General features: G+C 71.7%; 51 protein-coding genes (1 of these 51 running past the window's edge). 25 read left to right on the forward strand and 26 right to left on the reverse strand.

The features are described 5' to 3' along the window. The 3 genes from VFZ92_RS16890 to VFZ92_RS16900 form a co-directional block, all read left to right on the forward strand. A partial coding sequence (locus tag VFZ92_RS16890) for a vitamin B12-dependent ribonucleotide reductase (protein WP_330876894.1) occupies positions 1-2586 on the forward strand: 2586 nt, incomplete at its 5' end. A gap of 148 nt (positions 2587-2734) precedes the next feature. Continuing rightward, complete coding sequence (locus VFZ92_RS16895; RefSeq protein WP_330876895.1) at positions 2735-3475, forward strand: ferritin-like domain-containing protein; 741 nt, start codon at positions 2735-2737, stop codon at positions 3473-3475. 63 nt (positions 3476-3538) lie between these two features. After that, the gene (locus VFZ92_RS16900) at positions 3539-6190 is read left to right on the forward strand and encodes a PEP/pyruvate-binding domain-containing protein (RefSeq protein WP_330876896.1); all 2652 of its coding nucleotides are present in this window, start codon (positions 3539-3541) and stop codon (positions 6188-6190) included. Between the two features lie 10 nt (positions 6191-6200). On the opposite strand, the gene VFZ92_RS16905 is transcribed toward VFZ92_RS16900, so the two are convergent. Next, positions 6201-6764, reverse strand: a complete 564-nt coding sequence (locus VFZ92_RS16905; RefSeq protein WP_330876897.1) for a CGNR zinc finger domain-containing protein — start codon at positions 6762-6764, stop codon at positions 6201-6203. Positions 6765-6859: 95 nt separating this feature from the next. Between VFZ92_RS16905 and VFZ92_RS16910 the strand changes: the two genes are divergently transcribed. Continuing rightward, positions 6860-7534 carry a maleylpyruvate isomerase family mycothiol-dependent enzyme gene (locus VFZ92_RS16910; protein WP_330876898.1) on the forward strand — a complete coding sequence of 225 codons (675 nt, stop codon included), beginning with the start codon at positions 6860-6862 and terminating at the stop codon, positions 7532-7534. Between the two features lie 514 nt (positions 7535-8048). Here VFZ92_RS16910 and VFZ92_RS16915 read toward each other — a convergent pair. After that, positions 8049-9086, reverse strand: coding sequence for a DUF2293 domain-containing protein (locus VFZ92_RS16915; RefSeq protein WP_330876899.1), 1038 nt, complete (start codon positions 9084-9086; stop codon positions 8049-8051). 92 nt (positions 9087-9178) lie between these two features. On the opposite strand from VFZ92_RS16915, the gene VFZ92_RS16920 reads away from it, so the two are divergent. The 4 genes from VFZ92_RS16920 to VFZ92_RS16935 all read left to right on the forward strand — a co-directional run bounded on the left by VFZ92_RS16920 (position 9179) and on the right by VFZ92_RS16935 (position 11668). Beyond that, complete coding sequence (locus VFZ92_RS16920) at positions 9179-9394, forward strand: hypothetical protein (protein ID WP_330876900.1); 216 nt, start codon at positions 9179-9181, stop codon at positions 9392-9394. 138 nt (positions 9395-9532) lie between these two features. Further along, positions 9533-9961, forward strand: coding sequence for a CBS domain-containing protein (locus VFZ92_RS16925; protein ID WP_330876901.1), 429 nt, complete (start codon positions 9533-9535; stop codon positions 9959-9961). Positions 9962-10073: 112 nt separating this feature from the next. Then, positions 10074-11009 (forward strand): DUF3500 domain-containing protein, encoded by a 936-nt coding sequence (locus VFZ92_RS16930; protein WP_330876902.1) that lies wholly within the window; start codon positions 10074-10076, stop codon positions 11007-11009. Positions 11010-11014: 5 nt separating this feature from the next. Continuing rightward, entirely contained in the window at positions 11015-11668 is a 654-nt protein-coding gene (locus VFZ92_RS16935) for an endonuclease V (protein ID WP_330876903.1), read from the forward strand. Here VFZ92_RS16935 and VFZ92_RS16940 read toward each other — a convergent pair. Next, a complete protein-coding gene (locus VFZ92_RS16940) occupies positions 11656-12954 on the reverse strand; it encodes a 6-phospho-beta-glucosidase (protein ID WP_330876904.1) in 1299 nt (432 codons plus the stop codon). The genes VFZ92_RS16935 and VFZ92_RS16940 overlap by 13 nt on opposite strands. Before the next feature lie 286 nt (positions 12955-13240). Between VFZ92_RS16940 and VFZ92_RS16945 the strand changes: the two genes are divergently transcribed. Both VFZ92_RS16945 and VFZ92_RS16950 read left to right on the forward strand, forming a co-directional pair. After that, positions 13241-15100 carry a Xaa-Pro dipeptidyl-peptidase gene (locus VFZ92_RS16945; RefSeq protein WP_330876905.1) on the forward strand — a complete coding sequence of 620 codons (1860 nt, stop codon included), beginning with the start codon at positions 13241-13243 and terminating at the stop codon, positions 15098-15100. Positions 15101-15284: 184 nt separating this feature from the next. Then, positions 15285-16328, forward strand: coding sequence for a DUF4192 domain-containing protein (locus VFZ92_RS16950; RefSeq protein ID WP_330876906.1), 1044 nt, complete (start codon positions 15285-15287; stop codon positions 16326-16328). 425 nt (positions 16329-16753) lie between these two features. On the opposite strand, the gene VFZ92_RS16955 is transcribed toward VFZ92_RS16950, so the two are convergent. Genes VFZ92_RS16955 through VFZ92_RS16970 form a run of 4 tightly spaced genes read right to left on the reverse strand, consistent with a single transcriptional unit; the run spans position 16754 to position 21681 of the window. Beyond that, on the reverse strand, positions 16754-18802 hold the full coding sequence (locus tag VFZ92_RS16955; protein WP_330876907.1) for a S9 family peptidase: 2049 nt from the start codon (positions 18800-18802) through the stop codon (positions 16754-16756). Positions 18803-18808: 6 nt separating this feature from the next. Continuing rightward, entirely contained in the window at positions 18809-19771 is a 963-nt protein-coding gene (gene galE / locus VFZ92_RS16960; protein WP_330876908.1) for a UDP-glucose 4-epimerase GalE, read from the reverse strand. A 39-nt stretch (positions 19772-19810) separates the two neighbouring features. After that, the gene (gene galK / locus VFZ92_RS16965; protein ID WP_330876909.1) at positions 19811-20992 is read right to left on the reverse strand and encodes a galactokinase; all 1182 of its coding nucleotides are present in this window, start codon (positions 20990-20992) and stop codon (positions 19811-19813) included. Next, positions 20989-21681 (reverse strand): metal-dependent transcriptional regulator, encoded by a 693-nt coding sequence (locus VFZ92_RS16970; protein ID WP_330876910.1) that lies wholly within the window; start codon positions 21679-21681, stop codon positions 20989-20991. Before VFZ92_RS16970 ends, galK begins: the two co-directional genes overlap by 4 nt. A 102-nt stretch (positions 21682-21783) precedes the next feature. On the opposite strand from VFZ92_RS16970, the gene VFZ92_RS16975 reads away from it, so the two are divergent. After that, a complete protein-coding gene (locus VFZ92_RS16975; RefSeq protein WP_330876911.1) occupies positions 21784-22635 on the forward strand; it encodes a sulfurtransferase in 852 nt (283 codons plus the stop codon). Between the two features lie 844 nt (positions 22636-23479). Here VFZ92_RS16975 and VFZ92_RS16980 read toward each other — a convergent pair. Next, complete coding sequence (locus tag VFZ92_RS16980) at positions 23480-24076, reverse strand: DUF3558 family protein (RefSeq protein ID WP_330876912.1); 597 nt, start codon at positions 24074-24076, stop codon at positions 23480-23482. Positions 24077-24244: 168 nt separating this feature from the next. On the opposite strand from VFZ92_RS16980, the gene VFZ92_RS16985 reads away from it, so the two are divergent. Together VFZ92_RS16985 and VFZ92_RS16990 are read left to right on the forward strand one after the other, a co-directional pair. Next, positions 24245-25420: an acetoin utilization protein AcuC gene (locus VFZ92_RS16985; RefSeq protein ID WP_330876913.1), complete on the forward strand. Its 1176-nt coding sequence runs from the start codon at positions 24245-24247 to the stop codon at positions 25418-25420. 93 nt (positions 25421-25513) lie between these two features. Continuing rightward, positions 25514-28186 (forward strand): GNAT family N-acetyltransferase, encoded by a 2673-nt coding sequence (locus VFZ92_RS16990; RefSeq protein ID WP_330876967.1) that lies wholly within the window; start codon positions 25514-25516, stop codon positions 28184-28186. 80 nt (positions 28187-28266) lie between these two features. Here the strand turns inward: VFZ92_RS16990 and VFZ92_RS16995 are convergent, their stop codons facing one another. After that, the gene (locus VFZ92_RS16995) at positions 28267-28509 is read right to left on the reverse strand and encodes a hypothetical protein (RefSeq protein WP_330876971.1); all 243 of its coding nucleotides are present in this window, start codon (positions 28507-28509) and stop codon (positions 28267-28269) included. On the opposite strand from VFZ92_RS16995, the gene VFZ92_RS17000 reads away from it, so the two are divergent. The 3 genes from VFZ92_RS17000 (at position 28397) to VFZ92_RS17010 (ending at position 30541) form a co-directional block, all read left to right on the forward strand. Continuing rightward, the gene (locus VFZ92_RS17000) at positions 28397-29221 is read left to right on the forward strand and encodes a glutamate ABC transporter substrate-binding protein (RefSeq protein WP_414719915.1); all 825 of its coding nucleotides are present in this window, start codon (positions 28397-28399) and stop codon (positions 29219-29221) included. The genes VFZ92_RS16995 and VFZ92_RS17000 overlap by 113 nt on opposite strands. Positions 29222-29281: 60 nt before the next feature. Then, positions 29282-30058, forward strand: a complete 777-nt coding sequence (locus VFZ92_RS17005) for a GntR family transcriptional regulator (protein WP_330876914.1) — start codon at positions 29282-29284, stop codon at positions 30056-30058. A 156-nt stretch (positions 30059-30214) separates the two neighbouring features. Further along, positions 30215-30541: a hypothetical protein gene (locus VFZ92_RS17010; RefSeq protein WP_330876915.1), complete on the forward strand. Its 327-nt coding sequence runs from the start codon at positions 30215-30217 to the stop codon at positions 30539-30541. A gap of 72 nt (positions 30542-30613) precedes the next feature. Here VFZ92_RS17010 and VFZ92_RS17015 read toward each other — a convergent pair whose 3' ends face one another. The 7 genes from VFZ92_RS17015 to VFZ92_RS17045 all read right to left on the reverse strand — a co-directional run bounded on the left by VFZ92_RS17015 (position 30614) and on the right by VFZ92_RS17045 (position 36962). Then, the gene (locus tag VFZ92_RS17015; RefSeq protein ID WP_330876916.1) at positions 30614-31288 is read right to left on the reverse strand and encodes a hypothetical protein; all 675 of its coding nucleotides are present in this window, start codon (positions 31286-31288) and stop codon (positions 30614-30616) included. A 14-nt stretch (positions 31289-31302) separates the two neighbouring features. Then, positions 31303-31869, reverse strand: coding sequence for a hypothetical protein (locus tag VFZ92_RS17020; protein WP_330876917.1), 567 nt, complete (start codon positions 31867-31869; stop codon positions 31303-31305). Between the two features lie 151 nt (positions 31870-32020). Then, positions 32021-33199, reverse strand: a complete 1179-nt coding sequence (locus tag VFZ92_RS17025) for an RtcB family protein (protein WP_330876918.1) — start codon at positions 33197-33199, stop codon at positions 32021-32023. 51 nt (positions 33200-33250) lie between these two features. Further along, positions 33251-34054: an ABC transporter permease gene (locus VFZ92_RS17030; RefSeq protein WP_330876919.1), complete on the reverse strand. Its 804-nt coding sequence runs from the start codon at positions 34052-34054 to the stop codon at positions 33251-33253. Continuing rightward, complete coding sequence (locus VFZ92_RS17035; RefSeq protein WP_330876920.1) at positions 34051-35022, reverse strand: ATP-binding cassette domain-containing protein; 972 nt, start codon at positions 35020-35022, stop codon at positions 34051-34053. Before VFZ92_RS17035 ends, VFZ92_RS17030 begins: the two co-directional genes overlap by 4 nt. A gap of 138 nt (positions 35023-35160) precedes the next feature. Beyond that, positions 35161-36006 (reverse strand): ABC transporter permease, encoded by an 846-nt coding sequence (locus VFZ92_RS17040; RefSeq protein ID WP_330876921.1) that lies wholly within the window; start codon positions 36004-36006, stop codon positions 35161-35163. Then, on the reverse strand, positions 36003-36962 hold the full coding sequence (locus tag VFZ92_RS17045) for an ATP-binding cassette domain-containing protein (protein WP_330876922.1): 960 nt from the start codon (positions 36960-36962) through the stop codon (positions 36003-36005). Before VFZ92_RS17045 ends, VFZ92_RS17040 begins: the two co-directional genes overlap by 4 nt. Before the next feature lie 87 nt (positions 36963-37049). Here VFZ92_RS17045 and VFZ92_RS17050 point away from each other — a divergent pair, with 87 nt between their 5' ends. Beyond that, positions 37050-37928: a TetR/AcrR family transcriptional regulator gene (locus VFZ92_RS17050; RefSeq protein WP_330876923.1), complete on the forward strand. Its 879-nt coding sequence runs from the start codon at positions 37050-37052 to the stop codon at positions 37926-37928. On the opposite strand, the gene VFZ92_RS17055 is transcribed toward VFZ92_RS17050, so the two are convergent. The 5 genes from VFZ92_RS17055 to VFZ92_RS17075 form a co-directional block, all read right to left on the reverse strand. After that, positions 37917-38663 (reverse strand): HNH endonuclease, encoded by a 747-nt coding sequence (locus VFZ92_RS17055; protein ID WP_330876924.1) that lies wholly within the window; start codon positions 38661-38663, stop codon positions 37917-37919. The genes VFZ92_RS17050 and VFZ92_RS17055 overlap by 12 nt on opposite strands. Beyond that, the gene (locus tag VFZ92_RS17060) at positions 38660-39970 is read right to left on the reverse strand and encodes an AAA family ATPase (protein WP_330876925.1); all 1311 of its coding nucleotides are present in this window, start codon (positions 39968-39970) and stop codon (positions 38660-38662) included. The genes VFZ92_RS17055 and VFZ92_RS17060 overlap by 4 nt, the downstream gene beginning before the upstream one ends. 140 nt (positions 39971-40110) lie before the next feature. Beyond that, complete coding sequence (locus VFZ92_RS17065) at positions 40111-41616, reverse strand: aldehyde dehydrogenase (NADP(+)) (RefSeq protein WP_330876926.1); 1506 nt, start codon at positions 41614-41616, stop codon at positions 40111-40113. Beyond that, positions 41613-42425, reverse strand: a complete 813-nt coding sequence (locus VFZ92_RS17070) for an NAD(P)-dependent oxidoreductase (RefSeq protein WP_330876927.1) — start codon at positions 42423-42425, stop codon at positions 41613-41615. The genes VFZ92_RS17065 and VFZ92_RS17070 overlap by 4 nt, the downstream gene beginning before the upstream one ends. 34 nt (positions 42426-42459) lie before the next feature. After that, the gene (locus tag VFZ92_RS17075; RefSeq protein ID WP_330876928.1) at positions 42460-43242 is read right to left on the reverse strand and encodes an IclR family transcriptional regulator; all 783 of its coding nucleotides are present in this window, start codon (positions 43240-43242) and stop codon (positions 42460-42462) included. A gap of 125 nt (positions 43243-43367) precedes the next feature. Here VFZ92_RS17075 and VFZ92_RS17080 point away from each other — a divergent pair, with 125 nt between their 5' ends. From VFZ92_RS17080 to VFZ92_RS17115, 8 genes are all read left to right on the forward strand, one after another. Then, the gene (locus tag VFZ92_RS17080) at positions 43368-44708 is read left to right on the forward strand and encodes a sugar ABC transporter substrate-binding protein (protein ID WP_330876929.1); all 1341 of its coding nucleotides are present in this window, start codon (positions 43368-43370) and stop codon (positions 44706-44708) included. Between the two features lie 77 nt (positions 44709-44785). After that, complete coding sequence (locus tag VFZ92_RS17085; RefSeq protein WP_330876930.1) at positions 44786-45676, forward strand: sugar ABC transporter permease; 891 nt, start codon at positions 44786-44788, stop codon at positions 45674-45676. Continuing rightward, positions 45673-46548, forward strand: a complete 876-nt coding sequence (locus VFZ92_RS17090) for a carbohydrate ABC transporter permease (protein WP_330876931.1) — start codon at positions 45673-45675, stop codon at positions 46546-46548. Before VFZ92_RS17085 ends, VFZ92_RS17090 begins: the two co-directional genes overlap by 4 nt. 6 nt (positions 46549-46554) lie before the next feature. Further along, a complete protein-coding gene (locus VFZ92_RS17095) occupies positions 46555-47457 on the forward strand; it encodes a 5-dehydro-4-deoxyglucarate dehydratase (protein ID WP_330876932.1) in 903 nt (300 codons plus the stop codon). Continuing rightward, positions 47454-48713: a glucarate dehydratase family protein gene (locus tag VFZ92_RS17100; protein ID WP_330876933.1), complete on the forward strand. Its 1260-nt coding sequence runs from the start codon at positions 47454-47456 to the stop codon at positions 48711-48713. The genes VFZ92_RS17095 and VFZ92_RS17100 overlap by 4 nt, the downstream gene beginning before the upstream one ends. Continuing rightward, the gene (locus tag VFZ92_RS17105; protein ID WP_330876934.1) at positions 48707-49870 is read left to right on the forward strand and encodes a hypothetical protein; all 1164 of its coding nucleotides are present in this window, start codon (positions 48707-48709) and stop codon (positions 49868-49870) included. The genes VFZ92_RS17100 and VFZ92_RS17105 overlap by 7 nt, the downstream gene beginning before the upstream one ends. Positions 49871-49955: 85 nt before the next feature. Further along, positions 49956-50450 (forward strand): hypothetical protein, encoded by a 495-nt coding sequence (locus VFZ92_RS17110; protein ID WP_330876935.1) that lies wholly within the window; start codon positions 49956-49958, stop codon positions 50448-50450. 107 nt (positions 50451-50557) lie between these two features. Next, complete coding sequence (locus VFZ92_RS17115; protein WP_330876936.1) at positions 50558-51121, forward strand: hypothetical protein; 564 nt, start codon at positions 50558-50560, stop codon at positions 51119-51121. A gap of 51 nt (positions 51122-51172) precedes the next feature. Here the strand turns inward: VFZ92_RS17115 and VFZ92_RS17120 are convergent, their stop codons facing one another. The 5 genes from VFZ92_RS17120 to VFZ92_RS17140 form a co-directional block, all read right to left on the reverse strand. Beyond that, complete coding sequence (locus tag VFZ92_RS17120; protein WP_330876937.1) at positions 51173-52831, reverse strand: fumarate hydratase; 1659 nt, start codon at positions 52829-52831, stop codon at positions 51173-51175. A gap of 252 nt (positions 52832-53083) precedes the next feature. Next, positions 53084-54079, reverse strand: coding sequence for a sigma-70 family RNA polymerase sigma factor (locus VFZ92_RS17125; RefSeq protein WP_259622121.1), 996 nt, complete (start codon positions 54077-54079; stop codon positions 53084-53086). Between the two features lie 229 nt (positions 54080-54308). Continuing rightward, the gene (dtd, locus tag VFZ92_RS17130) at positions 54309-54734 is read right to left on the reverse strand and encodes a D-aminoacyl-tRNA deacylase (RefSeq protein ID WP_330876938.1); all 426 of its coding nucleotides are present in this window, start codon (positions 54732-54734) and stop codon (positions 54309-54311) included. After that, the gene (locus tag VFZ92_RS17135; protein ID WP_330876939.1) at positions 54731-56209 is read right to left on the reverse strand and encodes a class I SAM-dependent methyltransferase; all 1479 of its coding nucleotides are present in this window, start codon (positions 56207-56209) and stop codon (positions 54731-54733) included. Before VFZ92_RS17135 ends, dtd begins: the two co-directional genes overlap by 4 nt. Positions 56210-56235: 26 nt before the next feature. Continuing rightward, a protein-coding gene (locus VFZ92_RS17140; RefSeq protein WP_330876940.1) for a helix-turn-helix domain-containing protein crosses the window boundary here: on the reverse strand, positions 56236-57671 show its 3' portion. Its footprint extends 73 nt past the window's final position; 1436 of the gene's 1509 nt are visible here — the last part of the coding sequence; the start codon falls outside the window, past its right edge — the gene reads right to left on this strand; it ends in the stop codon at positions 56236-56238.

Consider the following 57671-nt stretch of genomic DNA (forward strand, 5'->3'; position numbering starts at 1 on the left):
GGCGCGGTCGGCACCGACGTCCGCGAGCAGAGCCTGCGCCAGCTCATCGACCGCGTCGTGCTGACCTACACGAAGGCTGGCAAGGAGCACGGCTACTTCGCGACGGACGCCGACGCCGAGGTGTTCGAGCACGAGCTCACCTGGATGCTGCTGCACCAGGTGTTCAGCTTCAACTCGCCGGTGTGGTTCAACGTCGGCACGAGTTCGCCGCAGCAGGTCAGCGCGTGCTTCATCCTGTCGGTCGACGACTCGATGGACTCGATCCTCAACTGGTACCGCGAGGAAGGCCTGATCTTCAAGGGCGGCTCCGGCGCAGGGCTCAACCTCTCCCGCATCCGCTCCAGCAAGGAGCTGCTGTCCTCCGGCGGCACCGCGTCCGGCCCGGTCTCCTTCATGCGCGGCGCCGACGCGTCCGCGGGCACCATCAAGTCCGGTGGCGCCACCCGCCGCGCGGCCAAGATGGTCGTCCTCGACGTGGACCACCCGGACGTCGAGGAGTTCATCGAGACGAAGGCGCGCGAGGAGGAGAAGATCCGCGTCCTCCGCGACGGCGGCTTCGACATGGACCTGGGCGGCAAGGACATCGTGTCCGTGCAGTACCAGAACGCCAACAACTCCATCCGCGTCTCGGACGAGTTCATGAACGCCGTCGAGTCCGGCGGCCAGTTCGGCCTGCGCGCCCGCCAGACCGGCGAGGTCATCGAGAAGGTCGACGCCAAGGACCTGTTCCGCAAGCTCGCCAAGGCCGCGTGGGAGTGCGCCGACCCCGGCATCCAGTACGACGGCACGATCAACGACTGGCACACCTGCCCCGAGTCGGGCCGGATCACCGCGTCCAACCCGTGCTCGGAGTACATGCACCTCGACAACTCGAGCTGCAACCTGGCGTCGCTGAACCTGATGAAGTTCCTGCGCGAGGACGGCACGTTCGACGCGGGCACGTTCGCCCAGGCCGTCGAGATCGTCATCACCGCGATGGACATCTCCATCTGCTTCGCGGACTTCCCGACCGAGCCCATCGGCGAGACCACCCGGAAGTTCCGCCAGCTCGGCATCGGCTACGCCAACCTCGGCGCGCTGCTGATGGCGACCGGCCACGCGTACGACTCCGAGGGCGGCCGTTCGCTCGCCGCCGCCATCACCTCGCTGATGAACGGCGTCGCCTACCGGCGGTCCGCCGAACTCGCGGGCATGGTCGGCCCGTACGAGGGCTACGCCCGCAACGCCGACGCCCACCAGCGCGTCATCCGCAAGCACGCCGCCGCCAACGACTCCATCCGCACGCTGGGCGGCAACGACGGCTCCGTGCACAAGGTCGCGACGCGGGCGTGGCAGGAGGCCATCGAGATCGGTGGCCGCAACGGCTGGCGCAACGCGCAGGCCAGCGTGCTCGCGCCCACCGGCACCATCGGCCTGATGATGGACTGCGACACCACCGGCATCGAGCCCGACCTCGCGCTGATCAAGTTCAAGAAGCTCGTCGGCGGCGGCTCCATGCAGATCGTCAACCAGACGGTGCCGCGCGCCCTGACCGCCCTGGGCTACCAGCAGGAGCAGGTCGAGGCGATCGTCGAGCACATCGCCGAGCACGGCAACGTCGTGGACGCGCCGAGCCTGCGCCCGGAGCACTACGAGGTCTTCGACTGCGCCATGGGCGAGCGCTCCATCGCGCCCATGGGCCACGTGCGGATGATGGCGGCCGTGCAGCCGTTCATCTCCGGCGCGATCTCCAAGACGGTGAACATGCCGGAGAACGCGACCGTCGAGGACGTCGAGGAGATCTACTTCCAGGGCTGGAAGATGGGCATCAAGGCCCTCGCGATCTACCGCGACAACTGCAAGGTCGGGCAGCCGCTGTCCGCGGGCAAGGGCGCCAACACCGGTGGCGAGGCCACCGCGTCGGCCACCGCCAAGCCCGAGACGATCATCGAGTACCGCCCGGTCCGCAAGCGCCTGCCGAAGAAGCGCCCCAGCCAGACGGTGTCGTTCACCGTCGGCGGTGCCGAGGGCTACCTGCACGCCGGTTCCTACCCCGACGACGGCCTCGGCGAGATCTTCGTCAAGCTCGGCAAGCAGGGCTCCACCCTCGCGGGCGTGATGGACGCGTTCTCCATGTCCATCTCCGTGGGCCTCCAGTACGGCATCCCGCTGGAGTTCTACATCTCGAAGTTCCAGAACCTCCGCTTCGAGCCCGCGGGCATGACGGACGACCCGGACGTCCGCATCGCGACCAGCGTCCTGGACTACCTGTTCCGCAGGCTCGCCCTGGACTACCTGCCCTACGAGAAGCGCTCGCAGCTCGGCATCTTCACCGCCGACGAGCGCACCGCCACCGTCGCGAGCGAGTACGGCGGCGGCAACGACGTGGACATCGTCGGCCTCCAGACCTCCGTGGACGCCAGCCCCGCGAAGGAGGCCAAGCCCACCAAGCAGGACGCGCGCGTCGGCAGCAGCACCGAGCTGCTCGAACTGCACCTCGGCACCACCGCCGACGCCCCGCTCTGCATGACCTGCGGCACCAAGATGCGCCCCGCGGGCTCGTGCTACCTGTGCGAGGGCTGCGGCAGCACCTCCGGCTGCAGCTAGTCGCCTGCAATCCGACGAGGGCGGTCCCGATCCGGGGCCGCCCTCGTCGGCGTTTCCACACTTCCTCCACGCAACCTCCACACGCCTGGGCACAACGCCCGTTTCCGCGCGCACGTCCAGTCAGTGCACGGGAACGAGGGAGGCGGACGTGGACGAGTTCAGCGGTTCGGTCGTCGAGTTCCGGGCCGAGGCCCGGCGGCGCGCGGAGATCGGTGATCCCGAGTGGACGGTGGGTGCGACGATCCCGCCCGCGGTGGTGGCGAGCGTGCAGCGGTTCCAGGTGGGGGAGGCGGGGGACGGGGCGAACCTGATCGCCAAGGCGTCGGGGAGGGGCGACTACTCGGTGGCGGTGCGGTTGTTCGTGGCGGAGGAGCAGAACCACGCGCGGATGTTGGCGTCGCTGCTGGAGGCGGCGGGCGCGCCGACGATCGCGAGCCACTGGAGCGACGCGGTGTTCGTGCGGCTGCGGCGGGCGCTGGGGCTGCGGGTGGAGTTGCTGGTGCTGGTGGTCGCCGAGGTGATCGCGCTGGGCTACTACCGGCTGCTGCGCGACGGCACGGGCGATCCGCTGGTCACCGAGGTGGCGGGCAGGATCCTGGCCGACGAGGAGCGCCACGTGCCGTTCCACTGCCGTCGACTGCGCGGGGAGTTCGCCGGGCTGCCCGCGCCCGCCCGGACCGTCGTGTTCGGGGTGTGGCGCGTGCTGCTGTTCGGCGCGTCCCTCGTCGTCGCGCACGACCACGGGCCCGCGCTGCGCGCCCTCGGCACGACCCGGCGGGGTTTCGTGGTCGAGGTGAACCGGCTGTTCGACGGCGTCCTGGCCGCCGAGTTCGCGTCGAGTCCCCTCACCGCCGGACGGGGGAGGACCGACCATCGTCCGGTCGGGTGACGGGCGTCGCGGATAATTCATCACGTGTTGAGTTCTTCATCGGGGGCTCGTAACCTCGGCGCCATGGACGCACGGCTGGACATCGACGACCGGCTCATTCGCGACTTCACGTCGATCGACGCGGGCATGCTGGCCGCGGTCGGCGGCAAGGCGGCGAACCTGGGCGAACTCACGACCGCGGGCCTGCCGGTGCCACCGGGGTTCTGCGTGACCACCGAGGCGTACCGCCAGGTCGCCGAGGACGCGGACCTGGCGGCGCTGCTGGAGGGCGACCACGGCGACCTGGCGGCCACGGCGCGCGACCTGCTGCTGGCGGCCCCGATGCCCGACGGGGTGCGGGACGCGCTGCTGGCCGGGTACGCCGGGCTCGGCCAGGACGTGCCGGTGGCGGTGCGGTCCTCGGCCACGGCGGAGGACCTGCCGTTCGCGAGCTTCGCGGGGCAGCAGGACACCTACCTGAACGTGGTGGGGCAGGACGCGGTGGTCGACGCGGTGCGCCGGTGCTGGGCGTCGCTGTGGACGGACCGGGCGGTCGCCTACCGGGAGAGCAACGGCATCGACCACCGCGCGGTGCGGCTCGCGGTCGTGGTGCAGGAGATGGTGCAGTCGGCCGTGGCGGGCGTGCTGTTCACGGCGAACCCCGTCACGGGCAGGCGCGGGGAAGCCGTGGTCGACGCCGGCCCCGGCCTCGGTGAGGCGGTCGTGTCGGGCGCGGTGAACCCCGACCACTTCGTCGTCGACACGCTGACCGGCGAGATCCTCGAACGCAGGCTGGGGGACAAGCGCCTGGTGGTCCGGTCGCTGCCCGGCGGCGGCACGGAGCAGGTGGAGCACGTGCAGGACGGCGCGTGCCTCACCGACGAGCAGGTCCGCGACCTGGCCCGCCTCGGCGCACGGGTGGAGGCGCACTACGGCTCGCCGCAGGACACGGAGTGGGCGCTGGACGCCGACGGCGTGCTGTGGCTGACCCAGGCGAGACCCATCACCACGCTGTTCCCGCTGCCCGCCGGGGCGACGGCCGGTGACCCGCGGGCGTTCTTCTGCTTCAGCGTCGCCCAGGGGCTGCAACGGCCGATCACGCCGTCCGGCAGCGCGGGGTTCCGGCTGCTGTCGGCGGGCATCTCGGAGCTGTTCGGCTTCCCCGTCGCCCACCGCGTCGACGGCGCGCGGGTGTACCGCGAGGCGGGGCAGCGGCTGTTCCTCGACGTGACCACGGTCCTGCGCAGCAAGCCGGGGCGGGTGATCGCGCCCCGTGTGCTCGACGTCATGGAGGCGCGCTCGGCGGTGGTGCTGCGCGGGCTGTTCGACGACCCGCGGTTCCCCCTGACCCGCACGTCGTGGCGGCCGTTCGTGCGGCGGTTCCTGACGATCGCGGCGCGCTACCGGCTGCCGGTGCACCTCGTGCGGTCCGTCGTCAACCCGGCGTCGGCCCACCGGCGGATGGACCGGATCGCCGCTGACCAGGCTGCCCTGCTGTCCATCCCGGACTCCGCGACCGCCGCCCAGCGGCTCGACCACTGCGAGGAACTGCTGGGCGAGCGCACGATCCGGGTGATGCCCTGGATCTTCCCGCTCGCGGTGGGCGGGTTCCTCCTGCTCGGGCTGGCGGGCAAGGTGCTCGGCCGCCGGTTGGAGCCGGGCGACCTCCAGGGCGTGCTGCGCGGGCTGCCGCACAACGTGACGACCGAGATGGACCTGGAGCTCTGGGACCTCGCCACCGTGATCCGCGCGGACGAGGAGTCGAGCAGGACCATCAGCACGACACCCGCGCGCGACCTCGCCGACCGGTTCCACGCGGGCTCGCTGCCCCCGGTCGCGCAGACCGGGCTCGCCGAGTTCCTGGCGAAGTGGGGGCACCGGGCGGTCGCCGAGATCGACCTCGGCCTGCCGCGCTGGTCGGACGACCCGGCGCACCTCCTCGGCGTCCTGGCGAACTACCTCCGCCTGGACGACCCGACGCTCGCGCCGGACGCCCAGTTCGCGCGCGGCGCGGCGGAGGCCGAGGCCACGATCGACCGGCTGGCGCGGCGAGCGGGTCCGGTGCGCGGTCGGTTCGTCCGGTTCGCGCTGGGACGGGCGAGGTCGCTGGCCGGGCTGCGCGAGATGCCGAAGTACCGCCTGATCGTCGCGCTCGGCCACGTCCGGGGGCAGATCGGCCTGGTCGGCGCGGAACTCGCGGCCGACGGCGTGCTCGACTCGGCCGACGACGTGTTCTTCCTCGACTTCACGGAGATGCGCGAGGCGTTGGCGGGCAAGGACTTCCGGGCGGTGGTGGCGGAGCGGCACGAGTCGTACGACCAGGAGGTGCGCCGCAGGCGGATCCCGCGCGTGCTGCTGTCGGACGGCACGGAACCGGAGGCCGTGGCGTCGGCCAACGCCCCCGCCGCTCCCGGCGCGCTGGTCGGCACCCCCGCGTCGGCGGGCACCGTCACGGGCGTCGCGCGGGTCGTGCTCGACCCGGTCGGCGCCCACCTGGAGCCCGGCGAGATCCTGGTCGCGCCGTCCACCGACCCCGGCTGGACGCCGCTGTTCCTCACGGCGGGCGCCCTGGTGATGGAGATGGGCGGCGCGAACTCGCACGGCGCGGTCGTGGCCCGCGAGTACGGCATCCCGGCCGTGGTCGGCGTTCCGGACGCGGTCACCCGGATCAGCACCGGTCAGCGGATCGTCGTCGACGGCGCTCTCGGCACCGTCACCCCGGTCGACCAGGACTGACGGACCGAGGTCACTCGTCCGAGTGGTGCCGGTGGTAGTAGCGGCTGGCGCGAGCCCGGTTGCCGCACGACGGCTTGCACCACGCCTGACGGGGGTGGTCGCGCACGAAGTACCTCACGCAGCGCGGCGCCGGGCAGGCCCGCAGGTGCTCCCGGTCCTCGCTCGCGAGGAACTCGATCGCCGACCACGCCAGGTCCGCGACCAGCCGGGTCGCCGCGTCGGCGTCGGTGCGCCGCTCCACCAACCGGGGCGATCCGGTCGTCGGCCACAGCAGGAGGTGCGTGCGGGGCACGGCGCTCGCGGCCTCGTTCACGTGCGCGAGCGCGACCGACGGGTCCAGCAGCCCGTCCGCGTCGGCCTTGCTCGGCGGCTCGGGCGCGACCGCGCGCGCGAACAGGCTCCGCACCGCCTTGCGCAACGCCACCACGCGGGCCCTGACCTCCTCGTCCGCCGCGAGCGCCGCGGGCGCGTCGGTGTGCAGACCGAGCCAGTCGGCGAACCCTGCGGACGACGAGAGGTCGTCCGCGTCGTAGCGGACCGTCCCGACGAAGTCGAGGGCTGGATGGGGAGCCACCGGCGGATTCTAACGGGACACGGGCTTGTTCCCATATGACTGCGGTGGATAGGCTCTCTAATGGCAAACCAGTAGAAGCCCGTTAGGAGCCCTCCGTGTCCGTGAACCCGGTCCCCGTGTGGGCCGCCAACACCCGCCTGCCAGGCCTGCTGCACGGACTGACCGACTCCTCCGTGGCCGCCGACTCGGTGCTGCCCGGCTGGAAGCGCGGCCACGTCCTCGCGCACATCGCCGGCGTCGGCAAGGCGCTGGCGCGCCAGGTCGAGTACGCGCTGGAGGACAGGAAGGTCGACGTCTACGACGGCGGCAGACCGGCCCGCGACGCCGCCATCGCCGCCAACGCCACCAACCCGGCCGAGGACCTGGTCGAGGCCGCGGTGGCCGCGTCCGCGGCGTTCGACCGCGCGCTCGCGAAGATCGGCCCCGACGACTGGGCGCGGTCGGTCGTGTACCGCGACGGAACGCTGGTCGAGGTCGTGCGGGCGTACTGGCGGGAGATCGAGATCCACAGCACCGACCTCAGGCTGGGGTACACGCCGGCGAGCTGGCTACCGGAGTTCTCCGACCACCTGCTGACGTTCACGGCGCCCCGCGCGCCTGAAGGGGTCCAGGTGGTGCTGCGCGCCGATGACGGCCAGACGTGGGTGTGGGGCAGCGGCGAACCGATCGAGGTACGAGGAGCCCGCAACGACCTGGCAGCCTGGGCCGCGGGCAGAACACCGGTGGGGCCCCTGACCGGTGACCTGCCGGAGCTGAGGCCCTACCCGTGAACTCCGCGACCACGAGGACCCAGCCCCCTGACCGGTCCGAAGCCACCTGCTCTTCCCGGTAGCGCGCACTCGACCACCCCGCGGTGCGACCGGCTCCAGACGCCGGACCACCGACACACCGGCATAAATGGGTGGCGCACCCCAGCCCCGCCTGGCTACGGTCGTCCACGTGAAGTGAGAACCCCGTCCGCGCCGCTACCGCCGCAGAGCGAGCCGCGCGTGACCTCGTCACCAGTCACCCCCAGCGGGCTCCAGCGCGACCGCGGTCGCCGCTCTCGTACGCCATCTCGACAGTGAGGAGGCGCTCATGACCGTGCGCTCTTCCAGTACGGCCAGCTCCGAACCACAGCTCCCCGAACCCGTCACCAGCAGGCGAGACCGCCGCGCGAAGGGCAGGAAGACCCCGCTCCCGCCACGCGCCTTCTCCGCCTCGGTAGCCACCCAGCGCCAGTACGCCGTCCGCAGACGCGGGTAGCCGGGCGGTCGACGAGCCACCGACAGGGGGAGCCGGCACCTACCGGCTCCCCCTCCACCCCTCCAACAACCGGTCGACGTCAGCGCGAATCCGCTCCCGAGCCACCGCTCTGTCCACACCGGACATCAGCATCCGGTCGTACTCGGTGTCCTCGTGCCGCAGCGAGGCGATCACGGCCAGCGTGGTCTTCCGCTCGTCCAGCGCCCGCCCACCGGCGGACCGCCCCACCCGTCCACTGCCGCGCGTCCCGGCGTGCAGCGCGATCGCCTCGGCCCGGTCGACCGGGCAGCCGGGGAACAGCCGCAGGATCTCCCCGGCCAGCGCCGCCTGGAAGTCGACGTCCCAGTCGGCGCGCCGCTCCCGGTCGCGCTCCCGCCTGCGCAGCCGCACGTCCTCGTCCGCGAGGCACGATTCCTCGGCCTGTTCCAGCGCGGCCTCCTCGACGAGGATCCCCTTGCGCTGGAAGCGTTTCCGCGACCTGTCGTACCGCTGCACGACCGCCGACAGCCCGCTCGCCTTCTTCGCGCGCCGGGTCAGCGTCGCGTCGCCCGCACCGAGGAGCACGAGGTGGTCCAGATCGGCGCACGTCAGGCACAGAGGTCCAGCCGGATCGTTCACCAGCAGGTCGCCGGTGCCACGGCACTCGGCGCACTCCCAGTCGGCGGTGGCCACGTCCACCAGCAGGTCCGGCGCCTTGTTCTGCCGCTCCACCAGGCTCCTGCGCCGCGTGTCGGACAGCCCCGTCGCCATCCAGTGCGTCCGGTAGGCGGCCTCGGGTTCGCCGAACCGGAGCGGTCGCCGGTCGAGCGTCGCCGCCGGGTACTCGACCTCGGTCGCCGCCAGCCCCTGCGACTCCGCCCAGCGCCGCAGCACGTCGAGGGCTTCCCGCGCCTTGTCCGGTGTCACGGCCAGCACCACGCCGAGGTGCTCGACCTGTCCGCGCCGCCACCGGTCGAGCTGCCGGTCGGGCAGCCACCCGAGCGCCGTGAACACGTCCACGGGCGAGACGAACTTCCGCTTGGCGAGGATCGCGGCCGCCGCCGTCTCCACCCGTGTCCGCAACTTCACCGCGCGCATTTTTCCACGGCGGGAAATCGCTGTCCCGGTCCGGCAGGATGGGACCCGGACGACCACTCAGGTGGACGGCCATCGAACCATCAGGAGGCACCATGACCAAGACCCCGGCACCCGAGAACGACGCCGACACCGCCGCCGAGGCCGTCGAGGAGCCGACGACCGAAGCCGAGCCGGAGTTCGTGCCCAACCGCCGCGACCGGCGGGGCAGCGCGAAGAAGGCGTCCCAGAACAGCAAGATCCCCGGTCAGATGCACAACAACAACGTGGTCGGGAAGCGCTCGTTCAGCAACCGCCGCAGTGGCGGCTGAGTGACCGCGCCGCCGATCCGGGCAACCGGATCGGCGGCCCCAGTGGTCCTATCGGGCGTCTCGACCTCCCCATCCGCCCCGATCCGAACTAGCCTGGGTGAGGTTAGTCACCGGCCACGTGCGGATCGGAGGCGCCACATGAAGATCGCTGACGTGTTGCGGACCAAGGGCTCGGCGGTGGCGACGGTCGAACCGAGAACCCCGGTGGGTGAACTGCTGGCCGGGCTGGCCGAGCACAACGTGGGTGCCATGGTCGTGCTCGGACCGGACGGCATCGCGGGGATCGTCTCGGAGCGGGACGTCGTCCGCAGGTTGCACGAACGGGGTGCGGAGCTGCTGACCGTCCCCGTCTCGGAGATCATGACCAAGCTGGTGTTCTCCTGCGCGCCGCAGGACACCGTGGACAGCCTGACCGTGCAGATGACCGAACGGCGGATCCGGCACGTCCCCGTGCTGGACGACGGTCGGCTCGTCGGCATCGTGAGCATCGGCGACGTGGTGAAGAGCCACATCAGCCAGCTCGAGGACAGCCGCGACCAGCTCCAGGCCTACATCGCCCAGGGCTGATCGGCGGGACCCCCGGCGGTTCGGCCCGGTCTGCGCCGCCGGGGGCCCCGGCACGGTCAGCACCCTCCGGCTCGACGGGCGACCAGGTGGTTGCGGTTAGAGTCGGAGGACCATGAGCGACGTTCTCACCGAAGCCACCCTCTCGCTCGTCGGGTCCCTGGACGAGCGGCAGCGCGCGACGGCCCTGCGGGCCGTCACCGACGACGACCTCCGGCACCGGTGGAGCTACGTCCCCGGCCCGCGCGCGGGCGTGGTGCTCGGCGACCTGGCCAGGCCGCAGCGCAAGGCCGTGCACCACCTGCTCGCGTCGGTCCTCAGCGAGCACGCCTACGCGCAGGTCGCCACGGTCATGGCCCTGGAGGACGTGCTCGACCACCGCGAGGGCGGTGACCGGGACCGCCACCAGGGTGACTACTCGGTGGTCCTCTTCGGCACCCCCGGCGACGACCCGTGGGGCTGGCGGTTCGAGGGTCACCACATCTCCGTCAACGTCGCCGTCGTCGACGGCCGGGTGTCCGCGACCCCGTTCTTCCTGGGCGTCAACCCCGCGCACACGACCTACGGCGGGCTCACGGTCGTGCGCCCGCTGGCGCTGGAGGAGGACCTGCCCCGGCTGCTGCTCGACCGGATGGGTGCTCGGCACCGCCTGACCGCCGTCGTCTCCGACCACGCGCCGGACGACCTGCGGACCCGCAACGCGCCCCGGCTCGGCGGCGTCCTCGAACCGGTCGGCGTCACGATGAGCAGCCTGGACGGCGAGGCGCGCGACCTGCTCGCCGGGCTCGTCCGCTACTACCTCGACCGGCTGCGGCCCGACCTCGCCACCGCCGAGTTCGACCGGCTCGACCTCGACCGCGTGCACTTCGCGTGGGAGGGCTCGTCCCGGCCGGGCGAAGGCCACTACTACCGGATCCAGGCGCCCGACCTGCTGCTGGAGTACGACAACACCCAGGGCGGGGCGAACCACGTGCACTCGGTGTGGCGCAGGCACTCCGGCGACTTCGGCGACGACCTCCTCGCCGCCCACCACAACGAAGTGGATCACTGAGCCCGGTGGAACAGGACTGGCCCCGCACCCCCGAGGACGCGATAGCGCTCCAGGAGAGGCTCCGCCCGCTCGTGCGCACCACGGCGGACCCGGACCTGGAGATCCGGACCGTCGCGGGCCTGGACGTCGGGTACGCCGACGACGAGCGGCTCGCCGCGGCCGTCGTCGTGCTGGACGCCGAGACGCTGGAGACGCTGGACGAGGTCGTGGTGCTCGGCACCACCGACTTCCCGTACGTGCCGGGGCTCTTCGCGTTCCGCGAGCTGCCGTCGCTGCTCACCGCGCTCGACGCGCTCTCGATCGCGCCGGACCTGCTGGTGTGCGACGGGCAGGGGCTCGCCCACCCGCGTCGATTCGGGCTCGCCTGCCACCTCGGCGTCGTGACCGACCTGCCGAGCGTCGGCGTGGCGAAGACGCCGATGGGCCCGTTCGCGATGCCGGACGACGAGCGCGGCTCGGCCGCGGACCTGCTGCTGGAGGACGAGGTCGTCGGCCGCGCCCTGCGCACGCGCGCGGGCGTGAAACCGGTGTTCGTGTCCGTGGGGCACAGGCTGGACCTGGACCGGGCGTGCGCGGAGGTCCTGCGGCTGTGCACGGACTTCCGGCTGCCGGAGACCACCCGGCGCGCCGACTCCCTCGGGCGGCTTCAGCTCAGGTAGGCCAGTTCCGGGTGGTGCGCGCGGTAGCCGTCCAGGAGCCTGCGCGCGACACCGACGGAGTCGACCAGCGGGTGCAGGGCGAAGGCCTTGATCGCGTCGGCGCGCGCGCCACCGGCCGCCGCGTCGAGGATGGCGCGGTCGACCGCCTTGACGCTGGTGACCAGGGCCGCCGCGTGGTCGTCGAGGGGGCTCACGGCGAGCGGGCGCGCGCCGGTGGCGTCGACCGCGCTCGGCACCTCGACGATCGCCCGCTCGTCCAGGACGGAGAGCGTGGAACCGTTGGGGACGTTGAGGATCAGCGTCGTGCGCCGGTCGTTCGCGATGGCGTGCACCAGGGCCAGCGCGACCTGCTCGTAGCCCCCGCCGTCGAGGTCGCCGGAGTCGCGCTCGTCCTCGCGCGTCTCGGCCATGTAGGTGGCCTCGCGCTCCAGCCGGGTGCGGTCCCAGCTCGCGAAGCTCGGGTCGTCGTAGAACTTCCGCTGCTGCTCCAGGAGGAAGGCGCCGCGCGAGGCGCCGGACGCGACGGCCTCCCTGGTGAAGTAGTAGTAGTGCAGGTACTCGTTCGGGATCGCGCCCAGCGTCCGCAGCCAGTCGGCGCCGAACAGCCTGCCCTCCTCGAACGACTCCAGCCTGCCGGTGTCGGCCAGCAGTCGGGGCAGCAGGTCCTCGCCGTCGACGTGCAGGCCCCGCAGCCAGCCGAGGTGGTTGAGGCCGACGTAGTCGGGCCGCGCCGCGTCGAGGTCCACGTCCAGCGCGCGGGCGGTCCGGCGAGCGAGGCCGACGGGGGAGTCGCAGATGCCGATCACCCGCTCGCCCAGGTGCCGCGACATCGCCTCGGTGACCACGCCCGCGGGGTTGGTGAAGTTGATGACCCACGCCTCCGGCGCGAGCGCGGCGACCCGGCGGGCGATGTCCACGGCCACCGGGACGGTCCGCAGCGCGTAGGCGATGCCGCCCGCGCCCACGGTCTCCTGCCCCAGCACGCCTTCGGCCCGCGCCACGCCCTCGTCCGCCGCCCGGCCCGCGAGACCCCCGACCCGGATGGCGGAGAACACGAAGTCCGCGCCCCGCAGGGCCTCGTCGAGGTCGGTCGTCGCGGTGACGGTCGGCGCGTCCGGCACGCCCTCCGCGCGTTCGGCCAGCACCGTCCCGACCGCGTCGAGCCGCGCGCGGTCCACGTCGTGCAGCACCAGCTCGGTCACGCGCCCCGGCGTGCGGTCCGCCAGCAGCGCGCGGTGGACGAGCGGAACGCGGAACCCGCCGCCACCCAGGATCACCAGCCTCATGCGGCCCTTTGTACTCCGCTTCGGGGGACTTCACCGTCTTCGACGGCTCAGGCGTGCCGCGACACGCCCTCCACGTGGCGGTGCGCCCGCGCACCCCCGTGGTCGGCGGCGGGCTCGCCGGTGGCGTACGAGGTCGCCCGCCTTCTCTGACGCACACCGATCGGCGCTGGTCAACCATCCGATCGTCGGGTCTGCGTCTTGCGTCCACAGTGGACGGACGGGTCTTGACAGGTCTCGCGGACAGCGGGAAAGGTGCGGTGTCCGCCAGTTCCGCTCGGAGTTCGTGATGGGGGTCCTCGTGAGGGCTGCTCGAAGAGTCGCCTTGGTGGCCGCGCTGGTGTCGCTGCCGCTGACGCTCGCACCGGTCGTCGCCGGCGCCGCGCCGGAAGGCCCGGTGTTCGTCGACGGCGAGGCGCAACCGGTCTTCGACCCGAAGGACGTGGTGCGCGAGAGCCTGTACGTCCGCGCGCCGGTCGACAGCGACCGCGACGGCAAGGCCGACGAGGTGTACACCGAGGTCGTCCGGCCGACCGCGACCACGCGAGGCCTCAAGGTGCCCGTCGTGTACATGAACAGCCCGTACTTCTCCGGCGGCAACGACGTGGCCAACCACAACGTCGACGTCGAGCTGTACGTGCCGGACGGCAAGGGGCGCTACGACCGGCGCGACGGCAAGAAGCTGTCGGCGCAGGCCGACGAGCGCGTCGCCGCCGCCGTGGGGCCGAACCCCGGCCCGATCACCTCCGGCCGCTACGAGGCGTACTTCATCGCCCGCGGCTTCGCCGTGGTGTACGCGGAGTCGCTCGGCACCGGCAAGTCCACCGGCTGCCCGACCTCCGGTGGCCGCAACGAGACCATCGGCTCCAAGTCCGTGGTCGACTGGCTCAACGGCAGGGCGTTCGCCCGTGACGCGACGACGAGCGCGCCGGTGAAGGCCGCGTGGACCACCGGCAAGACCGCGATGATGGGCGTGTCCTACAACGGGACCCTGCCCAACGCGGTCGCCGCGACCGGCGTGCGGGGCCTGGAGGCCATCGTCCCGATCGCCGCCATCTCCAGCTGGTACGACTACTACCGCGCCGACGGCGCGGTAGTCGCGCCCGGCACGTTCCAGGGCGAGGACCTCGACGTGCTCGCCGAGTACGTCTACACCCGCGCCGACCGGGAGATCTGCAAGCCGGTCATCGCCGAGATCGCCGCGAGGCAGGACCGGGTCACCGGCGACTACAGCGCGTTCTGGGACGAGCGGAACTACGTCAAGGACGCGGACAGGGTGCGTGCCGCGGTGCTCGCCGTGCACGGCCTGAACGACTGGAACGTCAAGGGCAAGCACGTCGTCCAGTGGTACGAGGCGTTGCGGCGCAACGGTGTCGAGCACAAGATCTGGTGGCACCAGTCCGGCCACACCGACCCCGACACGCTGCGGTCCGTCGAGTGGCGGCGCACGCTGAACCGCTGGTTCAGCCACTACCTCTACGGCGTCGACAACGGCGTGCAGCGCGAGCCGAAGGCGACGATCCAGCGCGAGGACAGGACGACCTGGACCGACGAGGCCGACTGGCCCGCGCCCGGCACGTCGGACGTGTCCCTGCGCCCGACCGCCGGTGGTGCCGCGAAGGGCGGTCTGTCGGCGAGGTCGTCCGGCCGGTCCGTGGTGGAGACCCTGAGCGACAACTCGGCGGTCCTGGCCGAGACCCTGGTCGACGCCCCGGCGTCGGAGAACCGCCTGTCGTACGCGACCCCGGCGCTGGCCACGTCGCTGCGCCTGTCCGGCACGCCGTCGGTCGACCTGGGCATCTCGTTCGACAAGCCCGCGGCCAACGTGACGGCGCTGCTGGTCGACCGGTTCCCGGACGGCACGAGCAAGATCGTCACCCGTGGGTGGACCGACCCGCAGAACCGGTCCAAGCCCAGCCGGACCGAGGCGGTCAAGCCCGGCAAGCGGTACCAGGTCGAGGTGGAGTTCGAGCCGAAGGACTACGTGTTCGCCGCGGGCCACACCGTGGAGTTCGTGGTGCTGTCCAGCGACCACGACTACACGCTGCGCCCGCGGCCGGGCGTGAGCCTGTCGGTCGACCTCGGTCGCACGACGCTGGACCTGCCCGTCGTGGGCGGCAAGTCCGCCCTGCGGCGAGCGATCGGCTGATCCACCGGGGGTGGGGCTCCTCGTCCGGGGCTCCACCCCGTTGCCGGTCTCGGGCGGCGGCAGGGTAGACCACGCCACCGACAAGAACGCTCCGACGGCCGCGAGTCGTCCACAGGTCGCTCGGTTGTCCACAGTGGAGATGTCCCCGCTTCCTCCCGGTCGCTCACGGGGCCATCGTCGAAGCATGAGAACTCCACCGCAGGCTCCCGAAGTCCTGGTGCACGGTCCAGCCGACCTGGTCGCCGCCGTCCCGCACCTGCTCGCCTTCCACCCGGTCGACTCGCTGGTCGTGCTGGTCCTGGGTGACGACCGGACGTCCAGGGTCGTCATGAGCCTCCGAGTGGACCTGCCCCCGCCCCGACATCGTCGCGCACTGGCGAACCAGCTCCTGACACCCATCCGCTGCGAGGCGGGTTCCGTGGTCCTGGTCGTCGTGGGCGGGGGCACACCGGACCCGCCGTCGTCGCTGCCGCACCAGGGCCTGGTCGACTGCCTGGAGTCCGCGCTGGCGACCGCCGACATCCCCCTGGCGGGAGCCGTCTGGGCCTCCGGCACCAGCGAGGGCGACCGGTGGATCGAGTACGGAGCCCCGGACCGCGCCGGCACGGTCCCCGACCCGGCGGGCAGCGAGATCGCCGCGGCCTGCGCCGCCGCGGGCATGATCACGTTCGCCAGCCGCACCGAACTGGCCGCCGTCCTGACCCCCGACGACCCCGAATCGCTGGCCAGGCGCGAAGCGCTCCTGGACGAGGCGACCGTGCGGGCCGAGCGGGAGCAGGACCGCGAGCAGGCCGCGCGTCAGGGCCTGCTCCTGATCACCCGAGCGGTGACCGACGCCTACCGGCGCACCACGCGGATGTCGGACGACGACGTGGTGGCCCTGACCATGGCGCTGTCCGACCTGTGGGTCCGCGACATGGCGCTGGTCTTCGCCACGGGGCCCCACGCGAGGGCCGCCGAACGCCTGTGGACCGAACTCACCAGGGCCACCCCGGCTCCCGAGCGGGCCCAGGCCGCCACCCTGCTCGCGTTCTCCGCCTACCTGCGCGGCGATGGCGCGATGGCCTCCGTGGCGCTCGACCGCGCGGAGGAAGCCTGTCCCGGCCACCGCCTGGCGTCCCTGGTCCGCTCCTCCCTGGACCACGCCCTCCCGCCGGAGCAGTTGGCCCGCATAGCGATGGCGTCCTCGACACCGGACTGGACCCCGGACGGCCCGCGGTGGCCCTGACCCACCTGAAACCCGCGGGCCGCCACCGCCTGGCCCCCGTCCCGCGCCGCGGCCTCCGAGGTTGGCTCACCACCTGGCGCGGAGCCCTCCGACGGCGCCCGGCAGCGCCGCGGGCACGACTCGTCGCCGGCCACGCCAGAGGCGCCTGACCGCCGGTGAACCCAGGCTCCGAGCGTCGGCGGACCCGACCGTCGGGCCCTGTCCACCCGTGCCGGCAGGCGTTCGTGCGTTTCGCCCGCACACGACCGCCCGCGGATCCGCACGTCCCACCCGCGTGGCGCGCTGCCCGTGCCGCTCCGACCCACCAGCCCGCCACCCAGAGCGAGGTGGCCCCCAGACCGGCGGTCGACCTTCCCCTGTCACCGCCGAAACGCCGCTGGGGTCGGCCCCGTCCCCGGTCCGACCCCAGCGGTGTCCAGCGCGACTCAGAGCAGCTCGGGCCGCTCCCACTCCTCGGCGAGCACGTGCTCACCCAGGAACGCGAAGATCGTCTCGTACCAGATCCGGCTGTTGCCGGGAGTGAGGATCCAATGGTTCTCGGTCGGGTAGTACAGGAACTTGGCGTTGACCCCGTGCCGCAGCAGGTCGAAGTACAGCCGCTGGCCCTCGCCGATCGGGACCCGGTAGTCCTTGTCGCCGTGGATCACCAGCATCGGCGTCTCGATGTTCGCGACGTACAGGTGCGGCGAGTTGGCCTTCACGCGGTCGGGCTGCGTGAGCGGGTCGCCCATCTCGCGGATCCAGTAGTACGCGCCGTCCGTGCTGCCGGTGAACGCGTCCAGGTGCCACAGCGACGCGTGCGTGACGATCGCGCGGAACCTCGTGGTCTGCGTGGCGATCCAGTTGGCCATGTAGCCGCCGAACGAGCCGCCCATCACGGCGGTGCGGCTGTCGTCGACGTCGTCGCGGCGCTCGGCGACGTCCGTGATCGCCATCAGGTCGGTGTAGGGCTCCGCGCCCCAGCGGCCCCAGCCCGCCTTGACGAACTCGTGCCCGTAGCCGGTGGACAGGGCCGGATCGGGCAGGAGGACCGCGTAGCCGCGCGCCGCCATCAGCCACGGGTTCCAGCGCCAGCTCCAGTTGTTCCAGCTCATCACCGGGCCGCCGTGCACCCACAGCAGCAGGGGCGCGGGCCGGTCGACCGAGGCGCCCTCGGGGAGCACCAGCCAGGCGCGCACCGTGCGGCCGTCGGCGACCGTGGTCTCGATCTCGGTGAGCGTGCCGGGCACCGAGTCGACCCGGCCGGGCGACAGCAGTCGCACCGGCTCCTGGTCGACGGCGGTGGCGTCGAGGCGCACCGGGGTCGACGGGTGGTCGACGGTGCCGCCCATGGCGTACAGGGTCGTGCCGTCGTGGCTGACGATGACGTCGGTGTAGCCGCCGCGCGCGGTGAGCCGGGTGATCGCGCCCGACGCCAGGTCGAGCCGCCACACGGGCTGGTGGCCGTGGTCGCTGCTGGTGAAGTACACGGCGTCGCCGGTGGGGCTGACGACGGGGGAGGCGGGCTCCTCGGTGAAGTCCGGCGTGAGGTCGGTGATGTCACCGGACTCCACGTCGATCCGCACCAGCGTGCCGTACCAGGGGCTGTCCGCGGTCGAGTCGACGACGCGGACGGCGATCACCGCCGTCGAGTCGGGCGTGAAGGCAGCGCTGCTGAACGAGTGGTCGGGCTCGTCGGCCAGCACGCGGCTGGAGCTGCCGTCGGTCGCGGCCAGCCGCAGGTTGTAGCGGGCGCCGTACGCGGGGCTGACGGGGACCTGCTCGGAGAAGATCGCCCACCGGCCGTCCGGGCTGATCGCGATGATCTCCTCGATCGTGCTCCCGGCGTCGGGGGCCAGATCGGTGACGGTCTCGACGCGCCCGCTGTCGGCGCTGACCGGGCCGGTGGCGAGCGCGCGCCGGTAGGCGGGGCCGACGTCGGCGTCCCAGTACCGGATCGGGTAGCCCTCGTGCAGGATCGCGGTGATCCCGGCGTCGTCGCGGGCCTTGCGCTTGGCGGCGTCCTCCTCGCCGAACGCGGCGGTGGGGTGCGCGGACGCCGACAGCAGCAGGTGGCCGGTGCCGGTGGCGACGGTGAAGCCGTCGACCCCGCCCGCCGGGCGGTAGACCTCCCTGGCCTCACCGGTCGGCGGCAGCAGCCACAGGGCCGCCTTGTCCTTGCCCTGCTTGTCCTTGTCGTCGGACTGGGCGTCGGGGCGGCTGGACAGGAACAGGACAGACCCGTCCGGCGTGAACTCGGGGCTGGACTCGCCCTTCGCGGCGTTGGTCAGCCGTCGCGGCTGCCGGGTGCCCTCGGGGTCGATCTCCCAGAGCGCGCCCTGCCACTTCTTGCCGTCCGGCGCGAGCTCGGACACGACGACCACCAAGCGGGTGCCGTCGGGCGAGAGCGCGGGCGAACCGACTCGGGGCAGGGCGTTGAAGGCGGCGAGATCCGCGAAGTCCGCGGCCGTCGCCGAACGGGCACTGTCTGTCATCCGGGCTCATGCCTCCTGACGGGACCGGGTGAATTCCCAGGCATCGCGCACGATTCCGGTCAGGTCGGCGCGCTCGGGCTTCCACCCGAGTTCGGTCCGGGCCCGCTCGCTGGACGCGACCAGCACGGCGGGGTCGCCCGCGCGGCGCGGCGCGATGGCGGCGGGGATGGCGTGGCCGGTGACCTCGCGGCAGGTGTCGATGACCTGCTTCACCGAGAAACCGGTGCCGTTGCCCAGGTTGTAGATCCGGTGCTCACCGGCGACGGCGTGCTCCAGCGCCAGCAGGTGGGCGTCGGCGAGGTCGGTGACGTGGATGTAGTCGCGCACGCACGTGCCGTCCTCGGTCGGCCAGTCCTCGCCGAAGATCTGGATCTGCTCGCGCTGACCGAGCGCGACCTGGAGCACCAGCGGGATGAGGTGCGTCTCGACCGCGTGCCGCTCGCCGACCGAACCGTGCGCGCCCGCCACGTTGAAGTACCGCAGGCTCACCGCGGCCAGGCCGTGAGCGGCGGCGTAGGAGGTGATGGCGTGGTCGATCGTCAGCTTCGACGCGCCGTAGGTGTTGGTCGGGCGGGTCGGCGCCGTCTCGGAGATCGGGACCTCCTCCGGCTCGCCGTAGGTGGCGGCGGTCGAGGAGAACACCAGTCGCGGGGTGCCGTGCTCGCGCATGGCGTCCAGCAGCCGCAGCGAGGTGACGACGTTGCCCTGCCAGTACTTGGCGGGGTCCACCATGGATTCGCCGACCAGCGACTTGGCCGCGAAGTGCAGCACGCCGTCGAAGCCCTCCGCCAGCACCGTGCCGATGACGTCGTTGATGTCGCCCTGCACGAACCGGGCGCCCTCGGGAACCGCGTCGGCGTGCCCCGTGGACAGGTCGTCGAGCACGACCACCTCGTGGCCCGACTCGATCAGCCGAGCCGCGTTCACGCTGCCGACGTACCCAGCACCGCCCGTCACGAGCAGCTTCACCGTGGTTCTCTCTTTCGTTCGTCCGGAGGGGGAGGAAGATCAGCGGTCCTGGCCCGCGCCCTTGGAGGGCACGGCCGTGAACAGCCTCGGCTTGGGCAGGGAGCGCTCGGCGAAGGCGGCGAAGACGGACTTCTCCACGTCGGAGTGCAGGCCGACCGGCACCAGGGCGATGGCCGAGCCGCCGAAGCCGCCACCGACCATCCGCGCGCCGAGGGCACCCGCGGCCATCGCCGCGTCGACGGCGACGTCGAGTTCCAGGCACGAGACCCGGTAGTCGTCCCGCAGGCTGGCGTGCGACGCGCTCAGCAGCGGGCCGATGTCGCCCAACCTGTTGGCGTGCAACAGGTCCACCGTCTGGAGAACCCGGTCGTTCTCGGTCACCACGTGCCGCACGAGCGGTCGGAGGTCCTCCGGGAGGCGGGCGAGCGTCTCGGTCAGCTCGGTGACCTCCACGTCGCGCAGCGCGGGCACGCCGAGGATCTCGGCCGCCCGCTCGCAGCCCGCGCGGCGCGCGCCGTAGCCGCCGTCGGTGTGCGAGTGGCTCGCACGGGTGTCGACCACCAGCACCTCGAGCCCGGCGGCGGCCGCGTCGAAGTGCACCTGCTCGGACTTGCCGGAGCGGACGTCGAGGAACAGCGCGTGCGCCTCGACGCAGCACAGCGACGCCGTCTGGTCGAGCAGCCCGGTGGGCGCGCCGACGAAGTCGTTCTCGGAGCGCTGCACCCAGCGGGCGATCTCCTGGCGGGTCGGCGAGGACGCCTCGTCGCCGTCGGGCGAGAGGCCCGCCAGCCCGAGGAGCGCCAGCGCGACCGCGCACTCGAGCGCGTGCGACGAGGACAGGCCCGCGCCCGCGGGCACGTCACCCGCGACCATCAGGTCCGCGCCGCCGGTGATGCCCTGCGACCGCAGCACCCACGCCACCCCCGAGGGGTAGGCGGCCCAGCCCGGCACGACGCCGGGTTCCAGGTCGGCGATCGGGAACGGGTCGGCGTGCTGGACGTTGCCGTCCACGCCGAGCGTGCCGACCGCCAGCACGCCGTCCTCGCGCGGAGCCGCGGCCACGGCGATCCGGTAGGGCAGGGCGAACGGCAGGACGAAGCCGTCGTTGTAGTCTGTGTGCTCGCCGATCAGGTTCACCCGGCCGGGTGCGGACCAGATGCCCGTGGGCGCCCGGTCGTACACCTGCTGGAACGCTGCGGCGGCTCGGTCCGCTGTCGTCACCGTGCCTGCACCATGACGGCGTGGGCGACGGACGGGTCCAGCGTGGCGCTGCTGCCGTTGCCGCGGACCTTGATCACCTTGGCGCCCGCGAGCCCCTCGACCTCGACGGTGCCGCCGGGGATGACGCCCGCTTCCTTCAGCTCGGCCATCAGGTCGGGGTCGAGCTGGATGTGCTCGGCGATCCGCCGCACCTCGACCTTGCCGCCACCGCGGCGGGCCACCTCGTCGATGCGGATCAGGTCGGCCTCGACGGCCGGGGCGGGCTCGCCGTCGCCCAGCTTGTCCAGACCGGGGATCGGGTTGCCGTAGGGCGAGGTCGTGGGGTTGCCGAGCAGCTTGATGAGCTTGCGCTCGACCGCCTCGCTCATCACGTGCTCCCAGCGGCAGGCCTCGCTGTGGACGTGCTCCCACTCCAGGCCGATGATGTCGACGAGGAGGCGCTCCGCGAGCCGGTGCTTGCGCATGACCGCGATGGCCAGGTTGCGGCCCTGGTCGGTGAGTTCGAGGTGCCGGTCGCCCGCGACGATGACGAGCCCGTCGCGCTCCATGCGGCCGACGGTCTGGCTCACGGTCGGACCGCTCTGCCCGAGGCGCTCGGCGATGCGCGCCCGCAGGGGCACCACACCCTCTTCTTCGAGCTCGTAGATGGTCCGGAGGTACATCTCCGTGGTGTCGATGAGGTCGTTCACGCCCGCTCCCCTTCGTATGTCGTCAATGCTAGTCGCACCCGAGGTCACCACAGGCCGCGTGTGGTGCCGGAGTCCGATGCGGGGCGGTGCAGGATGGGTCTCGTGCATCCTTTGATCAGCACCGAAGCCCTCGCCGCGGCACTGAACGGTGACCGTCCACCCGTCGTTCTCGATGTTCGCTGGCGACTCGGTGGACCACCCGGACGTCTAGACTACGAGGTCGCGCACATTCCCGGTGCGGCATATGCGGACCTGGACACGGAACTGTCCGCGCCACCCGGCCAGGGGGGCAGGCATCCGCTCCCGGAACCGGCCGCTCTGGAGCGCGTCCTGCGCGCCGCGGGCGTCCGGGAGGGCCACCCGGTGGTCGCCTACGACGGCGGTGACGGCTCGGTCGCCGCCCGCGTCTGGTGGCTGCTGCGCTGGGCAGGCCACGAGGAGGTCGCCGTGCTCGACGGCGGCTTCGCCGCCTGGACCGCCGAGGAGAGGCCCGTCACCGCGGAAGCACCCGCTCCCGAGCCGGGTGACGTGCGGGTTCGCCCCGGTGCCATGCCGGTCACCGACGCCGACGGCGCCGCCGAGCTGGCCCGCGCCGGCGTCCTCCTCGACGCCAGGGCGGGCGCCCGCTACCGGGGCGAAACCGAACCCGTGGACCCCAGGCCGGGCCACGTGCCGGGCGCGCTCAACGCCCCGTCCTCCGAACACGTGGACGCCACCGGCCGCTGGCTGGCCCCCACGGCCCTGGCCGACCGCTTCCGCGCACTGGGTGTGACCACCGACGCGCCGATCGGCGCCTACTGCGGGTCCGGCGTCACCGCGTCCTCGGTCGTCCTGGCCCTGGAGGTGGCAGGCCTGACCAGCAAGGACAAGCCGGCCACCCTGTACGCGGGCTCGTGGTCGAACTGGTCCGCCGACCCGAACCGCCCAGCAGCCACCGGCCCCGAACCGGGCTGAGCCACACCGGGGGAGAGCCGGATCACGTGCTTGTGGCCACCGCCACGGGTGGCCACAAGCACCTGTCCCGCGACCGGACCACCCGGCCACCCCACCCAAACGCATGCGAGCCAACACCCGACCCCGCACCACGGCAGGTGCGGAGTTCCCCTCCACACCGGACCGAGTGCCCCGCACCGACCGCCCACGAACAGCCTGTCCGCGTGGCCGACTCCCGACGACCTGCCTATCCGGCCGGCTCCCGACAATCAGCCTGCCTACCCGGTCGCTGCCGACGAGCTGCCTGTTCGACCGACTCCTGCCGGAGGGCTTGTTCAACCGGTCGACGCCGACCGGTTGGTCTGCCTGCTTGGCCGACTCCCTGTCGGAGGGCCTGCTCAGCCGGCTGACGCCGACCGGCTGGTCTGCCTGCTCGGCCGACTCCTGCCGGGCAGCCCGCCTACCCGGTGGACTCCCGATGACCCGCCTAGCTGGTCGACTCCCGATGAGCGGCCTGCCCAGTTGGCTGGCTGCGGTGGACAGACTGGTTGGTCAGCTCCTGACGGGCAGCTTGCCGTTCCGGCTGGTTCCCGATGGGCAGTTTGCCGTTCCGGCCTGCTCCCGATGAGCAGCCCGTCTACCTTGCTGACTCCTGACGGGTAGCCGGCCCACCTGGCCCCCACAACACCTGCCGGCCGACCATCCTGCCCCTGCCCCTGGGCGCTGCTGTGGTTTCCGCCGAGCCTCGGTCGCCGCTTTCGCAGCTCCCACCCCCGACTCCAGCCGCACCCTCCGCCGGTGTCTCGACCACCACCCCCGGCGCACATCCCCATCACCCGCCGACAGGCGCGCGCCGGGTCTCACCTCACGCGTTGGGGATCTTGTTGAACGCCGCCGTGGCGAGCTTGAGGGCGACGCCGCAGGTGTCGACCTCGTCGAGCGGGGTCACCGAGGCGAGCAGGGCCGGGGTGATCTCGTCCGGGTCGTCGGTGAGCATGACCATGACGGAGCAGTCGGTGCCGTCCTTGATCTCGTAGGCGGTGTTGCCCGCGACCTCGATCTCCCTGGCGGTGCCCTCGTAGTCGGGGAGGGTGATCAGCAGCAGGATCACGACCAGCGGGTCCGAGGTCGACTGGACGCAGCCCGGTGCGGTGGCGGGCTTGGAGCCGATCGCGGTGGCGACCTCCTCCGGGGAGAGGATCTCGCAGCTGGGCTCGGTCTTCTTCTTCGTGGTGATCTTGATCTTGCCGCTGGGCTTGTCCGTCGACGTGGGCTTCGTCGGGGTCGCCTTGGTGGTGGTCGTGGGCTTGCCCTTGGAGGACGTGGTGGGCTTGGTGGTGGTCGTGTTCGCGCCCGCGGCGACCACCGCGGTGCCGTTGATCTTCTGGGCGCACCCGGCGAGGCCGAGGGTCAGGGCCACCGTGAGGACGGCGGTGAGCGCGGTGACTCTTCGCATGTGCATGGGGGCTCTGACCTCGTTCCGTCGGACGCGGTTCCATCCTCGATGGCGGTGTTGCGGGCCCGTGTCGTCGGGAGGACTGTAAGTGTGGTCCGCGCCGTTCACGTGACCGGCGGTCAACCTGTGATCGCGGATCTACCCGCACCGTTGCCTTGGGTTAGGTTTCCACCCATGGGCAAGGCAGCCGCAGTCGTCTGGGACCAGTCCTTCCTCGGGTACGACCTGGGGGGCGAGCATCCGCTCAACCCGGTCCGGCTCGACCTGACGATCCGGCTCGCGACCGCGCTCGGCGTGCTCGACGGGGTCGGGCTGGTCTCGCCGACGGCGGCTACCGACGCGGACATCGAGCGCGTGCACACCGAGTCGTACCTCACCGCGGTGCGCGAGGCGCCGACATCGGCTTGGGACGTCGGGCACGGGCTCGGGACCAGCGACAACCCGGTGTTCGAGCGGATGCACGAGGCGTCGGCGTTGATCGTCGGCGGGACGCTGGAGGCGGCGCGGCGGATCGCGTCGGGGGAGGCGGACCGGGCGGTGAGCATCGCGGGCGGGCTGCACCACGCCATGCGCGACCACGCGGCGGGCTTCTGCGTGTACAACGACTGCGCGGTGGCGATCTCGTGGCTGCTCGACAACGGCTTCGACCGGATCGCCTACGTCGACGTCGACGTGCACCACGGCGACGGCGTGCAGACCGCGTTCTACGACGACCCGAGGGTCCTGACGATCTCGGTGCACCAGAACCCGATGACGCTGTGGCCCGGCACGGGCTGGCCCGCCGAACTGGGCGGGAAGGGCGCGGAGGGCACGGCGGTGAACCTGCCGCTGCCGCCGGGCACCCGCGACGGGAGCTGGCTGCGGGCGTTCCACGCGGTCGTGCCGGGCCTGCTCGGGGCGTTCCGGCCGCAGGTCCTGGTGACCCAGTGCGGCGTGGACAGCCACCGCGAGGACCCGCTCGCGGACCTGGCGCTGTCGGTCGACGGGCACCGGGCGATCTACCGGGCCCTGCGGGACCTCGCCGAGACGTACGCGGACGGCAGGTGGCTGGCGCTCGGCGGCGGGGGCTACGAGCTGCTGCGGGTGGTCCCGCGCTCGTGGACTCACCTGCTGGCGACGGTCCTCGACCGCGACCTCGACCCGAACGTGCCGCTGCCCGCGAGCTGGGTGTCGCACGCGTCGCGACTGGCCCCGAACCGGGCGCTGCCGTCGTCGATGACCGACGACGCCGACCCCGGCCACACACCGTGGAGCGGCGACGCCGACTCGCCGGTGGACCAGGCGATCCGCAACACCCGCCGCGCGGTGTTCCCGCTGCACGGCCTGGACCCCGACGACCGCAGGGACTGAGCGCTCCCGCTGCGGTGCGTGTCCGCCTGTAGTGCGATGCGGGTACCAGAGAGCCAGGACTTACCCCAAGGACTAGAGGAACCGGTGGCGGACATGGCCGAGGGCGACCCGTACGACTTCCCGGAGCACTGGGAGGCCGACGTCGTGCTGTCCGACGGTGGCACCGTGCACCTGCGGCCGATCACGCCGGACGACGCCGAGCGGCTGCTGGCGTTCCACGGCAGGCTGTCGGAGCGGACGCGGTACTTCCGCTACTTCGGCCCCTACCCGCGGATGCCGCACCGGGACGTGGTGCGGTTCAGCACGGTCGACCACCTCGACCGGGTGGCGCTGGTGGCGCTGCTGGGCGACGACATCGTGGCGGTCGGCCGGTTCGACCGGCTGGACTCGGGTGACTCGGCGGAGATCGCGTTCGTCGTCGAGGACGGCCACCAGAAGCGCGGCCTGGGGTCGATCCTGCTGGAGCACCTGGCCGCCGCGGCGCGGGAGCGCGGGCTGAGCCGGTTCGTGGCCGAGGTCCTGGCGGAGAACGGCCAGATGGTGCGGGTGTTCCGCGACGCCGGGTACGTGGTGAGCCGGGAGTTCGAGGAGGGCTCGCTGCACCTGGAGTTCGCGATCGACCCGACCGAGCAGTCGGTGGAGGTGGCGCGGTCGCGGGAGCAGGCGGCCGAGGCGCGCAGCGTGCACAACCTGCTGCACCCGAGGTCGGTGGCGGTGATCGGCGCGTCCACGGACCCGACGAAGATCGGCAACGCGGTGCTGTCGAACCTGCTGTCGGCCGACTTCACCGGCCCGGTCTACCCGGTGAACGCCGAGCACCGGTCGGTGCGCGGCGTGCGGGCCTACGCCTCGGTGCTGGACATCCCCGACGACGTGGACCTCGCCGTGGTCGCGGTGCCCGCCGCGGGCGTCGACGAGGTCATGGACGCCTGCCTGGCCAAGGGCGTCAAGGCGCTGCTGGTGGTGTCGTCGGGCTTCGGCGAGACCGGGCCGGACGGGCGCAGCGCGGAGCTGCGGCTGGCGGCCGAGGCGCGTTCGCACGGGATGCGGGTGGTCGGTCCGAACGCGCTCGGCGTGCTCAACACCGACCCGAAGGTCCGGCTCAACGCCACGCTCGCGCCGCGGCTGCCCGCGCGCGGTCGCACGGGCTTCTTCTGCCAGTCCGGCGCGCTGGGCACGGCGATCCTGGCGGACGCCGCCGAGCGCGGGCTCGGCCTGTCGACGTTCGTCTCGGCGGGCAACCGGGCGGACGTGTCCGGCAACGACCTGCTCCAGTACTGGGAGACCGACCCGGCGACCGACGTCGTCCTGCTCTACCTGGAGTCGTTCGGCAACCCGCGCAAGTTCGCCCGCCTCGCCCGGCGGCTCGGCCGCACCAAGCCCGTCGTCGCGGTGAAGTCCGGCAGGCACGCCGTGACGCCCGCGCTGGCCGCGACCACCGTCCGGATGGACGAGGCGAGCGTGCAGGCGCTGTTCGAGCAGGCGGGCGTCATCCGGGTCGAGTCGCTGGCCCAGCTCTTCGACACCGCCCTGCTGCTGGCCCACCAGCCGCTGCCCGCGGGCCACCGGGTCGGCGTGGTCGGCAACTCGACGGCGATCGGCCTGCTCGCCGCGGACACCGCCCTGGCGCAGGGCCTGGAACTGGCGGGCGCCCCGGTCGACATCGGCCCGCAGAGCGGCCCCGAGGACTTCGCCGCCGCCGTCCGCGAGTCGCTGCTGAGCCCGGACACCGACGCGCTGGTGGTCGTGTTCGTGCCGCCGCTCGCGGTGCCCGGCACGGCGTACGCCCGCGCGCTGCGCGAGGTCGTGGCGGAGACCGGCAGCGCCAAGCCGATCGTGTCGACGTTCCTCGCGGTCGAGGGCGTGCCGGACGAGCTGGCCGTTCCCGGTCCGGGCGGCGCGCCCGGCCGGGGGTCGGTGCCGTCCTACCCGAGCCCGGAACGGGCGGTGCTCGCCCTGTCCCGCGCCACGCGGTACGCGCGGTGGCGCTCGGCGCCCCAGGGCACGTTCACCCGCCCGGAGGGCATCGACACCGACGCGGCCTCCGCGCTGGTCACGGCCCTGCTCGCCGAGGGGGTGGAGCAGGTCGACGACGAGAGCGCCGTGCGCCTGCTCGCCTGCTACGGCATCGACGTGGTGCCGTTCCGGGTCGTGGCGTCGGCCGAGCAGGCGGTGGCCGCCGCGGCGGAACTCGGCTACCCGGTGGCGATGAAGGCGACCGACGACCGGCTGCGGCACCGCTACGACCTGGTCGGCGTGCGGCTCGACCTCGGCGGCGAGGAAGCGGTCCGGGCGGCGTACGCGGCGCTCACCGAGGTGGCGGGGGAGTCGGGCGCGTACGTGCAGCGCATGGCGCCCAAGGGCATCTCCTGCACGTTCGGCCTCCAGGACGACCCGTCGTTCGGCACGCTGCTGTCGTTCGGGCTGTCCGGGCTGGTCAGCGACCTGCTGGGGGACCGCGCGTACCGGGCGGTCCCGCTGACCGACACCGACGCCGCGGCGCTGGTCCGCGCGCCGAAGGCGGCGCCGCTGCTCGCGGGCTACCGGGGCGACGTCCCCGCGGACCTCGGCGCGCTGGAGGACCTGGTGCTCCGGTTGGCCGCACTGGCCGAGGACCTGCCGGAGGTGCGGTCGCTCGCGCTGGAACCGGTGCTCGCCTCGGCCGCGGGCGCGTTCGTCAGCAGCGCCCGGATGACCGTCGGTCCGCCTCCCTCGCGGCACGACAGCGGGCCCCGACGATTGCGGTCACCGGGCGTCCAAAGATAATCGCGTTACGTTGTTGAAGCACCCGTCCCACTTGTTGGGGATTGGTTCTGCTGGACCGATACCGAAGTCGATCTCGGCTTTCAGCCCTGGACTCCGGCCATTTCTCCGCCTAGATTCCGCCCAGCGCGGCGTGCCATTGACGCCGCCCGTGTCCGATTACCGGACATGTGACGCAGGGTATCTGCTTCAGCGGGTCCGTAGAGGGGAAGAATGGTGCCGGTCTTGTTGTCGCGCCTGGTCGCGGCCTGTTCGGCGGTGCTGTTCGCCAGCGCCTGCTCCTCCAGCGACGGCACCTCGGTCGCAGGCAAGGGCGATTTGATCATCGGTGTCTCGTTCGACCAGCCAGGACTGGGTGTGCGCAGGTTGGACGGCACGTTCCGGGGCATTGACGTGGACGTGGCGCGCTACGTCGCGAACGAGTTGGGCGTTCCCGAGTCGAAAATATCGTGGCAGGAGGCGCAGCCCGCGAATCGCGAGAAGTTGCTGACCTCCGGGCAGGTCGATCTGGTCCTCTCCACTTACTCGATCACGGCGAAGAGGAAGGAGGTCATCGACTTCGTGGGTCCGTACTTCGTCGCGGGGCAGGATCTGCTGGTCCGAATGGACGAAAGCAGGATCAGCGGTCCGGAATCGCTGAACAACGACGCCAGCCTGAGGTTGTGCTCGGTTCAAGGAACTACATCGGCCGAGTATGTGAAGACCGAGTTCGCGCAGAACGTGAAACTCGTCGAGTACCCGAAGTTCAGCGACTGCGTGACCGCCGTGCTGGCGGACAACGCGGACGCGATGACCACCGACGACGTGATCCTCGCGGGCTACGCGGCCCAGAACCCGGAGCTGTTGCGGGTGGTCGGCAAGCCGTTCAGCAAGGAGGAGTACGGCATCGGGATCCGCAAGGGCGACGCCGAGGGGAGGGGGAAGGTGGCGGACGCGGTCCGGAAGATGATCGACTCCGGGGAGTGGAGGAAGATCATCGAACGCAACGTCGGCCCGTCGGGCTACGTGATCCCGGACCCGCCGACGGTGGCTTCCTGAGACGGTCCACACTCCGGTTTCACTCGTCTGCGTACTGTGCGCGACGTAAGCTAACTGGTCGTGACTGCTACGCATCGCGTCCCCCCTCACCGGGCGGACGGCCCGGTTCGTGCCGGTATCCCCGAGCACGGCCGGATCCCCCGCTACTACGCCGTGAAGACCGAACTGCTCTGGTTGGTCGACGCACTCGGAGTCGGCGCCGCGCTGCCGTCCGAGCGCGAGCTGGCCGAACGCTTCTCCGTGTCGCGGGTGACCCTCAGGCAGGCGGTCGGTGAACTGGTCCTGGAGGGCAAGTTGCAACGTCGCCAAGGCAGCGGGACCTTCGTGGCCCCGCCCAAGCTAGTGCAACCGTTGTCGCTGGTCAGCTACACCGAGGGAATGCTGCGCCAGGGCGTCCAACCCGCCCGCAACGTGATCACGTGCGAACTCCTGCCCGCGGACGAGGTGCTGTCCACCGACCTCAGGCTCGACGTCGGGGCCCCGGTCGTGCACCTGGAGCGGGTGCTGCTGGCCGACGAGGAGCGGATCGGTCTGGAGTCGACCTACCTGTCGGTCGCCCGGTTCCCCGACCTGCTGGACGTGTTCGACGCGACGACCTCGCTCTACTCGTGCCTGACGGACCGCTTCGGCGTCGTGTTCGACGAGGCGGAGGAGCGCCTGGAGACGGTGCTGGCGACACCGCGCGAGGCCCTGCTCGTCGGCAACAACCCCGCTCTGCCGATGCTGCTGCTGCACCGCGTCTCCTACGACACCGCGGGCGACCCCATCGAACGCGTTCGGTCGCTCTACCGGGGCGACCGGTTCAGCTTCGTGGCGAGGCTGACGGCCGAGAAGTGAGCCACCCCGTCCACTGAGGACGGTAGGGCGGACGGGCGTCGACCGGAGGCGGACAACCGCCCGTTAGCAGGAGCTTCGCGCGGCCCCGGCGGAGGTACCGTGGTGGGGCCGCGGTGGCGCGGCGTTCGCGGCGGAGCGAACGGATCGAGGTGTGCCGTGACGTTCAAAGCGGAGTTCCTCGCCGAACTCGAGGACTGCCTGCGCGGCTACGGCGTGGTCCCGGTGAGCGATCCGGCCGCCCTGTCGCGGTTCATCGAGTACGTCCGCCTCCTGCCCGAGGACCATCCCCGGTTGCGCTGCCTCGAAGGCGTGGACCAGGGGTCGGGCTCGTTCTGGAACAACCCGGCCGTCTGGTGGGAGCGGGTGCCCACGTTCGGGGTCGTCCACACCGATTGCGGTGCCCTGCTGGACGACCTCCTGGACGAGGCCGTGAACGACGAGATCGACGTCCTGGAGATGGAGATCCGCGAACTCCCCGGCTGACGCGGGCACGGGAAAACCCGTTGTGCGCCCGGTGGTCGGTCGAACGCACAACGGGTGGGGTCGAGAACCCGATCAGACGGTCAGCAGCTTGTCGAAGAAGGCGCGGTACTGGCGCAGCGCCACCCGCAGCTCCTCGGTCTCCACCTGCTCGCCCTGGCTCCACTGGCCTTCCAGCGACTTCTTGTGGTCGGCGAACGTCGTGGCGAGGCTCTGCATCACCTGCGCGACCAGCTGGTCGGCGTGCTGCACGGCGTCTCTCGGGCTGTCCACGAAGTCGGACTGGAGACCGCGCCACTCGGTGCGGAACTGGTCGACCTCCTCGGAGGTGAACAGTTCGAGCGCGCCGTCGTCGGTGGTCGGCGTCTGCCGCGGGGTCTCGTCGTGCGCGAGGGCGGTCTCGTCGTGGGTGTCACCGGCGGCGACCGGCTCGGCGTCGGAGTGCTGGCCGTACTGCTCGGTGCCGTCGTGAGCGCGGTTGTCCGCGTCGACGTCCACCTCGTCGTACTGGTCGGAGACCACCGAGCGGTCCGCGTCGGCGTCGTACCGGTCCGCCGTCGTGCCGGTGGCGTCGGCGTCGTACCGGTCCGCCGCCGTGCCGGTGGTGTCGACGTCGTCCGCGCGGTCCGCGGTCGAGTCGCGGTAGTCGTCGGTGCGGTACTGGTCGTCCGCGTGGGCGGTGCGGTCGCGGCCGTGCTCCGGCAGCAGGTCTTCCGTGCTGAGGGGTCGCAGGTCCTGGCGCTCGGTCATGGGATCGCTCCTTCTCAGGCCTTGTGGGCCCGGTCGTCGTGGGCCCGGTCGTCGGTGCTCCCGAGCAGGTCCTGGAACAAGGTGCGGTAGTGGACCATCGCGTTCCGGAGGTCCTCGGTCGTCGCGTCACCGGACTGGTCGCGCTGCGAGATCTCGTGCGCGGAGCGGTAGTGCTCCAGCGTGCGCGAGTGCTCGACGGAGAGGAGCTCCGCCTGCTTCTCGTAGCTGCCGGTGGGGTAGCCGCGCTCGGACATCAGGTCGGTGACGAGGACGTCGGCCTCGGCCACGGCGCCCGCGGGCGTGTCGACGAACTGCTCCTGGATCCGCGCCCAGTGGCGGCCGTAGCTCTCCCGCGACTGGGGGCTCAGCTCGCGGAGTTCGAGTTCCGCGTGCTTCTTCTGGCGCTCGACCAGTTCACGCTCCGCGGCCGTGCGGTTCTCGCTGCCCTGCACCGTGCGGTCGTACTCCGGGCCGAACCTGTCCTGCAGCCGCTTCCGCTGGAGGTACCTGTTCAGCAGGACTGCGATCACAGCCAGTACGACCAGCACGACGACGATGCCGATGATGGCGCCGGTGGACATCGCAGCCTCCTTTGGTCTGGGGGGAGTTGATGGAGGCTGGGTTCCCTTGTGCCGCAGGGATAAACATCCGAGTTGCGGATGGAGCAACGCCCGAACGCAAAAGGCGCATCGGCCGCCTCCCGGCCGCCGACGCGCCTTCAGCGGAGCGTGATCACCCCTTCACGCACACGACCTGCTTCAGCTTCGCCACGACCTCGACGAGGTCCGACTGGAGGGCGACGACCTCGTCCACGTCCTTGTAGGCACCGGGGATCTCATCCACCACCCCGGCGTCCTTTCGGCACTCGACACCAGCCGTCTGCTCGGCGAGGTCCTTGGCGGTGAACAACTTCTTCGCCCTCGTCCGCGACATCTTCCGCCCGGCGCCGTGCGACGCGGACTGGAACGACTCGGGGTTGCCGAGCCCGCGCACGATGTAGGACCCCGTCCCCATCGAGCCGGGGATGATCCCCAACTCGCCGCGCCCGGCCCGGATCGCGCCCTTGCGCGTCACGAGCACGTCCTCGCCGAAGTGCGTCTCCTCCGCCACGTAGTTGTGGTGGCAGCTGATCGGCTCGTCGAACCGCACGTGCTCGAACTCGGCGCGCACCACGTCGCACACCAGGCGCAGCATCACCGACCGGTTGCGCCGCGCGTAGTCCTGCGCCCAGTACAGGTCGTGCCGGTAGGCGGCCATCTCCGGCGTGCCCGCGAGGAACACCGCGAGGTCCGGGTCCGTCAGCTCGGCGTTGTGCGCGAGCTTCCGCGCCACCGCGATGTGGTGCTGCGCCAGCTCGTTGCCGATGTTGCGCGACCCCGAGTGCAGCATCACCCAGACCCGCTGCCCCTCGTCCAGGCACACCTCCAGGAAGTGGTTGCCCCCGCCCAGCGTCCCGATCTGCCGCAGCGCCTTCTCGGCGCGCGCGTGCACGGCGGGCGTCAGGTCGTCGAAGCCGCGCCAGAACGCCTCCCAGTCGCGCGCGTCGCCGTCGCCGAAGGCGGGCTCGTCGTGCTGGTGGAAGCCCACGGGCACGGCGGCCTCGATCCGGCTCCGCAGGGAGCGCAGGTCGTCCGGCAGGTCCGACGCCGTCAGCGACGTCCGCACGGCCGTCATGCCGCACCCGATGTCGACGCCGACGGCGGCGGGCGACACGGCGTCGCGCAGCGCGATGACCGAGCCCACCGTCGCCCCGCGCCCGAAGTGCACGTCCGGCATCACGGCGACGTGCTTGACGGCCCACGGCAGCGCGGAGATGTTCCGCAACTGCCGCATCGCCTGCTCCTCGACCTCCTCGGGCCGGGTCCACAGGCGAATGTCGACCCCGTCTCCGGGGACCGTGATAGGTGCCATGGACCAAGGCTAGGTGGAGTTTTCCTTACCGCCTAACGACTTTCGCCTCGGTCAACGGCTCACGGCCTTCCGGTACTGCCGGATCGCCAGCGGGATGAACACCGCGAGGATCACCAGGCTCCACAGCACCGAGGCCAGCACGGGGTGCTGCAACGGCCACACGTCCGGCGCGGGGAACTGCGGGTTGGTGTTGCCGAACAGCTCCCGAGCGGCCTGCGTGACGGCGGAGATGGGGTTCCACTCGGCGAAGGCCTTCAACGGCCCCGGCAGGTTCGTCGTCCCCACGAAGGTGTTCGCGATGAACGTCAACGGGAAGATCACGATGAACGACGCGTTGTTCACGACCTCGGGCGACCGCACGGCGAGCCCCACCACGGCCATCCCCCAGGAGATGGCGTAGGCGAACAGCAGCATCACGCCGAACCCGGCCAGCGCCTCCAGGAACGACGAGTGGATCCGCCACCCCACGATCAGCCCCGTCACCGACATCACCACGATGACGATCACGTTGTTGAGCAGGTCGCTGGTGGTCCGCCCGATCAGCACGGCGGACCGGGCCATCGGCAGCGACCGGAACCGGTCGATGATGCCCTTCTGCATGTCCTCGGCCAGCCCGGTGCCGGTGATGGTCGCCCCGAACACCACGGTCTGGGCGAAGATCCCGGCCATCAGGAACTCCCGGTAGTTCATGCCGGGGATCTCGATGGCGCTGCCGAACACGTACGCGAACAGCAGCACGAACATGATCGGCGAGAGGGTCGCGAACACGATGAGGTCCGGCACCCGCTTCACCTTGATCAGGTTGCGCTTGGCGACGACCGCCCCGTCCGCCAGTGCCTCGACGAACCCGTTCACGCGCCACGCTCCTCATCGGTCTGCCCGTCCTGCGCCGCGTGCCCCGTCAGCGTCAGGAACACGTCGTCCAGCGTCGGCCGCCGCAGGCCGATGTCCAACACCTTGATCGACTCGCCGTCGAGCAGCCGCACGGCCTCCACGAGCAGGTCCGCCCCGCCCGACACCGGCACCACCACGTGGTTGCTCCGCTCGTCGACGGAGATCTCCGCGATGGCGAGCGGGGCGAGCGCGGACCGGGTCGACGCCACGTCGCGGGAGGACCCGACGGTCAGCTCCAGCCGCTCGCCGCCGACCTGGGCCTTCAGCTCGTCGGAGGTGCCCTCGGCGATCACCTGGCCGTGGTCGATCACGGCGATCTGGTCGGCCAGCCGGTCGGCCTCCTCCAGGTACTGCGTGGTCAGCAGGACCGTCGTGCCCCCGGCCACGAGCTCCTCGATCACGTCCCACATGCCCAGCCTGCTGCGCGGGTCGAGCCCGGTCGTCGGCTCGTCCAGGAACAGCACGACGGGTTTGGCCACCAGCGCCGCGGCGAGGTCGAGCCGCCGCCGCATCCCGCCGGAGTACCCCTTCACCTGCCGGTCGGCGGCGTCGACGAGGTCGAAGCGCTCCAGCAGCTCCCGCGCCCGCTCCCGGCTGGGCTGCCGCCCCAGGTGGTACAGCCTCCCCACCATGTCGAGGTTCTCGAACCCCGTCAGCGTCTCGTCGACGGCCGCGTACTGACCGGACAGCCCGATCCGCCGCCGCAGCTCCCGCGCGTCCCGCACCACGTCGAGCCCGGCCACGGCGGCCCTGCCCGCGTCGAACTCCAGCAGCGTGGTCAACACCCGCACCGCAGTCGTCTTGCCCGCGCCGTTGGGTCCGAGCAACCCCATGATGCTGCCCTCGGGCACCACCAGGTCGAGCCCGTCCAGTGCGACGACGGACCCGTACCTCTTGACCAGTCCCTCGGCCACGATCGCGTCTGCCATGCGCACATGATGGGCCCACGCACCGACATTTTCGCCCGATTTGTTCTTCCAGTCCCCTGACCAGGTGGTACGACGACCGTCGCCGCCGCACCGGTGGCAAACCGGTGCGGCGGCGACGGGGTCGGGGAGCGGTGGGGGTCAGCTCATGCTGCGGTAGCGGCGGACGGACAGCGGCCAGAACACCGCGATGATCGCCAACGGCCACAGCACGGCCATCAGCATCGAGTGCGTGGACACCCACGAGTCGCCCGGCCAGCCGGGGTTGCCGAACAGCTCCCGGATCGCGCCGACCGTGGCCGACAGCGGGTTCCACTCCGAGATGGTCCCCAGCCACGCGGGCATCATCTGCGGCGCCACGAACGTGTCCGAGAACATCGTCAGCGGCAGCAGGACCGTCCACACGACCGAGGTGTTCTCCGGCTTGATGATCAGCCCGAGGTAGATCCCCAGCCAGATCATCGCGACCCGCAGCAGCATCAGCAGCCCGAACGCGATGACCACGTTGCCGAACCCGAGGTGCCACGTCCAGCCGACGGCGACGCCGCACAGCATCAGCACCACGATGTCCAGCGTGGAGTTCAGCAGGTCCGCGATGCTGCGACCCGCCAGGTACCCGGCGCGGGACATCGGCATGGTCCGGAACCTGTTGTTGACGCCCCGGTTCGTGTCCTCGGCGATGGCCACCAGCGTGACGCCGACGCCGAGCACGATGCTCTGGCCGAACAGGCCGGGCATCAGGAACTCCCGGTAGTTCCACCCGCCGACGACCATGACCGCGTTGCCGAAGACGTAGCCGAAGACCAGGATCGAGACGACCGGGTACATGACGCTGCTGAAGAGCCGGACGGGCTGCCGGATCCAGTGGATGAGGTCGCGGGACGCGACGTTCCACGAGTCGCTGACGAGCCACCGCAGGCGCTGCACCACGCTGCGGGGCGCCCTCGGCATCGGTGCCGGGGTGATGGGGGGCAGGGTCAGGCTCACGATGCTTCCTCCCCTTCGGCGTCGTGTCCGGTGAGCAGGAGGAAGACCTCGTCGAGGGTCGCCCTGCGCAGCGTCACGTCCTCCGCGTCGATCCCCGCGGCGTGCAGGGCTCGGGTGACGTCGGTCAGCGCGTGCTGCCGGTTGGCCACGGCCGCGCTGACCCGGTTCTCGGCCGGGGTGGTCTGGAGCTTGCCGCCCGCGGCGCGGGCCATCGCGCCCGCCGCGGCCGGGATCTCGGAGATGCTGCGGACGGTGACGTCGATCCAGTCGCCGCCGGTGCGGGCCTTGAGCTCGTCCGGCGTGCCGCTGGCGATCTCGCGGCCCCCGTCCATCAGCACGATCTGGTCGGCAAGCTGGTCCGCCTCGTCGAGGAGCTGGGTGGTGAGCAGCACGGTCGTGCCGCCCAGGGCGAGGGCGCGGACCGCCGACCACATCTCGATGCGGTTGCGGGGGTCCAGGCCCGCGGTCGGTTCGTCGAGGAACATGACGCTGGGTGCCGTGATGAAACTCGACGCGAGGTCGAGCCTGCGGCGCATACCGCCCGAGTAGTGCTTGACCTGCTTGCTGCCCGCGGCGGTGAGGCCGAACTGCTCCAGCAGCTCGTCGGCGCGACGCCGCGCGTTGGCCGCGCTCAGGTGGTAGAGCCTGCCCCAGAGCGCGAGGTTCTCGCGTCCGGTGAGGATGTCGTCGACGGTGGACTGCTGACCGATCATGCCGATGTGGTTGCGGACCTCCGACGCTTGCCGTGCGACGTCGAACCCGTTGACCGTGGCGCGGCCCCCGTCGGGTCGCATGAGGGTGGACAGGATGCGGAGCACCGTCGTCTTCCCTGCGCCGTTCGGGCCGAGCAGCCCGCACACCGTGCCCGCTGGGACCGACAGGTCGAATCCGTCCAGTGCGTAGTACCCGCCGAACCGCTTGCGGAGGCCTTCAGCGAAGAGAACAGGTGAGCTCACGACAACCTCCTAAACTGTGTATGTCGTACACCCTGTGTACTGTATAGACAGTTTGGTGCCCCTGTGTCAAGGTGGGAGGAGTCGAGGGTGGTCCTGGAAGCGGGTGATCCTGAACGCAGCGTCGAACTGCTCTGGGGTGAGAAGCCCCAGCCCGGTCGCGGGCCCAAGCCCGCGCTGACCCTGGACGGCGTCGTCGCCGCGGCGATCGAGGTCGCCGACGAGGAGGGCCTGTCCGCGCTGTCCATGCGGCGGGTCGCGGAGAAGGTCGGCTTCACGACCATGTCCCTGTACCGGTACGTGCCCGGCAAGGCCGAGCTGCTCGACCTCATGCAGGACGCCGCCGCGGCCGAGATCGTGCTGCCCGACCACGGGCTCGACTGGCGAGCCGGGCTGACGTTCTCCGCGAGGCAGGACTGGGAGCTCTACCAGCGGCACCCGTGGATGGTGCAGGTGACGTCCACGCGGAGCGTGCCGGGACCGCACTACATGGCGGAGCTGGAGGCGCGGCTGCGCGTGCTGGAGGGGACCGGGCTCAGCGGTCGGGAGACCATGGCCGTCGCCAACCTGGTCTCGCAGTACGTCGAGGGCGCCGCCCGGCGGGCCGCGGAGGCGCAGCAGGCCGAGCGGACCACCGGCGTGAGCATGGAGGAGTGGTGGGGGTCGCGGGTCTCGCTGTGGGGGCACCTCACGGAGGACCGCTACCCGACGCTGGCCCGCGTGTGGATGTCCGGCGGGTACGACGGGATGGTGGACGACTTCGAGTTCGGGCTGCGGCGGGTCCTCGACGGGATCGAGGTGCTCGTGCGGGGGCGTGATGAAACTCCGCGACGTGATGAAACGGTGAGCAGTTGCGTCACGTGCGGGACACCGGTGGAGAAGCCCGCCACCGGCAGGCCCAAGGAGTACTGCTCGCGCGCCTGCCAGCAGAAGGCGTACCGGGCGAGACAGGCCGGGTCAGGCCAGTAGGGCGTCCCGGAGGTCGGCCGTGCGCAGCAGGTCCAGCACCTGCGGGCCGACGTCCAGGACCCTCTCCGCCGCCGGGTTCAGCGCGAGGCGCAGCATCGACTGGCACACGTCGGCGAACGGCTGCTCCCGGACGGTGACGACCGCCTCGCGCATACCCGGCTCCGACCCGGCCGCGCGGGCCGCCGCCCACCTCTCCAGGCACATCACCACGACCCGGCGCGCCTGCACGCGGCCCCTGGTCAGCACCGGCCGGTTCAGCCCGCAGACCTCGATCGTCTCGCGGCCCTTCGCGGTGAGGCCGTGGTAGACCCCGAGCGACGGGGTCAGCAGCAGGTGGTCGAACGGGTCCTCGGTCGTGGGGTCGATCAGCAGCGCCGCGCCCAGCGCGTCCACCGGGAACCGGTCCCGCTTCAGGTTGCTGTTGCAGGTCGAGCAGGCGAGCAGGTGGTTGAGCCAGTCGAACGCGCGCAGCGGGTTGCCCGCCAGCGGCTCGAAGTGGTCGATGTCCGTGCCCTGGCTGTCCCCGCAGTACATGCACCGCTCGTGTCCGGGCGCCATGTCCGCCAGCACCCGGCGCAGGGGCGGGTGGACGACCTCCCGCACGCCCCTGCGCCGCCACAGCGCGCGAGCGGCGGCGGCGCGCTCCTCCCGGTGGGCGGACCCGACCTCGGCGGTCAACTCGTCCAGGCGGTCGGCGACGTCGTGCGGGAGCGGTAATCGGGTGATCGGGATCATGCGTCGGGGAGGTGGAGCCGTGCCTCGACCTCGCCGCCGCGCGCCACCGGCGAGCTGGTGAGCAGGGTCTTCAGCTCGTCGTACCGCCGCGACTGCTCGTCCGTCGCGGTCCCCAGGATCACCGCTGTCTCCAGGCCCACGAGTTCCGCGCGGAGCCGGTCCGCCTCCCGCGAGTACGGCGAGTCCAGGCCGAACAGCTCCGAGAGCACCGCGTCGTCACCGCTGCCGAACACCACGCGCTCGTACAGGTCCTGCTCGACGACCCTGGGCGGCTCGTCGTCGGTCGGGCCCGGCAGGCGGATCAGGCCGCCGGGGTCGGCGGCCTGGCAGATGTACGGGCTGTGCGTCGTCACGATGAACTGCATGTTGGGGAAGTGCGCCTTCAGCCAGCCGCCGATGCGCTGCTGCCACGACACGTGCAGGTGCGCGTCGACCTCGTCGATGATCACCACGCCGGGGGCCGTCACGGCGAGGCCGTCGACCCGCAGGGTGCCGTAGGTCTGGTGGACCTGCTTGAGCAGGTCCACGACCAGCGCGACCACCGTGCGGTAGCCGTCGCTCATCTCCCGCAGCGGGAACCGGTGGTCGCCGACGACGATCCAGAGGCCCTCGGAGTCGACGTGGTCGATCTGGTAGTGGTCCGGCAGCAGCCCGTCGGCGAGCAGCGCCAGCGCCGTCAGCTTCAGCTCCTCAGCCCCGTCCTGGCCTTCGAGCGCCCGCAGGTGCTGCCTGATCAGCCAGCTCACGCCCTCCGCGAGGGAGGCGTCCTCCTGGAAGAGGGTCGCGAGGCGGGCCACCGGGCCCGGCCGGACCATCAGGCGCTGGACGTCTCCCGCACCGCCCGTCAGCCGCCGGAACGGGCCGTAGGCCGCGCAGAACCACCCGTTCGGGTTGCGCTCCCACGGGCCGTCCAGCACCGAGGTGTCGTGGTGGGCGGGCGCCAGGTCAGGCTGGCTGCCGGTGAACCGGTCGGCGTCGGCGGGCGCCGTCCAGCGCAGCACGGCCTGGAGCGGGAAGCCGCTGTAGAGGGAGTCGGTCAACCGGTCGGCCCGCGCGTCGCGGGTGAGCAGCACCTCCGCGTCGGCCGACGGACTGCCGGTGGAGATCCAGTTCTCGAAGTCGGAGACCAGCGTGTTCGCGACGGTGGGCCCGCTGATCGCCAGGGCCATGGCGCGCAGGAGGGTGGTCTTGCCGGAGCCGTTGCGGCCCGCGACCACGGTCCAGCCGGGAGCGGTCAGCGTGAGGTCGACCTCGCGGGCGCCGTGGAACCCCTTGATGTTCCGCAGCCTGACCTGCGCGATGTGCATGACCTCTCCGGGACGTCGACGAGTCGGTTCCCGGTGACTCTAGTGCGGTGACCGCACCGGTAGCGGGTGCTCGCGGGGTGCCGGGTCCGGAACGGGCACGGCAGGCCCCCGTCTCGGGGAACGGGGGCCTGCCGGCGCTCCTAGTGGGTGCCGAGCACGCCGTCGACCCGGCGGGGGATGCCCAGCGGGTTGGCGTCCTTCAGCTCGGCGGGCAGCAGTTCGTCCGGCCAGGACTGGTAGGTCACCGGCGCGATCCAGCGGCGGATCGACGTCGCGCCCACCGAGGTGTGCAGCGGGTTGGTCGTCGACGGCCACGGGCCGCCGTGGTGCATGGCCCACGCCACCGCGACGCCGGTCGGCCAGCCGTTGAAGACCAGGCGGCCCGCCACGCGGCGGAGCACCTCGGCGATCCGGCCCGCCAGCTCGTGCTCGGACGGGTCGGCGTGCACGGTGCCCGTGAGGGTGCCCGGCAGCTTCGGCAGCACGGCCAGCAGCTCGGCCGGGTCGTCGTAGGTCACGACGACGCCCGCGGGGCCGAAGTGCTCCTCGGTCAGCTTCTCCAGGTTGTCCGCGAACGCCGCCAGCGGGACGCTGAACAGCCGGGGCGCGACGCTCCAGCCGTCGGCGGGCTGGTCGCCGGTCGACACGTCGGTCACGAGGTCGCCCGCGGCCAGCGCGTCGGTGCCCGACCGGTAGGAGTCGCACATGCGCTCGTTCAGCATCGGCCCGCCGTGGCTGGCGGCCACGGCGTCACCCAGGAACGGCACCAGCGAGGCGGGCGCGAACAGCAGTCCGGGGTTGGTGCAGAACTGGCCCACGCCCATGGTGAGCGACTGCGCGAACGCGGTCGCCAGCTCCTCGGGCCGCGCGGCGGCGGCGTCCGGCAGCACGACCGCCGGGTTGACGCTGCCCAGCTCGCCGTAGAACGGGATCGGGTCGGGGCGGCCCTGGGCGATGTCGAACAGCGCGCGCCCACCGCCGGTCGAGCCGGTGAAGCCGACCGCGCGGACGGTCGGGTGCTGGATCAGCGCCACACCGGCGTGGGTGCCGTAGACGATGCCGAACAGGCCCTCGGGAGCGCCCGCCGCGGCCAGCGCCGCCGTCACGATCCGCGCGGTCTCGCGCGAGGTGCCGGGGTGGGCCGAGTGGGCCTTCACCACGACCGCGCAGCCGGCCGCGAGCGCGGACGCGGTGTCGCCGCCCGCGACCGAGAACGCGAACGGGAAGTTCGACGCGGAGAACACCGCCACCGTCCCGAGTGGACGGAGTACGCGGCGCAGGTTCGGGCGCGGCGGGATGATGTCCGGGTTGGGCGAGTCGATGGTCGCCTCGACGTAGCTGCCCTCGCGGAGCACCTCGCCGAACAGGCGGAGCTGGTTGGTGGTGCGCTTCAGCTCGGTGGTCAGGCGGGGCACGCCCAGCGCGGTCTCGCCGTCGGCGGTCGCGATCAGCAGCTCCGACCCGGCGTCCAGCGCGTCGGCGACGGCCTCCAGCACCACCGCCCGCTCGGTCGCCGGGGTGACCGACCAGACCTCGAACGCGGCGGCGGCGGCCGTCGCGACGGCGTCCACCCCGCTGTCCGCCGTCTTGGCCACGGGCTCGCCGATCGGCTCGCCGGTCCGGGGGTTGTAGCCCTGCACGATCACTGACCTGCCTCCTTCACCGCGGTGTCGAAATCGGGGCCGCACCAGGCGCCGCCGAGGTACTGCTGCGCCGGGGAACCGGGGTCCGGGGCGTCCACCTCGGACGCGAACGCCTCGGCGTCGTCCTTCGACTCGTAGCCCAGCGCGTACGCCTCGTCGAGCGAGAACCAGCGCCGGGTGTTGTCCGAGACGCCCCACACGACCCGGAAGCCGGGGCTCGGCGCGGCGATGCACGCCTCGAACAGGCGGGCGGCGTCGTCGGGGGAGAGCCACGTCGCGAGCATCCGCGCGTCCTTGGGCCTCTCGAAGCACGAGCCGATGCGGATGGCGACGACGTCCATCCCGTACCGGTTGGCGTAGAGGCTGCCCAGCGCCTCCAGCGCGACCTTGCTGACGCCGTAGTAGGTGTCCGGCCTGGGGAACAGGTAGTCGTCGGCGTTGCCGTCGGCGCGCTCCACGTACCCGACGGCGTGGTTGGAGCTGGCCAGCAGCACGCGCTTCACACCCTGCCTGCGGGCGGCCTCCAGCACGACCTGCGTGCCGTTGATGTTCACGTCGAGGATCTGCGCCCACGGCCGTTCCAGGCTGTGCCCGCCGAGGTGGATCACGGCGTCCACACCGGACATCGCCGCCTCCATCGCGGCCAGGTCGGTCACCGACGCCTGGACGAGCTCGACGTTCTCGCCGTCGCCCGCCGCCGGGATCTCGGCGATGTCCAGCAGGCGCAGGACGCGGTCGCCCACGGCGAGCCGGGGGCGCATGAGCGTGCCCAGCCCACCGGCGGCGCCGGTGATCAGGATTCGTGCGGTCACGGGTCGGACCCCTCCGGGTGTGCGTGGTGGACGGTCAGCGGCCGAACTGCCGGAGCAGCTCGGTGATGGTGCGGGCGGCGTCGAGCAGCGCGCCGATGACCTGGCGCTCGTGGTCCTCGTCGAGCCTGCCCAGCGGGACCGAGCAGCTCATGGCGTCGAGCACCGGGTTGCGGTAGGGCAGCGCGACGGCGAAGCAGCCGAGGCCGGGGGTGTTCTCCTCGCGCTCGTGGGCGTAGCCCAGGGCGCGGAAGCCCGCGAGCTGCGCGTGCAGCGGGCCGCGCTCGACCACGGTGTTCGGCGTGAGCGGCTTCAGCTCCTCCGGCAGCAGCGCGTCGACCTCCTGCGGGGTGCGGGTCGACAGCACCGCCTTGCCCAGCGAGGTGGAGTGCGCGGGCAGCCTGCGGCCGACCCTGGAGACGACCCGCAGGTGGTGCTCGGACTCGCGGCTGGCGAGGTAGACCACGTCGGCGCCGTCGAGGCGCGCGAGGTGGACCGTCTCGTTGACGGTCTGCCTGACCTGCTCCATGACGCGGATCGCGGCCCGCACCACGGGGTCGTGGTCGAGGTAGGACGTGCCGACCAGCAGGGCGCGCACGCCGATGCCGTAGGTGCCGCGGTCCGGTTCGACCTCCACCCAGCCGCGGTTCACCAGCGTCTGCAACAGCATGTACAGGCTCGACTTGGGATAGCTGAGCTCGCGGTGCAGCTCGGTGAGGGTGAGACGGCGGTCGGAAGCCGAGAGGACTTCCAGCAGCTCGACGGTCCGGTCGGCGGATTTCACCGCCCCCGGACGGGTGGGCGAAGCGGCCTCGGTCACCAGGTCCTCCAGGGAAACATTCCGGCAACACGCTCTTGACACGTTGCTGTGCTGATTCTTACAGTCCGGCATCAGGTTCACAAGTACGACTGCGTTTCATGGATGTGAACAACTTGGAGGGTGAGATGCCCCGTTCCCGGTCCGGCACCGCGGCTGTCGCCCTGGTCGCCGTGGGTGCCGTGCTCGCTGGATGCGGCTCGGCGACGCCCGCGAGCAGCGGGAGCGCCGCTGGGGTCGCGCAGGACCCGAACGCGCCGTTCGAGGTGTGGACCCGCAGCACGGAGGCCACCGCGAAGGTCTACGCGAAGATCTTCACGGACTTCGAGGCCAAGACCGGGGTGAAGGTCGACTACAAGCCGGTCTTCGCGGACTTCGACAAGCAGATCCAGCAGCGCGCGGCGTCGAAGGACCTGCCCGACCTGGTCGTCACCGACACGGGCTCGCTGGGCGTCTTCACCTCGCAGGGCCTGGTCGGCGAGATCGACAAGGCGGGCGTCGCGGGCGGCGCGGACGTCGTCGAGCGGGCGTGGGACAACGGCAGGGCGTCGGACGGCAAGTACTACGCGATCCCGTTCTCCACGCAGGCGATGGTCACGCTGATCCGCAAGGACTGGCGCGAGAAGGTCGGCAAGCCCGTGCCGACGACCTGGGACGAGCTGACCGACCTCGCGGCGGCGTTCACGAAGGACGACCCGGACGGCAACGGCGCGGCCGACACCTACGGGATGCTCGTGCCCGGCACCACCGACCGCGGCTACCTCGGCTGGTGGGCGTCGAACTTCGTCTGGCAGGGCGGCGGCGACATCCTCGAGCAGGACGGCGACAGGTTCAGCGTCGCGGTCGACTCCGACGGGACCGTCAAGGCCGTCGACTACCTGAAGACGATGTTCTGCGGCGACCCCAAGCTGGTCCAGCCCGGCGCGCTGACCACGGGGACCAACGACGCGCACGCGTTCTTCGAGACCGGCAAGACCGGCATCTACGTGACCGGCCCGTACATGTTCGGCCGGTTCGACAAGAACCTCGGCAAGGACAGGTACGAGGTCGTCGCCGCCCCCAGGGGCCCGGCCGGTGGCACCGTGCTCGGCGAGGGCGAGAACATCTACCTGATGGCGGGCTCGCCGAGGGCGGACGCGCAGAAGCGGCTGGCCGAGTACCTGATCAGCGCCGAGGCGCAGCAGGCGGGCATGAAGGGCGACCCGACCCCCGTGGTCCGGCTCCCCGTCAACGGCAAGGTCGACGTCAAGGCCGTCTACGACGACCCGCGCTGGGAGACCACCGCGAAGGTCTACGCCGACAGCGCCCGGCCGTTCTCCAGCGTGCCGAACTTCCAGCCGTTCCGGCAGCAGTTCTCCGAGACGCTGAACTCCATCCTCTCGACGTGCGGACCCGACTCCAAGGCCGAACTCGGCACCCTCGCCGAGAACCTGGAGAAGGAGTTGCAGGCACAGGGAATGTCCAAGTGACGGTGTCCAATCCCGTCCGCGGCACCACAGACGTGGGACCGGCGGCTAGTGGCGGCGGTGCCGTCGGCTCCCACCCCGTGAGGCGGCGCCACCGGCGTCGCCTCACGGGACCCAGCTCCACGCCGTGGCTGTTCCTGGCCCCGGCCCTGCTGATCTTCGTCGTCTTCAAGTACCTGCCGATGGCGGAGGGCATCCGCCTGAGCGCGTACCAGGTCCGACCGTTCCTCGGCGACCTGTGGGTGGGGTTCGACAACTACGCCCGGATCATGGGCGACGAGCGGTTCCGCGACGCGATCGGCCACACGCTGGTCCTCGCGTCCGGCCAGACGATCGGCTCGATGGTGATCGGGTTCGCGCTGGCCCTCCTGCTGGAGGGCCACGCGAAGTCCCTGTGGTTCGTGCGGTCCGCGGTCTTCCTGCCCGTGGTCGCCGCGACCGCCGTCATCGGCGAGATCTGGCGGCTGCTGTTCTTCCCCGCCCCCGAGGGCTTCGTCAACACGGTGCTGTCGTTCGTGGGCCTCGGCCCGTGGACGTTCCTCGACAGCCCGGACACCTCGCTCGCGTCCGTCGTGTTCGTCGGGATCTGGAAGGGCGCGCCGTACGACATGGTGCTGATCCTGGCCGGGCTCGCGGGCATCGACCGGCAGCAGTACGAGGCGTCCGCCATCGACGGCGCGAACACCTGGCAGCGCGTCCGGCACATCACGCTCCCCGCGCTGCGCCCGGTGATCACGATCCTGCTGACCCTGGCGTCCATCCGCGGCCTGCGGGTGTTCACCGAGGTCTACGTCCTGACCGGCGGCGGTCCCGCGGGCTCCACCGACGTGTGGATGACGCGGGTGTTCACCGTCGCCTTCGAGCGCAACGAGATCGGCGTCGCGTCCGCGGGCTCGGTGGTGCTCTTCCTGATCACGTTCGTGTTGACGGTCGTGGTCCAGTTGTACCGGCGGAGGAAGGAGGCCAGGTGAGCGTCGCGGACAGGTGCGACACCGCGCTCGGGTGGTCGACCGGCCGTCAGGCCTGGTTGAGCCGGGGCATCCGGATCCTGCTCAGCGTCGGCGCCGTGCTGCTGTTCACGGGCCCGCTGATCACCGTGTTCTCCGGCGCGTTCGACCACAACCCCGACCCGACCCGGCTGTCCGTGCTGCCCGACGAACCCTCGATGGTCAACTTCGAGGCGGCGGGCTCCAAGGGCATCTGGCACTACCTGGCGAACTCGCTGATCATCGCGGGCGGGGCGCTGCTGCTCCAGCTCGCGGTGAGCGTGTTCGCCGCGTACGCGCTGGCGCGCAAGAAGTTCCGGGGGCAGGCGGTCGTGCTGCTCCTGATCCTCACCACCATGATGCTGCCCGAGGAGGTCATCGCCATCCCCCTGTCCCTGGTGATCGGCGACCTCCCGCTCGTGCACATCAGCCTGAAGGGAACCCTGCTCGGCGTCATCCTGCCGCTGGGCGCGTGGGGGTTCTCGATCTTCGTCATGACGGAGTTCATGAAGGAGATCCCCCTGGAGCTCGAGGAAGCCGCGAAGGTCGACGGCGCCGGGGAGTTCCGGATCTTCGCGCAGATCATCCTGCCGCTGGTCAAGCCCGCGCTCGGCGTGGTCGCCGTGTTCGGGTTCAACATGATCTGGGAGCAGTACCTGCTTCCGCTGATCGTCGCCGCGGATCCTTCCGACTACACGCTGACCGTCGCCCTGCTGTCGTTGAGGTCCGATGAAGAGGTCGGGCCGGGGATCGTGTTGGCCGGAGCGTTGCTGGCGCTGGTGCCGAGCCTGATCGTGTACCTGTCGCTGCAGAAGTCTTTCCTGCGTGGGATCACCACCGGAGCGATCAAGGGATGAAGGTCTATGCAACTCGATGGGGTGCTGTTCTTTCCGGTAACGCCGTTCGACCCGACGGGGGAGATCGCCGAGGACGTGCTCGCTGAGCACGTCAAGCACGGTGTGTCGGCGGGGCCGGGCGCGGTCTTCGTCGCCTGCGGCACGGGGGAGTTCCACGCGCTGGGCGTCGAGGAGTTCGAACGCGCCGTGGCCGTCGCGGTCGAGGCGACGGCGGGCCGCGTGCCGGTGTTCGCGGGCGCGGGCGGTCCGCTGCCCATCGCCAAGGACTTCGCCAGGGCCGCCGCCCGCGCGGGCGCGGACGGGCTCCTGCTGCTGCCGCCCTACCTGGTGACCAACCCCGCCAGGGGACTCGTCCGCTACGTCGCCGACGTCGCCGCCGCGACCGACCTGCCGGTGATCGTCTACCAGCGCAACAACGCGGTGTTCACGCCGGACACGGCCGTCGAGGTGGCGTCGCTGCCGACCGTCATCGGGTTCAAGGACGGCCTCGGCGACATCAACCAGCTCCAGCGGATCGTGCTCGCGGTGCGGGCCCGCGTGCAGAAGCCGTTCCAGTTCTTCAACGGCCTGCCGACCGCCGAGCTGACGGTGCCCGCGTACCGCGGCATCGGCGTCGAGCTGTACTCCTCGGCGGTGTTCGCGTTCGCGCCGGACATCTCGCTCGGCTTCTACCAGGCGATCCAGGACGACGACACCGCGCTGGTGCGCCGCTACCTCACCGAGTTCTTCGTGCCGCTGGTCGAGTTGCGCGACAAGGTGCCGGGGTACGCGGTGGCGCTGGTCAAGGCGGCGGTCAAGCTGGGAGGTCTGGACGCCGGAGGGGTGCGCCCACCCTTCATCGACCCGTCGGAGGAGCACGTCGCGGAACTGGAGCGGATCATCGCGGCCGGGAGGGCGTTGGCGGTATGAGGATCACGGACATCACGATCACCCCGGTCGCCTTCCGCGACCCGCCCCTGCTGAACTCGGCGGGCGTCCACGAGCCGTGGGCGCTGCGGTCGATCGTCGAGGTGCACACCGACGAGGGGATCTCCGGGCTCGGCGAGAGCTACGGCGACATCGGCCACCTGGCCAAGCTGGAGCAGGTCGTGCCCGCGCTCATCGGCCTGGACGTGCACCAGCTCAACGTGATGCACGCGAAGGTCGCCGAGGTGCTGGGCGGCAGGTCCGGCGACGACCGGCACGGCCTCACCGGCACGCTCACCGCCGAGGGCACCGTCGACCGCGTGTACTCGCCGTTCGAGGTCGCGACCTGGGACATCCGCGGCAAGGCGCTCGGCCGCCCGGTGTCGGACCTGCTCGGCGGAGCCGTCCGCGACGCCGTGCCGTACAGCGCGTACCTGTTCTACAAGTGGGCGGGCCACCCCGGTGCCGAGCCCGACGAGTGGGGCGAGGCGCTCGACCCGGCCGGGATCGTGGCGCAGGCCCGCGGGCTCATCGACTCCTACGGGTTCGGGTCGATCAAGCTCAAGGGCGGCGTGTTCCCGCCCGAGGAGGAGGTCGCCGCGATCCTCGCGCTGCGCGAGGCGTTCCCGGACCTGCCGCTGCGGCTCGACCCGAACGCGGCCTGGTCGGTGGAGACGTCGATCCGCGTCGCCGAAGCCCTCGACGGCGTGGTCGAGTACCTCGAAGACCCGACGCCGGGCCTCCAGGGCCTGTCCGAGGTGGCCGCCAAGGCCTCGATGCCGTTGGCCACCAACATGTACGTCGTCGCGTTCGAGCACATCGCTCCCTCGGTCGCGATCGACGCGCTCCAGGTCGTCCTGTCCGACCACCACTACTGGGGCGGGCTCAGCCGGTCGCGCCACCTCGCGTCGACCTGCCAGACGTTCGGCATCGGCCTGTCGATGCACTCCAACTCGCACCTCGGGATCAGCCTCGCCGCGATGACCCACCTCGCCGCCGCGACGCCGAACCTGAGCTACGCGTGCGACACGCACTACCCGTGGAACTCCGCCGACGACGTCGTCGTGCCGGGCGCGCTGACCTTCGTGGACGGTGCCGTCCCGGTGCCGACCGCACCCGGCCTCGGCGTCGAGCTGGACCGCGACGCGCTGGCCGGGCTCGCGGAGAACTACCGGACCTGCGGCATCGTCCAGCGCGACGACACCGGCTACATGCAGAGGTTCGACCCGTCGTACGAGAGGAAACGACCCCGGTGGTAACGAGCATCGCGCACGTCTACCCGTGGGACGTCGTGGGCGACCCCCTCGCGGCGCGGCGGTACGCCGACCTCGGCGTGGACGCGGTCGCGCTCGCGGCGTCCTACCACACCGTCCGCGCCGCGACCCCGCTCCACCCGGAGCACCGGATGGTCGACGCCCGGCACGCGGCGTTCTACCTCCCGGTGCGCGACGAGGCCTGGAGCGGCGGGCGGCTCGTGCCCGCCGAACCGTCCTGGGTGGACGGTGACAACTCCTTCGGCGCCGCGGCGGACGCGCTGCGCGCCGTCGGACTGCCGGTCTACGCGTGGACCGTGCTGACCCACAGCAGCAGGCTGGGCGACCTTCACCCGGACGTGACGGTCGTCAACGCCTTCGGTGACCGCTACCCGTACGCGCTGTGCACGGCGAACCCCGACGTCGTCGCGTACGCGCGCACCCTCGTGACCGAGGTCCTCGACCTCGGGCGCCCGGACGGGATCGTGCTGGAGGCGTGCGGCCCCCTCGGCTTCTTCCACGGCGGCCACCACGAGAAGACCGACGGCGCCGACTGGGACCCGGTCCAGCAGAAGCTGCTGTCGCTGTGCTTCTGCGTCGCGTGCGCGGTGCTCTACCAGGACGCCGGCGTCGACGTGGACGACCTGCGCGCCGCCGTCCGCGCGGGCGTCGACACGGCCGCGCCCAGCGTGGGGGAAGCGCTCGGCGACCTGGCGAAGCCGGTGTCCTCCGTGCGCACGGGCATCGTCCGCGACCTGCGCGGCACCCTGGTCGGGCTGGTGCGCGAGCGGGCGCCGGGCATCCGGATCGCCCTGCACGCCACCGGCGACGAGTGGGCCACCGGCCCGTTCGCCACCGTCGCGCCCGCCGTCGACGCCGACGTCGACGTGCTCACGGTGTTCTGCTGGCCCGGAGCCGACGCGGCGACCCCCGGCATCCGCGCGCTGCGCGAGGTGGCCGGGCCCGACGCGCGGATCGCGGGCTACGTGCTGGCCCTGCCGCCGAAGCCGGTCGACGGCGAGGCGCTGCTGACCGAGTGGAAGCGGTACGCGGACGAGGGCGTCGAGGAGTTCCACCTCTACCACGCGGGACTCGCCTCGCAGCCCCGTCTCGACGCGCTCCGCCACGCGGTGACGGGCATCAGGCACCACCTGAACCGGTAACCGTGCGGGTATCGGGCATCACCTGAACCGGTAACTGTGAAGAGGACGGAGCAACCCGCAAGCGGGGTCGCTCCGTCCTCTTCACATGAGAAGCCTACGAACCGCAGTCAGCGCCGGTGTCCTGCTCCTGCTGGTGACGGCGTGCGCGAGCCCGCAGGCCCAGGTCGGCGCCGGAGCCGGCGACCCCAAGCCGGAACCGGGGCTCAGCGTCTCCTCCTCGCCCGCGCCCACGTCGAGCGCGCCCGACATCGCCCCCGGTGAGCCGCCGCCCAACGGCGGCGTGCCGGTCCCCGAGACGAAGCTCGACGCGGCGGCGCTGCCCGAGGACTACCCGCGGTCGGTGTGGACCGAGGGCGACGGCTCGGTCGTCGGCGTGATCGGCCAGGAGGGCGGGTGCAGCAAGGTGGGCGTCCAGGTCGTCGAGCAGTCCGCGACCTCCGTGCACCTCGAACTGGTCGAGACGCTGCCCGCCGAGCAGCAGATGTGCACCATGGACATCAGGTTCCCCCCGCTGACCGCGAAGCTCGACGCGCCGCTGGCCGAGCGGACCGTCGTGCTGACCACCAAGCAGGTCAAGTAGACCCGACGCCCGGCCGACGTCCCCCCGTCGGCCGGGCGTTTCCTGTCCTGCTTTGTCCTGTCCCGCCGGTCCTGCAACCGGAACGGCGCCTGTACCGTCCTTGCGGTATGAGGAACGCCAAGGTGCTCGTCGCCCTCGCCGTGGGACTGTGTGCCCTGGCCGGGTGCGGTAGCGATGACCAGCCGTTCGGGGCGGGCGGACCGTCCAGCACGGCCCCGTCCACGTCCGGGTCGGTCTCGCCGCCGGCTTCCGGCCTCCCGCCGGGCTCGGCCACGCTGCCGTCGTCGACCGTCCGCCCGCCGGGTCAGAGCGAGGTCCCGTCCCAGCCGCCGCAGTCGTCCGCGACACCGCTGCCGGGCAGCCCGACGGAGGTGCCTCCCGCCCGCGTCGACGGCACGGTGCTGCCGGAGACGTACAAGTCGCAGGTCCAGGTCGGGTCCGACGGCAGGACGCTGATGGTGATCGGCCAGGCGGGCGGCTGCAAGACGGCCAGCGCCGAGGTCACGGCCGAGGCGGCCGACCAGGTGATCATCACCCTCGTGACCACGTACTACGCCCCCAGCGGCGGCGTGTGCACCCAGGAGGTCCGCGACGTGCCGCTCAACGTGACGCTGGCGGCTCCGCTGGGCGAACGCAAGATCGTCCTGGAGGCCCGGCAGGAGAGCGCCTGACCGACGCGGCCCCGCGAGCGGGGAGGGGGTTCCACGCCCCTCCCCGGCCCGCTACCTCCGGAACGAGACCTGGAGCAGCGGCGCGGACGTCTCCGAGAAGAAGTCGTTGCCCTTGTCGTCCACCACGACGAACGCGGGGAATTCCTCGACCTCGATCTTCCACACCGCTTCCATGCCCAGCTCGGCGTACTCCAGCACGTCGACCTTGCGGATGCAGTCCTGCGCCAGCCGCGCGGCCGGGCCGCCGATGGAGCCCAGGTAGAACCCGCCGTGCGACTCGCAGGCGTTGGTGACCTGCTTCGACCGGTTGCCCTTCGCCAGCATCACCAGCGAACCGCCCGCCGCCTGGAACTCCTCGACGTAGGAGTCCATCCGGCCCGCGGTGGTCGGGCCGAACGAGCCGGACGCGTAGCCCTCCGGCGTCTTGGCCGGACCGGCGTAGTAGACCGGGTGGTCCTTCAGGTACTGCGGCATCCCCTCGCCCGCGTCGAGCCGCTCCTTGATCTTGGCGTGCGCGATGTCGCGCGCCACCACCAGCGGTCCGGTCAGCGACACCCGCGTCTTCACCGGCAGCGCGGACAGCGCGGCGCGGATCTCCGCCATCGGCAGGGTGAGGTCGATCTTCACGACCTCGTCCGACAGGTGCTCGTCCTCGACGTCGGGCAGGAAGTGCGCCGGGTCGCGTTCCAGCTGCTCGATGAACACGCCGTCGGCGGTGATCTTCGCCTTGACCTGGCGGTCCGCCGAGCAGGACACCGCGATGCCGACCGGGCAGGACGCGCCGTGCCGGGGGAGGCGGACGACGCGGACGTCGTGGCAGAAGTACTTGCCGCCGAACTGGGCTCCGATGCCGAAGTTCCGGGTCAGCTCCAGGACCTGCTGCTCCAGGTCGGTGTCGCGGAACGCGTGGCCCAGCGGAGAGCCCTCGGTCGGCAGGCCGTCGAGGTAGCGGGCGGACGCGAGCTTCGCGACCTTGAGGTTCTGCTCGGCCGACAGGCCGCCCACGACCACGGCGAGGTGGTAGGGCGGGCACGCGGCCGTGCCGAGCGAGCGCAGCTTCTCGTCCAGGAACGCGGCCAGCCGCTTCGGGTTCAGCAGCGCCTTCGTCTCCTGGTAGAGGAACGTCTTGTTGGCGCTGCCGCCGCCCTTGGCCATGAACAGGAACTCGTACTTCGGCTCCGTGCCGGGCGCGGTGAACAGGTCGATCTGCGCGGGCAGGTTGGTGCCGGTGTTCTTCTCGTCCCAGAACGTCGTCGGCGCCATCTGCGAGTACCGCAGGTTCAGCTCCTGGTAGGCGTCGAAGATGCCGCGCGACAGCGCCTCCTCGTCCGTCCCGCCGGTCAGCACGCCCTCGGTGCGCTTGCCCATGACGATCGCGGTGCCGGTGTCCTGGCACATGGGCAGCACACCGCCCGCGGCGATGTTGGCGTTGCGCAGCAGGTCCATCGCGACGAACCGGTCGTTGCCGCTGGCCTCGGGGTCGTCCACGATCGCGCGCAGCTGGGCGAGGTGCGACGGGCGCAGCAGGTGCTGGATGTCGCGGATCGCTTCCTTGGCCAGCAGCGTCAGCGTCTCGGGGCTGATCTCCAGGAACGTTCGACCCGCGGCCTCGACGACCTTCACGCCCTCGTCGGTGAGGAGGCGGTACTCGGTCGTGGTGTCCTTCGCCAGCGGGAGGACGTCTGTGTACTGGAACGTGGTGGTGGGCACGTCGGCGGGCTCCCTTGCGCGCTTCGGAATCCGACAAACGTATCCGATCGACGTCGCCCTACCGCTCCACCGGGATGTGATTCGCGTCCTTCGGGGCCGTCAATAGCGGAAGGCCGGGCCGGCCCCCGACCGCCCCGACCTTCCTTCGTAGGCGACCGCCCCCACGTGATGAGGTGGGGGCGTCGCCAGGTCCGTGTAGAGCAGAACCGTGCCGTGATCCGCATCACAAGTCAACGCGGCCAAACGGGTGAGTCAGCTCGCGTAGGCCCGCAGCTTCTCCGCGCGCTCGCCCTGCCGCAGCTTCGACATGACCTCGCGCTCGATCTGGCGGACGCGCTCGCGGGACAGCCCGAAGCGCTTGCCGATCTGGTCGAGCGTCCGCGGCTGGCCGTCCTCCAGGCCGTACCGCAGCCGGATGACCGCCTGCTCGCGCGGGTCGAGCGTGGACAGCACGCGCCGCAGGTCGTCCTGGAGCAGGCCGGAGATGACCGCGCTCTCGGCGTCCGTGGCGTCGGAGTCCTCGATGAAGTCGCCCAGGGGGGCGTCCTCCTCGGCGCCGACCGGCATGTCCAGGCTCACCGGGTCGCGGGCGTGGTCGAGCAGGTCGGAGACCTTCTCGGCGCTGATGCCCGATTCCTTGGCGAGTTCCTCGGTCGTCGCTTCCCGGCCGAGCTGCTGGTGCAGATCGCGCTTGATCCGCGCCAACTTGTTCACCTGTTCCACCAGGTGGACGGGAAGGCGGATGGTGCGACCTTGATCCGCCATTCCGCGGGTGATCGCTTGGCGGATCCACCACGTCGCGTAGGTCGAAAACTTGAAACCCTTGGTGTAGTCGAACTTCTCCACCGCGCGGATCAGACCCAGGTTGCCTTCCTGGATCAGATCGAGGAGCGGCATTCCACGACCGGTGTATCGCTTGGCCAGCGAAACGACCAGACGGAGATTCGCTTCGAGCAGGTGGTTCTTTGCCACGTGGCCGTCCCGCACCAGCGCGCGCAGTTCTTCGCGACGCGTGGGGGACAGGCGCTTCGCGGTCTCGGCCATGTGCTGCGCGAAGACGCCCGCTTCGATCCGCTTCGCCAGTTCGACCTCCTCCGCCGCTGTGAGCAGGGCGGTCTTGCCGATGCCGTTCAGGTAGACTCGAACGAGATCGGCGGCCGGACCCTGAGCGTCCAGGTCGAGTTCGGCGGGACTGATGTGGCTGACGGTGGTGTCGACCTCGCGGTCGAAGACCCTCGGGACGGTCATGGAACTCCCTCCCCCTTTGTCGCGGGCTGGCGTGCGGGTGCGTCACACACCTGCGCTGCACTGCGCAGTGAGCCTTTCGGCGTCGGGGCCCGCTGGGTACCCATCGCTTGCCGGCTGGACACTGGGGAAACGCGTCGGAATGCCAATTCGTTCCCGCCTCCCTGACATGAAGACGTCTCCGCCGTCACACCCGTTGCTCGCGCAATGCTGAGGATTTCCTGAGAGCGTCCTAGAGTTCGACCAAAACCGTGAACGGTCCGTCGTTCACGCTCCGCACCGACATCATCGCGCCGAACCGTCCTGTTTCGACTCGGGCACCCTTTTGTCGCAGTTCCCGCACCACTCCCTCGATCAAGGGTTCCGCGCGTTCGGGCCGGGCGGCCGCCGTCCACGAGGGACGGCGACCCTTCCGCGTCTCGCCGTAGAGGGTGAACTGGCTCACAACGAGCAGGGGCGCACCGGTCGACGCGCACGATTCCTCGTCCCTCAGGACCCGCAGCTCGTGCAGCTTCCGAGCCATGACCGGAACCATCGCCGCGTCGTCGTCGACGTGCACTCCGAGCAGCACCAACAGCCCCGGCTCGTCGATCGACCCGACGACCAGATCCCCCACGGTCACGCTCGCCTGTGTGACTCGCGACACAACAGCTCTCACGCGGGCCTCAACATGCCGTGCCGGACCAGGTCGCGCACCACCGGCAGGGCGTTCGCGATCAGCCCGTCGACCGGCTGGTCGTGCGCGAACGCCAGCAGCGTCACGAGGTCCTCCAGCGGCAGCGCCCCCCTGCACCCCGCCAGCAGCGCCGCGGCGACCTCGTCCAGCTCGTGCTGCCACCCCGGCCCGTCCTGCCGGTGCAGGCGGCGCACGACGGCCGTCCAGCCCTCGTCGTCCGGCGAGGACACCTCCTCCAGCAGCACCGACTCGGGCACGGTGAACCGCGTCGCCAGCAGCGCCTCGGCGGACCCGTTGGCCCTCAGCCACTCGACCCGGTCCAGCCACAGCGACGTCTCCGGCCCCAGCGGGTCCACGTACGCGTGCCGCAGGTCCTCGCAGACGACCTCGGCGTGCGAGCCGGACGTCCTCCGCAGCGTGACGAACCCGAACCCGACGCCCTCCACGTCGTTGCGGGCGAACCAGTCGAGCCACACGGCGGCCTTCTCCCGCCCCTCGGGCGACCGCGGGTCGACACCGGCGTCCCGCAGCCACGTCCCCACGTACAGCGCCGGGTCGGCGACGTCCCGCTGCACGAACCACGCGTCGACGCCGCCGCGGGGCAGCCACGAGGACACCCGGTCGCCCCAGTCCTCACCCCTGCGGTGCAGCCAGGAGGCGAGGAGCTGCCCCACACCGCCCTCGTTGAGGAACGAGGGCATCTGCCGCACGACGAGCGCGCTGGCGTCGTCGCCGCCGAGCCCGGAGTCGCGGTACGTGTAGTCGACGCGCGGCGGCCCGACGACGAAGGGCGGGTTGCAGACGATCTGGTCGAACCGCCGACCGGCCACCGGGCCGAACCACTCGCCCCTGCCGAGTTCGACGTCCAGCCCGTTCAGCAGGAACGTCCCCCTCGCCAGCGCCAGCGCCCGCTCGGACAGGTCCGTGGCGGTGACGCGCTCCGCGTGCCGGGAGGCGTGCAGGACCTGGACACCGCACCCCGTCCCCACGTCGAGCAGGGACCCGACGGGCCTGCGGGCCGTGGCGCGGGCCAGGCTGATCGAGGCCTGCCCGATCCCCAGCACGTGGTCGGGTGGAACGGGCCCACCGCGCTGCTCGGCGTCGAGGTCGGCGACCACCCACCAGGAGTCGTGCGGCCGGACGTCCAACCCGGCCCGGAAACCGCCGGGGTCGGCCCGCAGCACCTCGGCGGCCAGCAGCTGGTCGACGTCCGCGGACTTGAACGCGGTGGTGACGTCGGCCTCGGACTCGACGTCGCCCAGCAGGAACAGCCGGACGAACGTCCCCAGCGCCCCGGCGTCCCGCGTGGCCCGGCGGGCCGCCTCGGGTTCACCCCTCGTCATGGCGGCGTGGGCCTGCCCGCCCAGGGCGGCCAGCACCCCGTCGGTGTCGTAACCGGCGGTCTGGAAGGCGTCGCGGAGACGCGAGGTCAACTCGGGGGAGAAGTCAGGGAGCACGGGCACATGGTTCCATCCCGCCCGGCTCAGCCCCGCTCCCCGTGCACGGCCAGCGCGATGGCCATGGCCAGCCGCTGCTCGGGGTCGTCCAGGGGCAACGCGGTCACCTCGGCCATCCGCTGCATCCGGTACCGCAGCGTGTTCGGGTGCACCGACAGGGCCCGAGCGGCCTCCCGCGTGTCCCCCTGGGCGGCCAGCCACGCCCTCAGCGTCTCGGCGTAGGCCGTCCCGTGCTCCCGGTCGTGCCGCAGCAGCTCCGCGACCGGCCCCCGCGCCGGCAGCCGCCCGCTGTCCGCGGCGGCGGCCAACCGGTGCAGCAGCACCCTCGCCCAAGCCGTGTCGTACACGACGGGCTCGCCCGCCGACAGGGCCAAGCACTCGTCGGCCTCCTGCCGTGACGCGGACACCTGCACCGCGTCGGCGGCCCCGCCGATCCCCGCCAGCACCGTCGCCTCTGCGGGCAGTTCCCGCTCCAGCGACCGCACCCACTCCACCGCCACGGCGGCCGAGTCCCCGCACGGCACCACGGTGTAGAGCACGTTCCCGAACAGCGCGCTGCGCCCCGGCCGCGACCACCCGAAACCGGCGGTGGCCCGTTCGAACGCCAGGAGCGCGGCCCCGTGGTCGGCGTCCCCGACGTGGGCCTGCACGGCGATCACCCGCAGGTCCACCAGCGGCAACCCCAGCCTGGCCAGCGCCGCGGGCGCCCCGGACGGCGTGTCCAGCAGCGCGATCACCAGGTCCGCCTCGGCCTGCCGCTCCAGGTCCGCGCTCGCGCGGGCCCGCAGCAGGTGCAGGGCCGACGTGCGGGCCCCGTCCACCAGGGCCGCGGCGCGGGACGCGTCGACGGGCCCGTCCACCTCCACCCACACGGACCCCAACAACTCCCGCCCGGCCCGCACGGCCGCCACCAGCCGCTCACCCAGCTGCTCCGTCAACCGGGGCACGAAGATCGGCTCGTCCGACAGCGCCAGGTGCGCGAACACCCCGTAGGAGTCCAGAGCCGCACGGGCCTCCTCGGGCACCTTCCGCCCCAGGATCGTCTGCACCCGCACCTGGTCCACGTCCTGCTGCCGGTACGAGTACGCCAGCACCCGCGACTGCTGGTCCTCGATGGTGACCGGCCCGCCCACCACGGCCGCTATCGCGTCGGCGACGGCGAACAGGTCGCCGGACCGCTGACCGCCGAGCACCAGCGTCTGCGCCACGGAGGCCAGCTGGCTCCACGGCACCGACGGGTCCACCAGCAGCACCGCCGCCCCGGACCGCCGAGCCGCCGCGAGCACCTTCTCGTCCAGCGGAGGCCGCCCGTGCAGCACCACGACGGCGGCCCCGGTCGACCCCACCAGCCGAGCCGCCGCGGCGGCGGAGGGAATGCCCAGCCCCAGCAGGACGTCGTCAGGAGCGGCGGGTGTCCGCTCGGCGGCGTCGTGCAGCGCCACCCCGCGCAACTCGACGTCGC

The organism is Umezawaea sp. (assembly GCF_036375055.1).
GTDB lineage: Bacteria > Actinomycetota > Actinomycetes > Mycobacteriales > Pseudonocardiaceae > Umezawaea.

Excerpts from the sequence above, each read along its gene's own strand:
- VFZ92_RS17100 (WP_330876933.1), top strand. The coding sequence starts at position 47,454 with ATGAGGATCACGGACATCACGATCACCCCGGTCGCCTTCCGCGACCCG.
- VFZ92_RS17000 (WP_414719915.1), top strand. The coding sequence starts at position 28,397 with ATGGTGCCGGTCTTGTTGTCGCGCCTGGTCGCGGCCTGTTCGGCGGTG.
- VFZ92_RS17015 (WP_330876916.1), bottom strand. The coding sequence starts at position 31,288 with ATGACCGAGCGCCAGGACCTGCGACCCCTCAGCACGGAAGACCTGCTG.
- VFZ92_RS16920 (WP_330876900.1), top strand. The coding sequence starts at position 9,179 with ATGACCAAGACCCCGGCACCCGAGAACGACGCCGACACCGCCGCCGAG.
- VFZ92_RS17125 (WP_259622121.1), bottom strand. The coding sequence starts at position 54,079 with ATGACCGTCCCGAGGGTCTTCGACCGCGAGGTCGACACCACCGTCAGC.
- VFZ92_RS17115 (WP_330876936.1), top strand. The coding sequence starts at position 50,558 with ATGAGGAACGCCAAGGTGCTCGTCGCCCTCGCCGTGGGACTGTGTGCC.
- VFZ92_RS16990 (WP_330876967.1), top strand. The coding sequence starts at position 25,514 with ATGGCCGAGGGCGACCCGTACGACTTCCCGGAGCACTGGGAGGCCGAC.
- VFZ92_RS16930 (WP_330876902.1), top strand. The coding sequence starts at position 10,074 with ATGAGCGACGTTCTCACCGAAGCCACCCTCTCGCTCGTCGGGTCCCTG.
- VFZ92_RS17020 (WP_330876917.1), bottom strand. The coding sequence starts at position 31,869 with ATGTCCACCGGCGCCATCATCGGCATCGTCGTCGTGCTGGTCGTACTG.
- VFZ92_RS16915 (WP_330876899.1), bottom strand. The coding sequence starts at position 9,086 with ATGCGCGCGGTGAAGTTGCGGACACGGGTGGAGACGGCGGCGGCCGCG.
- VFZ92_RS16955 (WP_330876907.1), bottom strand. The coding sequence starts at position 18,802 with ATGACAGACAGTGCCCGTTCGGCGACGGCCGCGGACTTCGCGGATCTC.
- VFZ92_RS17095 (WP_330876932.1), top strand. The coding sequence starts at position 46,555 with ATGCAACTCGATGGGGTGCTGTTCTTTCCGGTAACGCCGTTCGACCCG.
- VFZ92_RS17060 (WP_330876925.1), bottom strand. The coding sequence starts at position 39,970 with ATGCACATCGCGCAGGTCAGGCTGCGGAACATCAAGGGGTTCCACGGC.
- VFZ92_RS16985 (WP_330876913.1), top strand. The coding sequence starts at position 24,245 with ATGGGCAAGGCAGCCGCAGTCGTCTGGGACCAGTCCTTCCTCGGGTAC.
- VFZ92_RS16900 (WP_330876896.1), top strand. The coding sequence starts at position 3,539 with ATGGACGCACGGCTGGACATCGACGACCGGCTCATTCGCGACTTCACG.
- VFZ92_RS16940 (WP_330876904.1), bottom strand. The coding sequence starts at position 12,954 with ATGAGGCTGGTGATCCTGGGTGGCGGCGGGTTCCGCGTTCCGCTCGTC.
- VFZ92_RS16925 (WP_330876901.1), top strand. The coding sequence starts at position 9,533 with ATGAAGATCGCTGACGTGTTGCGGACCAAGGGCTCGGCGGTGGCGACG.
- VFZ92_RS17025 (WP_330876918.1), bottom strand. The coding sequence starts at position 33,199 with ATGGCACCTATCACGGTCCCCGGAGACGGGGTCGACATTCGCCTGTGG.
- VFZ92_RS17080 (WP_330876929.1), top strand. The coding sequence starts at position 43,368 with ATGCCCCGTTCCCGGTCCGGCACCGCGGCTGTCGCCCTGGTCGCCGTG.
- VFZ92_RS16995 (WP_330876971.1), bottom strand. The coding sequence starts at position 28,509 with ATGATCAAATCGCCCTTGCCTGCGACCGAGGTGCCGTCGCTGGAGGAG.
- VFZ92_RS16945 (WP_330876905.1), top strand. The coding sequence starts at position 13,241 with ATGGGGGTCCTCGTGAGGGCTGCTCGAAGAGTCGCCTTGGTGGCCGCG.
- VFZ92_RS17110 (WP_330876935.1), top strand. The coding sequence starts at position 49,956 with ATGAGAAGCCTACGAACCGCAGTCAGCGCCGGTGTCCTGCTCCTGCTG.
- VFZ92_RS17055 (WP_330876924.1), bottom strand. The coding sequence starts at position 38,663 with ATGATCCCGATCACCCGATTACCGCTCCCGCACGACGTCGCCGACCGC.
- VFZ92_RS16980 (WP_330876912.1), bottom strand. The coding sequence starts at position 24,076 with ATGCACATGCGAAGAGTCACCGCGCTCACCGCCGTCCTCACGGTGGCC.
- VFZ92_RS17035 (WP_330876920.1), bottom strand. The coding sequence starts at position 35,022 with ATGGCAGACGCGATCGTGGCCGAGGGACTGGTCAAGAGGTACGGGTCC.
- VFZ92_RS16950 (WP_330876906.1), top strand. The coding sequence starts at position 15,285 with ATGAGAACTCCACCGCAGGCTCCCGAAGTCCTGGTGCACGGTCCAGCC.